The sequence below is a fragment of the Nocardia lijiangensis NBRC 108240 genome (genome assembly GCF_001613045.1).
Taxonomy (GTDB): Bacteria; Actinomycetota; Actinomycetes; order Mycobacteriales; family Mycobacteriaceae; genus Nocardia; species Nocardia lijiangensis.
In genome coordinates, this window is the sequence record NZ_BDBP01000031.1 from 57672 (window position 1) to 98101 (window position 40430).

Genomic DNA, 40430 nt, shown 5'->3' on the forward strand with positions numbered 1-40430 from the left:
GTAGTGCGCGCGCAGCGCCTTACCCACCTCTTCGGTCGCCTCCTGCCAGATCTTGACCAGGGCGTTGTTGCGCTCCTGGTGATCGAGCGCACCACGCTGGTACTTCTTCTCGATCTGATCCGACTGCGCCTCGTAGCGCTCCATGATCTCGGCCTTCTCCGGCGGAACGAGAACGTCCGACATGGAGACGGTGACACCCGAACGCGTGGCCCAGTAGAAGCCCGAGTCCTTGAGCTTGTCGACGGTCTGCGCGACCACGATCATCGGGTAGCGCTCGGCGAGATCGTTGATGATCGTCGCCTGCCGCTTCTTCGGCATCTGCTCGTTGATGTACGGGTAGTCCGCGGGCAGCAGCTCGTTGAACAGCACCCGGCCCAGCGTGGTCTCGGTGGTCCACGCGTCGCCGCGCTGCCAGCCCTCCGGGAACAGCTCCGCCTCGACCTCGCGCGGCGGACGCTGGGTGGTGAGCCGCACCTTGATCTGCGAGCGCACGGTCAGTTCGCCGCGGTCCACGGCCATCTGCGCCTCGGCGGGCGAGGAGTACACGCCGAACTCCGGCTCGTCCTTCGACGCGGGCCGGTACTCGCCCTTGGCGCCGTCGACCTGACGGGTCAGGTAGTACAGGCCGGTCACCATGTCAAGACGCGGCATGGCGAGCGGACGACCCGACGCGGGCGACAGGATGTTGTTCGAGGACAGCATCAGGATGCGTGCCTCGGCCTGCGCCTCCGCCGACAGCGGCAGGTGCACGGCCATCTGGTCACCGTCGAAGTCGGCGTTGAACGCCTCACAGACCAGCGGGTGCAGCTGGATGGCCTTGCCTTCCACCAGCTGCGGCTCGAAGGCCTGGATGCCGAGGCGGTGCAGGGTGGGCGCACGGTTGAGCAGCACGGGGTGTTCGGCGATGACCTCTTCGAGGACGTCCCACACCTGCGGCCGCTGCCGCTCCACCATCCGCTTGGCGGACTTGATGTTCTGCGCGTGGTTCAGGTCGACCAGGCGCTTCATCACGAACGGCTTGAACAGCTCCAGCGCCATCAGCTTCGGCAGACCGCACTGGTGCAGCTTCAGCTGCGGGCCGACGACGATGACCGAACGGCCCGAGTAGTCGACGCGCTTACCGAGCAGGTTCTGACGGAAGCGGCCCTGCTTGCCCTTGAGCAGATCGGACAGCGACTTGAGCGGACGGTTGCCCGGTCCGGTGACCGGACGGCCGCGGCGGCCGTTGTCGAACAGCGCGTCGACGGACTCCTGCAGCATCCGCTTCTCGTTGTTGACGATGATCTCGGGCGCGCCGAGGTCGATCAGTCGCTTGAGGCGGTTGTTGCGGTTGATCACGCGACGGTACAGGTCGTTCAGGTCGGAGGTGGCGAAGCGGCCACCGTCGAGCTGAACCATCGGGCGCAGCTCCGGCGGGATCACCGGAACGGCGTCGAGCACCATACCCATCGGCGAGTTGCCGTTGGTCTGGAAGGCCGCGACGACCTTGAGCCGCTTGAGCGCGCGCAGCTTCTTCTGGCCCTTACCGCTGCGAATGGTCTCGCGCAGGTTCTCGGCCTCGGCCTCGATGTCGAAGTTCTCCATCAGCTTCTGGATGGACTCCGCACCCATGGCGCCGGTGAAGTACTCGCCGTAGCGGTCGGTCAGCTCGCGGTAGAGCACCTCGTCCACGATGAGCTGCTTGGTGGCCAGCTTGGTGAAGGTGGTCCAGATCTCCTCGAGCCGGTCCAGCTCGCGCTGGGCACGGTCACGGAGCTGGCGCATCTCGCGCTCGCCGCCGTCCTTGACCTTGCGGCGCACGTCGGACTTGGCGCCCTCCGCCTCCAGCTCGGCCAGGTCGGCTTCCAGCTTCTGCGCGCGGGCCTCGAGGTCGGCGTCGCGCTGATCGGCGACGGCCTTCTTCTCGACCTCCATCTCGGCTTCGAGCGTGGAGAGCTCGTTGTGACGCAGCTCCTCGTCGACGCCGACGATGACGTACGCGGCGAAGTAGATGATCTTTTCCAGATCCTTCGGCGCGAGGTCGAGCAGGTAGCCGAGGCGCGACGGCACGCCCTTGAAGTACCAGATGTGGGTGACAGGCGCGGCCAGCTCGATGTGGCCCATCCGCTCACGGCGCACCTTGGCGCGGGTGACCTCGACGCCACAGCGCTCACAGATGATGCCCTTGAAGCGGACACGCTTGTACTTACCGCAGTAGCACTCCCAGTCCCGGGTGGGACCGAAGATCTTCTCGCAGAAGAGGCCGTCCTTCTCCGGCTTCAGCGTGCGGTAGTTGATGGTCTCCGGCTTCTTCACCTCACCGTAGGACCACTGGCGGATGTCTTCGGCGGTGGCAAGGCCGATCCGGAGTTCATCGAAGAAGTTGACGTCTAGCACGTAACTTCCTTTCCCCTGTGCGGGTCGAATTCGAGCAAAAGTTCACTAGTTGGTTGTTCGCGATGGGCGCGGACGTCGTCGGTAACCGAGTTCGTCCGCGCCCGAACGCCTAGTTCGCCAAATCGTCGACGGTGGCCGCTTCGTTCCTGGACAGGTTGATGCCCAGGTTCGCCGCGGCGCGCTCCAGGTCCTCGTCCTCGCCTTCGCGCAGCTCGATCGCGGCGCCGTCCGAAGACAGCACCTCGACGTTGAGGCACAGCGACTGGAGTTCCTTGAGGAGCACCTTGAACGACTCCGGAATGCCCGGCTCCGGAATGTTCTCGCCCTTCACGATCGCCTCGTAGACCTTCACGCGGCCCACGACGTCGTCGGACTTGATGGTGAGCAGTTCCTGCAGGGTGTATGCGGCACCGTAGGCCTGCATCGCCCAGCACTCCATCTCACCGAAGCGCTGACCACCGAACTGCGCCTTACCACCGAGCGGCTGCTGGGTGATCATCGAGTACGGGCCGGTCGAACGCGCGTGGATCTTGTCGTCGACCAGGTGGTGCAGCTTCAGGATGTACATGTAGCCCACCGCCACCGGGTACGGGAACGGCTCGCCGGAGCGGCCGTCGAACAGGGTGGCCTTGCCGTTGTCGTCGACCATGCGCTCGCCGTCGCGGTTCGGCAGGGTCGAGCTGAGCAGACCGGTCAGCTCCTCCTCGCGGGCGCCGTCGAACACCGGGGTGGCGATGTTCGAGTCGGCGGGCGCGCCGAACATCTCCTCCGGCAGGTTCGCCGCCCACTCGGGGTTGCCGTCGACCTGCCAACCGGCCTTGCCGATCCAGCCCAGGTGGGTTTCCAGGATCTGGCCGATGTTCATACGACGCGGCACACCGTGGGTGTTCAGGATGATGTCGACCGGGGTGCCGTCCGGCATGAACGGCATGTCCTCGGTCGGCAGGATCTTGCCGATGACACCCTTGTTGCCGTGGCGACCGGCGAGCTTGTCGCCGTCCTGGATCTTGCGCTTCTGCGCCACGTACACGCGGACCAGCTCGTTGACGCCCGGGGGCAGGTCGTCCTCGTCGTCGCGCGAGAACACGCGGATGCCGATGACCTTGCCGGACTCACCGTGCGGCACCTTCAGCGAGGTGTCGCGGACCTCGCGCGCCTTCTCACCGAAGATCGCGCGCAGCAGCCGCTCCTCCGGGGTCAGCTCGGTCTCACCCTTCGGGGTGACCTTGCCGACCAGGATGTCGCCGTCGCGGACCTCGGCGCCGATGCGCACGATGCCGCGCTCGTCCAGGTCGGCGAGCACCTCGTCGGAGACGTTCGGGATGTCCCTGGTGATCTCCTCGGCGCCCAGCTTGGTGTCGCGGGCGTCGATCTCGTGCTCTTCGATGTGGATCGAGGTGAGGACGTCCTCTTCCACGAGGCGCTGCGACAGGATGATCGCGTCCTCGTAGTTGTGGCCTTCCCACGGCATGATCGCCACGAGCAGGTTCTTGCCGAGGGCCATCTCACCGTTCTCGGTGCACGGACCGTCGGCCAGGACCTGGCCCTTCTCCACCCGCTGGCCCTCGTCCACGATCGGGCGCTGGTTGGAGCAGGTGCCCTGGTTGGAGCGAGCGAACTTCCGCATCCGGTAGGACTTGCGGGTGCCGTCGTCGGCCATGACCGTGACGTAGTCCGCGGAGACCTCCTCGACCACGCCGGCCTTCTCGTTCACCACGACATCGCCTGCATCGGTCGCGGCGCGCAGCTCCATGCCGGTGCCCACGATCGGGGCCTCGGAACGGATCAGCGGCACGGCCTGACGCTGCATGTTCGCGCCCATGAGGGCACGGTTGGCGTCGTCGTGCTCGAGGAACGGGATCATGGCGGTCGCGACCGACACCATCTGGCGCGGCGAGACGTCCATGTAGGTCACCTCGGTCGGGGCGACGAACTCCATCTCCTCGTTGCCGCGGCGCGCGAGCACCCGGTCCTCGAGGAAGTTGCCGTCGGCGTCGACCGGCGAGTTCGCCTGGGCGCGGACCTCGCGGTCCTCCTCGTCGGCGGTGAGGTACTTGACCTCGTCGGTGACCCGGCCCTCGATGACCTTGCGGTACGGCGTCTCGATGAAGCCGAACGGGTTGACCCGCGCGTACACCGACAGCGAGCCGATCAGGCCGATGTTCGGGCCTTCCGGGGTCTCGATCGGGCACATGCGGCCGTAGTGCGACGGGTGGACGTCTCGGACTTCCAGGCCAGCACGCTCACGAGACAGACCACCCGGGCCAAGCGCCGAGAGGCGGCGCTTGTGGGTCAGACCCGACAGCGGGTTGTTCTGGTCCATGAACTGCGACAGCTGGGAGGTTCCGAAGAACTCCTTGATCGCGGCGACGACCGGGCGGATGTTGATCAGGGTCTGCGGCGTGATGGCCTCGACGTCCTGAGTGGTCATGCGCTCGCGGACGACGCGCTCCATGCGGGAGAGACCGACCCGGATCTGGTTCTGGATCAGCTCGCCGACGGTGCGCAGGCGACGGTTGCCGAAGTGGTCGATGTCGTCGACCTCGACGGGCACCTCTTCGCCGCCGGGGGCGGTCATGACCTTGTCGCCGGAGTGCAGGCGCACCAGGTACTCGATGGTGCTGACGATGTCTTCCTTCGTCAGCACCGAACCGATGACCGGCTCGTTCAGGTGGATGCCCAGCTTCTTGTTGATCTTGTAGCGACCGACGCGAGCCAGGTCGTAGCGCTTCTCCTTGAAGAACAGGTTCTCCAGCAGGGTCTGCGCGGACTCCTTGGTCGGCGGCTCGCCCGGACGCAGCTTGCGGTAGATGTCCAGCAGCGCCTCGTCCTGACCGGCGGTGTTGTCCTTCTCGAGCGTGGACATCATGATCTCGGAGAAGCCGAAGCGCTCGACGATCTCCTCGGTGGTCCAGCCCAGCGCCTTCAGCAGCACGGTGACCGGCTGACGACGCTTGCGGTCGATGCGGACGCCGACGGTGTCGCGCTTGTCGACGTCGAACTCCAGCCACGCGCCGCGCGACGGGATGACGCGCACGCTGTGCAGGTCCTTCTCGGTGCCCTTGTCGATGCTGTGATCGAAGTAGACGCCCGGGGAGCGGACCAGCTGCGAAACGACGACACGCTCGGTGCCGTTGATGATGAACGTGCCCTTGTCGGTCATCATCGGGAAATCACCCATGAAGACCGTCTGGCTCTTGATCTCACCGGTGTTGTTGTTGATGAACTCGGCGGTGACGAACAGCGGCGCCGCGTACGTCATGTCCTTTTCTTTGCACTCATCGATCGAGGCCTTGACCTCTTCGAAGCGCGGGTCCGAGAAGGACAGGGACATGGAGCCGGAGAAGTCCTCGATCGGCGAAAGCTCCTCGAGCACCTCCTCGAGTCCGCCGGTGAGGCCGACGTCGCCGCGAGCGGCCGCACGCTCGCGCCATTCCGACGAACCGACCAACCAGGAGAACGATTCCGTTTGTAGATCGAGAAGACCCGGCACTTCCAAGGGTTCACGGATCTTCGCGAAGGAGACCCGCTTGGGGGCTCCAGGGATACCGGCAACTGCCTTGGTCTGGGTGGAGACTGCCAAGATGCGTCCTTCCAGCACCTCACGCGCGTCGCGTGGTGGTCCGCGACCGTCGCTTGCTTCTGCTACGAATTCCGCTGGTCACAACCCGAACGAAACCCGAACAGGCAACAACGGAAGTAACACCGGAAGGGCGAAACTTACGTGTGCGAATCGAGGTATGGACAGGAGGCAGCCAGCGCAAAGTCCAAACCTACACTCCTAGACACGGAGGTGTCAAAGTACCACCCGTGTGATCCTCCACGCCGCTGGCGCGCCGTGGGGCGGCACGCCGGGCGGCATGGGCAAGCGGCCCGCTTGCCGACCCCGTTCGGGCGATGCCCGGCGCCCGGATCGCTGGCTGCGTCGAGGGCCACGGGGCGGCTGAAACCACTTGTGACAGCTGCCGCTGTTGTGAATAGCGTGACGGGTCCGGCGAAGCTCGTCAAGTGCCCGGCCCGACCCGCCCCCACCGGGATACGGCGGCGCGGACCAAGATCACTGGTCGACGATGCCGCTGGCCAGCCAGCGACCGTCCACCTTCTGCATGCGCAACACCACCGGCCCGGCGACGCTCTGCTGGGCGACGCCGTCCTTGGTGGCGCTCACCACGAGATTCACCAGCAACTCCGCGCGATCCTCGGTGAGCATCGTCACGCCGATCGGGTCGGCCTTGGCATCGGCGCTGGTCTGCGCCTGCCGGATGGCGTCGACGGTGGTGGCGGCGAACTTGTCGAGATCGGTCAGCATGGCGCCGGTGACCACTTGGCGTACCGCGGCCTCGTAGCCGTCGATGGTCGCGATGTCGTACCCGTAGATGGTCCGCAGGGCGTGGTCGGCGGCGGCGCGCACCTCTTCGGTCGCGCTGGTGTCGACGAACGCCCGGTTCTCGTCGGGCACACCGGGCCGCAACGCGGCGACGACGGCGAATCCGGCGAGCAACACGGCTGCGACGATCGCAGCGGCGACCGGCGCCCAAGAACCGGCGGACGGTACGCGGCGAGCGGTCTTGCGGCGCGGGCGGCTCGCGCGTTCGTCGCCGGTCGGGATATCGCGCGGCGCGGTCGGACGCGCCGAGGTGACCTTGGGCCTGCGGGTGGGGCGCGCGGCGGGCTGTGCGGTGCGCCGTTTCGGGGTGACGCGGTTGACGGGGCGGCGGTTGTTCATCGCGGTCCCTCCTGCGCCGGGGCACCCTCGGTCGGCGCGGGAGCGGCGGGCGGCTGCGCGCCCGGCTGTCCGAGCCCGCCAGGACCGGGCCCCTCCAGCAGCACCGGCTGGGTCAGCGAGGCCACCTGCTCGGCCTTCCAGACGTCGCCGTCCTTGGTCATGTCCAGGCTCCACGTGTAGCGGTAATCGGAGACCGACTTGTCCGGCTTCGACTCCGTCACCTGCAGTACCACCAGTGCCGTCGCCTTGTCCCGCTCGCTGTTCAGCGAGGTCAGCGCGGCGCCGAGCACTTTGGACTTCATGCCGACGGCCGCCTGCGCGGCCATCTGCTCGGACTGCTGCTGGTTCTTCGTCGCCGACTCCAGGATCGGTCCGGTCATCGACGACCTGGCCAGCGCGAGCGAACCAGGCACGTCGTCGAGGTTCATCGAGGTCATATTGAGCGCGGCCTGGCGCGCGGCGTCCAGCGCGGAATCGCGGGCATCGGCGCGCGGGCCATCGGTGAAGAACGCCGCGCGGACCCAGCCCCCGCCGAACCACAGCGCGACGACCAGGGCGACGGCGAGCGCACCGAACGCCACCGCGCTGACCACGAACGGCAGACGGCCCGAACCGGCCCCTGTCGAGGACTCGGCGGCAGCCGGGCTCTCCGACTCGGGCTCGGCGGCCGCCGATTCCTTGGACAGGTCAAAGCTCACGACTGCACACCATAACGTCATCCTTCCTGGTCACCGCTTCGGCGTGACCCCCATCAGGGTGGCAAGCTGCACGGCGATCGGGTTCAGGTTCAGCTTCTCCGGGTCGACCTTCGGGTTCTCGTCCCAGGGCTGCACGATGCTCGGATCGGCCAACTCGGCCCGCTCGCCGCCCCGGACCGCGGTCGGGTTGCCGAACGGCACAAGGCATTTCGCGTCCTTGTTGAACGGGAACTCGTCACGAGTGTCGTCGAAGTCCGGGTCCTGCGCCTTCATCTGCTCGAGAATGCGCTGGGTGCCCTCGTAGCCGACGGTGCAGGCGGGCGGGTTGTTGGTCTCGAGCACCAGGCCGAAGTGGCTGGTGCCGTCGCCGGGCGCGGTCGCCGACGCGCCGAGCGACAGCTGCGGCAGCATCTGCAGCAGCGGCCGCAGCGCGTAGAACTTGGGCGAGATGCCCTGCAACAGCACGCGCAGGTTGGCCAGATCCTCGGTGAGCGCGCCGCCGCTCTCGTCGAGCAGGGCGCCGAGCTGCTCGCCCGCGTCGGTGCCGGTGCCGATCAGCCTGCGCACCGCGGGGTCGCTGGAGCGCAGCTGCGCGGTGAGCTTGTCCAGGCCGTCGCTGAACCTCCGGATCGCAGCCCCCTGCTCGGCCTGCGTCGTGAACACCACCCTGCCGTCGCGGATCAGCTGGATGGTCTGCGGCAGCGTCTCGTGGAACGTGATGGTGAACTCGTTGAGCGACTGCAGGAAGACCCGCAGGTCGTCACCCTTGCCGTCGAAGGCCTTGCCCAGCTCGGTGACGGTGGTGTTCAACGCCTCCAGGTCCACCGTCCTGGTGAAGTGGTCGACGCTGGAGATCAATTGCTCCACCGAGATCGGAAGCTGCGCGCCCTCGATCACCGAGCCGTCCTTCAGGTACGGGCCGAGGTCGCTGTCCGGCTGCAAGTCGACGTACTGCTCGCCGATGGCCGACCGATTCGCCACCACGGCCTTCGCCGAGGCCGGGATCCGCGGCGAGTCGGAGTCGATGACCAGCGTCATGCTGACGCCTTCGTCGGTCAGCGCCACGTCGCCGACCCGGCCGACCGGGACGCCCCGATAGGTCACCTCGGCTCCCGGGTAGATGCCGCCGGTCTGCTCCGCGTCGACGCGCACGTCGTACTGGCCGAACCCGAGCATGTGGTCGAGCCGGATGTACTTGGCGCCGACGAAGGCCACGCCGACCACAGCGATCACCACGAAGACGATCAGCTGGTTGCGAACGAGACGGGTCATCGCGGCTCACCCCCTCCTTCGGCGCCGCCGGGAGGCGTCACACCGAACTGGTCGAGCAGCGGCCCGAGCGGGTTCGGCACGGGCACGCCGGGTGCGGGCAGCACCGCCATGGTCGGCGGCAGCGGGAACAGCGACACCGTGGGCCAGCCGGGGCGCGGACCGTTGCCGTTGTAGTACGGGTTGGACGGGTCCACGTTCACCGGCGGACCGTACGGCGGCGGGATGTACACCGGATCCGGTTTGCCGACACCGAGATTGCTCAGCGTGACGCCGATCTGCTGGTCCACCGAGAGCCAGGTGTTGACCTGGCCGCCGAAGGTGCCCTCCAGCGAGGAGTCGGGGAACGGATAGGTCGGAATCAGCGGGAACGCGGTCACCAGGTCCGGCGCGGCGCGGCCGAGTTCCTGCAGCGTGGGCCGCAGCGAGTTGAGGTCGCGGATCAGGTCGTCCTTGGCGGTGTTCAGCACGTCGAAGCCGGCCTGACCCACCCGGTCCAGCTGGGTGAGCAGCGAAATCAGTTCGGGCCGTTGCTCTTCCAGGATCCTGATGCCCTCGGGCAATTCGTCGAGGATCTTGGCGATCTGCTCGGTCTGGCCGCTCACCCGGCTGCTGAGCGTGGCGAGCCCGTCGATGGCGCGCGTGATGTCGTCGACCTGCTCGTTCAGCCCGCCGATCAAGGTATTGGTCTGCTCCAGCAACGAGCGCACCCGGTCCTCGCGACCGCCCAGCGTCTTGTTCAGCTCCGTGACGATGGGCTTCAGTTGCGCGACACCGCCGCCTTGGAGCAGCAGCGATATGGCGCCGAGCACCTGTTCGATCTCGGTGGCGTGGCGGGTGTTCTCGATCGGGATCACCGCGCCGTCGGCCAGCTTCGCCGGATCCGGGTCCGCGGCGGGCCGGGAGAGCTCGATGAACTTCTCGCCGAGCAGATTCGACTGCCGTACCTCCGCCCTGGCGTTGGCGGGCAGGTCGACCGAGCCGTTGATCAGGGTGCGCACGCTGGCGGTCCAGCCGTCCTGCGCGAGCACGATGTCCTCGACCCGCCCCACCGGCACACCCTCGACCTTCACCGCGGACTGCGGCACCAGGTCGAGCACGTCGTCGAAGTGGATGTCGACGTGGATGGGATGCGGGCCGACATCGGCGCCGCCCGGCAGCGGCACGCTGTAGATGCCGTCGGCGGAGCACGAACTGATCAGCGCGACCGAGACGGCGAGCGCCGCCGCGGTCAGCCCGCGGACGATCGGCTTGGTCGTCGTCATCGCTCACCTCCCTGCTCCGACGGCGGCAACTGGTTCGACGGCGTGCCGGGCACGGTGCCAGGCACGGGGTCGCGCTGCAGGTTCTCACCGGAGAGGATGCCGAACGGCAGGATCAGCGTCGGGGTCTTCACCCCCGCGGTGATCTGGTCGGTGATCTCCTTGCAGTGGTCCAGCAGCGGGCGCATCTGACGGCCGAGCGCCTCGAAACGCGGGTCGCCCGGCATCAGCTTCGACAGGTCGAGCATCCTGCAGACCGTGCCGAACGGGTCCTGCAGATCGGTGAAGTTGGCCCGCATGTCGAGGGTTCCGGACTCGGCGTTGTGGATGTTGACCAGGTTGCTCAGCGCGAGGGGAATCACCGGAAGCGCGGCGGCGAGGTCGTCGCGCTGATCGGCCAGTGTCTTGGTCAGGGTGGTCAGCGCCTCGGCGTTCTCCGCGACCAGCGCGCGGTTGTCGTCGATGAACCGCGCGATGTCGCCGAGCGCGACCGAGAGCAGCTGCAGCGCCTCACCGAGGTTCTGCCGCTCACCGGCCAGAAATCCGGCGAGATCGGCCAGCTGCGTGTTGAATTCGCGCACCTGCTGATCGTTCTTCGCCAGCATGCTCACGAAGCTCTGCAGATGCTTGACGGTCTCGAAGATGTCGCCGCGCGCCTCGGACAGGTACCTGGCCGCGGCGGAGAGCTGGGTGATGCTGTTGGCCAGCGCCTCGCCGTTGCCCGCCAGATTGGCCGCCGAGGTGCGCACGAGCTCGTTCACCGCACCCTCTTTGTTGGCGCCGTCCGGGCCGAGGGCGTCACTGAGTTCGGCGATGCTCTTGTAGAGCTGATCGACCTCGACGGGGGTGACGGTGCGTTCCCGCGGAATCGTCGCGGTGCGACCCATCTTCGGGCCGCCGCGATAGACCGGGGTCAGCTGGATGTAGCGGTCCGAGACGACCGACGGGGTGATCTGCGCGGCCTGCGCGTCGACGGGCACGTCGTAGCCGCGGTCGACGGTCATCACGATCTTCACCTGGTCGCCCATCGGCTCCACCGATGCCACCCGGCCCACCGGCACGCCGAGGATGCGCACGTCGGAGCCCTCGTAGATGCCCACCGAGCGGTCGAAATAGGCGGTGATCCTGGTGGTGGTCAACCGGTCGAAGCCCCACCACAGCACCCACCCGGCGACCAGCGCGAGGACGACGCCGAGCGCGATGCCGATCTTGGTGCCCCGGCCCGATTCCCGGAACGCGGTGAGCGGATCGCTGCGCCAGCTCGCGGCCACGTCAGTTACCTCCCATGTTCCGTACCGGGTCCCGGTAGCCGGGGATCTCCGGCAGCGCAGGCGGCAGCAGGTTGACGATCACCGCGTCGAACCACCGGCCGGTGCCGAGCACGTTCGCGTACAGGCCGTAGAAGGGGGCCGCCAGCTCCAGCGTCTTGGAGATGTTCTGCTGGTTGGCGTTCAGCAGGTCGATCGCGGCGGCGAGGTTGGTCAGCGCCGGACCGATCTGCTCGGAGTTGTCGGCGACCAGCGCGCTCAGCTCGACCGACACCGACTTGGCGCCGACGAGCAGCTGGTGGATGGCCTGCTGACGGATGTTCAGCTCGGCGAGCAGCTGTCCGCCGGAGGCGAGCAGCCGTTCGAACTCGGCGTTGCGGTCGGCGAGCACCTCGGTGGTCTGCCGCGTCGCCTTGAACAGCCGCTTGAGTTCCTCGTCGCGCTTGGCCAGGGTCTCCGAGAGCCGCGCGACGCCGTCGATGGAGCCGCGGATCTCCGGCGGCGTTGTCTCGAACGCCTCGGCGAGCACCCGCATGCTGGTGGCCAGCTGGGCGGTGTCGATCTCCTCGATGTTCGCTGCCGCGTCCGAGAAGGCGTCCACCACGTCGTAGGGAGACACGGTGCGCGACAACGGAATCGGCTTGCTCGGATCGGCCGGGCGCGAACCTCGCGGATCCAGTGCCAGGTACTTCTGGCCGAGCAGCGTCTTGATCTGGATGGAGGCGGTGGTCTCGTTGCCGATCCAGGCGTCCTTGGTGCGGAATTCGACGAGCACCCGGTCGCCTTCCAGGCGGACGCCGGAGACCGAGCCCACCTTCACGCCCGCGATGCGAACCTCGTTGCCCTTCTTCAGGCCCGCGGCCTCGGAGAACTCGGCGCTGTACTTGGTGCCCGCGCCGATGATCGGCAGCCGGTCCAGGGAGAACGCCGACATCGTCACCAGCACCACCATGGCGAGGCCGAGCACGCCGAGGAAGACCGGGCTGCGCTTGCCGAGGAGGGTCCGATCGTCCATCAGCGGGCCTTCCCGTGGCAGCGCGGCGCGGCGTTGGTGTACAGCGGCTGGTTGATGGTCGGCAGGCTCGCGGGCAGGTTGAGCTGCGGCGCGTCCACCGCGCCAGGGCCGACCACGATGTCGATGCCGCACAGGTAGAACTGGAACCAGGAGCCGTAACTGCCCACCCGCCCGAGCTTTTCCATCTTCACCGGCAGCGTGGCCAGCGCCAGGTTCACCTCGTCGGAGCGTTCGTTCAGTGTCCCGGTGAGCTGGTTCAGGCCCGCGATCGTGCCCTGCAGGGAAGGCCGGGTGGGAACCAGCAGTTCCGAGGTCGCCGTGGCCAGGTTGCCCAGCGAGCTGATCGAGCGGCCGACGGTGTCGCGTTCGGCGGCCAGGCCGGAGACCAGCGCTTCGGTGTTGACGATGAGCTCGTCGAACTGGTCGTCGCGCTCGTTGATCGTCTCCAGCACGGCGGTCAGGTTCTCCACCAGCTCGCCGATCACCGCATCCTTGTCGGCGATCTTGTTGGTCAGGCTCGCGGTGCTGGCCACCAGGTCGTGGATGGTGCCCTGCTCCCCCTGGAAGACCTGGATGATCTCGTACGAGAGCTTGTTCACGTCCTCGGCGGTCAGCGTGCGGAACAGCGGACGGAAGCCGTCGAACAGCGTGGTCAGGTTCAGCGCGGGCCTGGTCCGGTCCAGCGGGATGGTGCCGCCCTCGTTGAGCTTGCGGCCCTGCTCGCCGGTGCCCTGCTCGAGCGCGATGTAGCGCTGGCCGACCAGGTTGCGGTACCGGATGGTCGCGGTGGTGGAGGCGGGCAGCCAATCGCGGTCGGTGAGTTCGAATTTCACCTCGGCCCACCGCTTGTCGACGATCGAGACGCCGGTGACCTTGCCGACTCGCACGCCGGCGATGCGCACCTCGTCACCCGGGTTGAGCGAGGTGACGTCGGTGAACCGCGCCTTGAACAGCGTGCCGCCGCCGGTGTAGTTGGCGATCGAAAGACCGAGCATCGTGGTGACGAACAACGTCACGATCACGAAGACGATCAGTTTGGTCAGCGGCCCGCCGAGGCCGCGCAGCTTTTCCTTCATCGCACGCTCACCTCGCTGCCTCGGAAGGCGGGCGCCCCGATCCTGGTCACCCAGCCCGGCACTTCTTCGGGTGCAACCCCCTGCGCCGCACCGTAGATCGCGCCGAGCGACTGCTGCTCGCTCGGCGAGCCCGCCAGCGTCGGCACCTGCGCCGCCGCGTACACGCCGAACTGCGGAATCGGCAGTTTGCCGCTCTCCTGGTCACCGGGGTAGCGGCTGGGCACCGCGTAGGAGCCGTCGTTGTTCGGGCCGCCGGTGTACTGGCCCGGGTCCATGTTCACCGGGTACTCGGGGAGGCACCAGGGGCCGCGGGTGTCGAGCCAGCGCGGTTCGTCCTGGTTGGGCAGGTACTTGCCGCGGGTGTTGGTCAGCTCGATCGTCACCCGGGAGCCCGGCCGGTCCGTGCCCATGCCGAAGAGCTGGTCGATGCGCGGCTTCATCTTCGCGAAGTTGGCCAGCGCGCAGGCGTAGCTCGGCGAGTACACCGCCAGCTGCTCCAGCGCGGGTCGCGAATCGGCGGCCACGTCGATGATGTTGTCGTGGTTGGCCAGAAAGAAGTCGGCCAGGCTCGACGAGGTCGGGGTCAGCGTGGCGTAGAGGGTGTCGATGTCCGAGCGCCGCTGCACGATGGTGGCGTTGGTAGTGCGCAGGTTGTTCAGCGCGTCGACCAGCTGCGGCGCCGCGTCGGAGTACACCGCGGCTGTCTCGGCGAAGCCGCGCAGACCCTCCTGCAGTTCCGGCAGCACGCCGTTGATGTCGCGGAAGATCGTGTCCAGCTTGTCCACGCTCTCACCCAGCGCAAAACCCTGACCCGACAGCGCCTGGGCGAGCGCGCCGAGGGTGGCGGCCAGATCCTGCGGCGGGATCGCCTGCAGCAGCGGAAGCAAGTCGTCGAGCAGTTTGCTGATCTCGATGGCGTTGCCGCTGACGTCCTGATACAGGGTGACGCCGTCGGTCAGGTGCTGCGGGCTGGCATCCTCGGGGATCACCAGATCCACGTAGCGCTCGCCGAACAACGTCTTCGGCACCAGCCGCGCGGTCGCGTTCACCGGGATCTGCTGGGCCTTGCCGGGATCGATGGCCAGGTCCAATGTCACCTTGCCACCTTCGGACCGGCTCGACCGCACCTCGCCGACCATCACCCCGCGCACCTTCACGTCCGCGTTCTTGGTCAGCGCGTTGCCCACGCTGTCGGTCACCAGGTTCACGTCGACGGTCCGGACGAACTGCTTGTTGTAGATCGCGACGGTCGTCCACAGGAACAGCCCGACGATCACGAAGAACGCGATCCCCAGCAGCCGCACCCGAGTCTTCTCCGTGGACCGCCACGCCTGAGTGCCACTACTCATGCCTCAGCCCCCGCCTCATCCGGCGACCCGCACCGTCGTGGTCGTTCCCCAGATCGCGAGGCTGAGGAAGAAGTCGAGGATGTTCACCAGCACGATGGCGGCGCGCACCGCGCGACCCACCGCGACGCCGACGCCCGCGGGTCCGCCGGTGGCGGTGAAGCCGTAGTAGCAGTGCACCAGGATGATCACGAACGCGAATATCAGCACCTTGAGGAACGAATAGAGCACGTCCTCCGGTGGCAGGAACAGGCTGAAATAGTGGTCGTAGGAACCGCTCGATTGGCCGTTGAACCAGATGCTGATCGAGCGCGACGCGAAGTAGGCGCCGAGCAGGCCGACGATGTAGAGCGGGATGACCGCGACGAATCCGGCGATCACCCTGGTGGTCACCAGGAACGGCACGCCGGGCACCGCCATCACCTCGAGCGCGTCGATCTCCTCGGAGATCCGCATGGCGCCCAATTGCGCGGTGAAGCCGCAGCCCACCGTCGCCGAGAGCGCCAATGCCGCCACCAGCGGGGCGATTTCGCGCGTGTTGATGTAGGCGGTGAGGAAGCCGGTGAGGACGGAGCTACCCAGCGCGTCGAGCGCCTTGAAGCCCTGCAGGCCGACGACCACGCCGACCGAGCCGGACATGAAGACGATGACGCCGATGGTCCCGCCGATCACCGCGAGCGCGCCGGAGCCGAAGGTCACCTCGGCGAGCAGCCGCATGACCTCCTTGCGGTAGTGCACCGCGGTGCGCGGAATCCACGCGATGGCCCGCGAGTAGAACGACATCTGCTCGCCGGCGCGGTCGATCACGTTCAGCGGCCCGCGCGCGATCCGACCCGCCCGGCGGGCCGACTTGGCGAGGACCGGGTTGCGGTAGGAGGTGGCCATCGGTCAGGCGCCCTTGGCCGGGACAACCTGCAGATAGACCAGTGTCAACACCAGATTGACGAAGAAGAGGACCAGGAATGTGATCACCACGGACTGGTTCACCGCGTCACCGACTCCTTTCGGCCCCCCTTTGGGATGCAGCCCCTTGTACGCGGCGATCACCCCGGCGAGCAGGCCGAAGATCGCCGCCTTGATCTCGCCGATCCACAGGTCGGGCAGTTGGGCCAGTGCGGAGAACGACGAGAGGTACGCGCCGGGTGTTCCGCCCTGCAGCAACACGTTGAAGAAATAGCCGCCCGCGATGCCGACGACCGACACCAGCCCGTTGAGCAGCACCGCGACCAGCGTCATGCCGAGCACCCTCGGCACCACCAGCCGCGCCACCGGGTCGACGCCGAGCACCTCCATCGCGTCGATCTCCTCGCGAATGGTGCGTGCGCCGAGATCGGCGGCCACCGCCGACCCGGCCGCGCCCGCGATGATCAGCGCGGTCACCACCGGCGCAGCCTGCTGCACGGTGGCGAGCACGCTGGTGGCGCCCGTGAACGACTCGGCGCCGAGCTGTTTGATCAGCGAACCGGTCTGCAGCGCGACGACCGCGCCGAACGGGATGGCCACCAGCGCGCTCGGCAAGATCGAAACGCTGGCGATGAACCAGGATTGCTCGATGAACTCCCGCCACTGGAACGGCCGGCGAAACATCTTGCGCATCACGTCGACGAACAACGCAAAGACGTTGCCCGCCTGGGCAAACGCCGACTCGACTGGAGTACGCATCCGCGCCAGGGTCGAGTTCACGGGGCGTATGTTACCCGTTGGTTGTGTTGTGGCGCACGGTTGTGTCGAACGAACCGCCCTCGTAGTTACCGACAGCAGGGGCGTTGTACGACATCACTTGTGTGTCGTCGTTCTCCGCCATCGATTCGCGGATCGCGACCTGGGCGGCGTGCGGCAGCGTGTGCATGATCTCGCGCACGCGCGCCCTGCGACGCGCGACCGCCTGACGCACCGGCATGCCCGGCTGCGCCTTCATCTGCGGGATGATGCCCTCGACCTCTTCGGCGCCACCGTGGTGATGGCCCGCGTCGACCATCGCCTGCTCGCGCGCCATCTGCGCCTCGTCCTTCTCCTCGGACATGCCGATCGGGCCGATCATGCGGCCGTTGAGGAACTGCTTGACCACCGGCTCCTCCGAGGTGAGCAGCACCTCGCGCGGACCGAACATGACCAGCTGGCGGCGGAACAGCATGCCGATGTTGTCGGGCACCGTGCGCGCCAGGTTGATGTTGTGGGTGACGATCAGGATCGTCGCGTCGATCTGGGCGTTGATGTCGATCAGCAGCTGCGACAGGTACGAGGTGCGGACCGGGTCCAGACCGGAGTCGGGCTCGTCGACCAGGATGATCTGCGGGTCCAGCACCAAGGCGCGAGCCAGACCGGCGCGCTTGCGCATACCGCCGGAGATCTCGCCGGGCAGCTTGCCCTCCGCACCGAGCAGACCGGTGAGCTCGAGCTTCTCCATGACGATCTTCTTGATCTCGGCCTCGCTCTTCTTCGTGTGCTCACGAAGCGGGAAGGCGACGTTGTCGAACAGGTTCATCGACCCGAAAAGCGCACCGTCCTGAAACAGCACACCGAACAGCTTGCGGATCTCGTAGAGCTCCTTGTTCGAACAGGTCGTGATGTCGGTGCCGTCGATGTAGATCGAACCGCGCTCGGGACGGAGCAGGCCGATCAGCGACTTGAGGAAGACGGATTTACCGGTACCCGACGGACCGAGTAGCGCGCTCACCTCGCCGGAGGGCAAGGTCAGGCTGACATCCTGCCAAATACGCTGCGAACCAAAAGACTTGGTTACACCCTCGGTCCTGACCTCGACGCCCACGCCAACCTCCACAATTTCTCAGCGAGCAGCCCACCGGCGAACCGCGCTCGGCTTCGCGGTGCGTCACGTCACAGTGGGTTCGGTCACTGTAACCCATGAGGGAGACGGGGCACACCCCAACCTGACTCCAGAGTAAGCCGAATGTGCTCGCGATTTTCGACAATCTCGCTCGAAAGTCCCCCGGAAAAAGCAAACGGGCGGCCCCCCGAAATGGGGAACCGCCCGCTCGAGTAATTCGTGGAATTACTTGACCGAAACCTTGGCGCCGGCCTCTTCCAGCTTCGCCTTGGCGGCCTCGGCGGCGTCCTTGGCGACCTTCTCCAGGATCGGCTTCGGGGCACCCTCGACCAGGTCCTTGGCTTCCTTCAGGCCCAGGCCGGAGACGATCTCGCGGACCACCTTGATGACCTGGATCTTCTTGTCGCCCGCACCCTCGAGGATGACGTCGAACTCGTCCTGCTCCTCGGCGGCCTCGGCCGGAGCGGCAGCACCGACGGCGGCGACGGCGACCGGAGCAGCAGCGGTGACCTCGAACTTCTCCTCGAACTTCTTGACGAAGTCCGACAGCTCGAGCAGGGTCATGTTGCCGAAGGTCTCGAGCAGTTCGTCAACGTTGGCCATTGTTGTTTTCCTTTCGGTAGTTGGTGTCCGTGGGGGGCGTGCTGCCCGCGCACAGGGGTATTACTCGGCAGCTCCGCCTTCGGCGCGCTTCTTCTCCTCCAGCGCGGCGGCCAGGCGGGCCACCTGCGAAGCGGGAGCGTTGAAGAGGCCGGCGGCCTTGGCCAGGTTGCCCTTGAGGGCGCCGGCCAGCTTGGCCAGCAGGACCTCACGGGTCTCCAGGTCGGCGATCTTCTCGACCTCGGCAACGGACAGCGCAGCGCCGTCCATGTAGCCGCCCTTGATGATGAGCGCCTTGTTGTCCTTGGCGAAGGTCTTGAGCGCCTTGGCCGCGTTGACCGGCTCACCCTGGATGAAGGTGATAGCGGTCGGTCCGACGAACAAGTCGTCCAGGCCCTCCACGCCCGCCTCGGCGGCAGCGCGCTTGACCAGGGTGTTCTTGGCGACGGAGTAGGTAGCCTCCGCGCCGAGCGCACGCCGCAGTTCGGTGAGCTTGCCGACCGACAGGCCACGGTATTCCGTGACAACGGTGGCCGTCGAGTTCCGGAACTGTTCCGCGATCTCCTCGACCGCGGTGACCTTCTCAGCCTTTGCCATACTTCGCCTCCTCTCTGGATGTCGGTTCGTGTACACGAACTACCGATCCGAGAGCCCGGCGACAAAACGAACGCCCCGGACGCAAGGCGTTCCGGGGCGCGAAAGGAAAGATCAACACGAGCCGCAAGGCTCGAATCGACTCCCAGCCTCGGTTCTTCCCTGCGTGGGCCGCCGGCAATGTCGCCGGACCTTCGACCGAACCCATGCGGGATCGGCGACCAACGGTCTTCGGTAGAACGGATTGGGTAGTGATCGAACTCGTCGATAACTGTCGTCCACAGTACCTGGCGCGTCGCCCATCTGCCAAAACGACCCCCGTTCCGGTGCGAATCGGAACCCTTCGGCGATCGAATCGTTGTGGCGCGCGTCACTTTTCACCCTCCGATGTGGCGGATATCGCGGCCAACAAGTGTTACCAACAGTGACAGATACCTGCTTAGCTGCTGAGCTATGGCAACCTCCATAGTCGATCCACCGGTGTTGTTGGAACGACGCAACCAGCGCTTTCTCGCCTTGGCCGTGATCTGCCTGGCCGAACTGCTGGTCGTCCTCGACAACACCATCGTCAACGTGGCCCTCCCCTCGATCGGTGTCGAGCTGGCCACCGGTGTCAGCGGCCTGCAATGGGTCGTCGACGCGTACACCCTGACCTTCGCCGGACTGTTGCTGGCCTTCGGCAACCTCGGCGACCGCTACGGCCGCCGCAAGGTGATGGCCATCGGCCTGATCGGCGTCGCGGTCATGTCCGTCGGTGGCGCACTGTCGGATTCGATGGGCGCGGTCATCACGGCCCGTGCGGCCATGGGCGTGTTCGCCGCGGCCGTCTTCCCCGCCACCCTCGCGCTGATCATCAACATCTTCACCGACCGCCGCGAGCGGGCGCTGGCCATCGCCGCGTGGACCGCCATGGCGGGCTTCGCGATCGCCATCGGCCCGATCTCCGGCGGCTGGCTGCTCGAGCACTTCAGCTGGCATTCGGTGTTCTGGATCAACGTGCCGGTGGCCCTCGCCGCGCTGATCGCCACCCTGCTGTGGGTGCCGGAATCGCGATCCGCCCACGTCGGCAAGCTGGACCTGCCCGGTATCGCGCTGTCCATCGCGGGCATCACGCTGCTCGTGTGGTCGATCATCGAGGCACCGCGCTACGGCTGGCTCTCGGTCACCACCTTGACCGCGGGCGCACTCGGCGTCGCGCTGCTCGCCGCATTCATCGCATGGGAATTGCGCACCGCGGCACCGATTCTGGATATGCGTTTGTTCCGCAATCGGCGTTTCTCGATGCCCGCCTTGTCGATCGCCATCGGCTATTTCTCGATGTTCGGCTTCCTGTTCCTGATCACCCAATATTTCCAAGGCGTGCGCGAGTACACGCCGCTCGAATTCGGTATCGCCTCATTACCGTTCGCGTTCTCGGTCGCCATCGGCGCGCCCGTCGCCACATTGCTCGCGCAACGGTGGGGTACCACGCCGGTGATCGTGTTCGGCCTGCTGCTCACGGGGTTGGGGCTGTATCTCGGCGGCCAGGTGACGGTGGACAGCGGCTACCTCACCGACGTGCTGCCCTCGATGGTGTCGATGGCGCTCGGCCTGGCCATCGTTCAGGGCCCGGCCACCGAATCCATCATGTCCTCGCTGCCGTTGAACGAGGCGGGCGCGGGGTCGGCGGTCAACGACACCACCCGCGAGATCGGCGGCACCCTCGGCGTCGCCGTCCTCGGCTCGATCGTGGCCTCCTACTACACGACCCGCGTCGAGCCGCTGCTCGACCGCGTGCCGAGCGCCCTGATGAACGAGAACCAGAAAAGCCTGGTCGCGGCCAGCCCCCTCAGCGTGCTGGAACTCCGCAAACGCGAACTCCCCGCGTTCCTCGAATCCCAGCGCGAAAACCTCATCACCGCAATGAAATCCGCCGCCCTCCAGGGCTCCCACGCGGCCTCACTCGTCGCCGCCGGTGCGGTCGTGGTCTGCGCGCTCATCGTCGCCGTCTTCCTCCCCTGGGGCGCCGCCCAAGACGGCGAATCCGTCCTCCTCGGCTGGCGCAAATCAGCCGAATCACCCTGCGACCAGCCGGAATAGGCACCGCGCTTCGGAAAGTAGCGGCCGGTCGCAGTCGACCGCTGCGGCCGGCCGTTAGGCGTGTCAGCCCCACAGACGGTTCTCGACTTCCGCCTCCAGCAGCGCCGCGAACGCTCCCTCCTCAGCCAAAGCCACCTAGTTGCCCGCCGCGCCGGTACGAGTCTTTTCGACATGGCGCATCAGTGCATCGAGAGCTTGGCGCGCACCGTCGCGAAAGCCTTGCGCGGCAACGAGTCCGTCGTCACCGATACCGGCGGACAAGACGGGGAGGCGGGCGCACGCCGTGGTGACTATGTCGGCGCCGACGTAGCCCAGGACGCTGGACAGCGTGGCCGTCGCACCGTCGCCACGGCCTGGTGCGGCGACCGTCAGCCAGGCGGTGGGCTTTTCGTGCAGGTCGGCCGTGCCGACGGTCCAATCGAGGAGGTTCTTCAGGCTGCCGGGGAGTGTGCCCGCGTATTCGGGGGTCGAGATCAAGACGGCGTCGGCCCAGGCCAGGTCGTTTCGCAGGTCGACGACCGCCGGATAAGCCGCGGGATCCGCGCCTGGCACGAAGGCCGGCAGCTCCAGCAAGCCTGTGTAGCAGCGAGTTTCGACACTGTCCGGTGCGATGGCGTGCACGGTACGCAGTGCCGCGGTGTTGGTGGAGCCGTCTCGGGTGCTTCCGGAGATCAACAGAATCCTGGTCACGTGGAGTGCAACCAGCAATGCCGGTGGCTTACTCCGATACCACCGCCGGAAATGCGCCGAGGGCGGGAACGCGGATGCGTTCCCGCCCTCGGCGGTGTGAGGTACGGAGACCTCGGGTGCTGCTTACGCGTCCTCTTCGAGGAGGTTGCGGGTGCGGTTCGGGTCCACCGGGATGCCCGGTCCGGTGTTCGTCGAGACCGTCACCTTCTTGACGTAGCGGCCCTTGGCGGTCGACGGCTTGGCACGCAGGATCTCGTCCAGCGCGGCGCCGTAGTTCTCCACCAGCTTGGCTTCCTCGAAGGAGGCCTTGCCGATCACGAAGTGCAGGTTGGCCTGCTTGTCGACGCGGAAGTTGATCTTGCCGCCCTTGATGTCGTTGACGGCCTTGGTCACATCGGGGGTGACCGTGCCCGTCTTCGGGTTCGGCATCAGACCGCGCGGGCCGAGGACACGCGCGATGCGGCCGACCTTGGCCATCTGGTCCGGGGTGGCGATCGCGGCGTCGAAGTCCAGCCAGCCGCCCTGGATCCGCTCGATCAGATCCTCGGCGCCGACGGCGTCCGCACCGGCGGCCTCGGCCTCGGCGGCCTTGTCGCCGACTGCGAACACGATGACGCGGGCGGTCTTACCGGTGCCGTGCGGCAGGTTGACGGTGCCGCGGACCATCTGGTCGGCCTTGCGGGGGTCGACACCGAGACGAACGGCGACCTCGACGGTCGCGTCGGTCTTGGTGGTCGAGGTCTCCTTCGCCAGGCGCGCGGCGGCCAGCGGCGAGTACAGCTTGGTGCGATCGACCTTCTCGGCCGCGGCGAGATACGCCTTGCTTCGCTTTGCCATGATTCTCTGTCCTTAAAGTCTTTGGGTTCAGAAGTGGTTTCCGGGTCTGGCCGACCCTCCCACCGAGTTAGCGGTCAGTCCGCTGTGCTCGACTGAAGCCTTCGCTTCGCTCAGGCTTCGACGGTGATACCCATCGAGCGCGCGGTGCCCGCGATGATCTTCGCCGCCTGATCCAGGTCGTTGGCGTTGAGATCTTCCATCTTGGTCTTGGCGATCTCACGAACCTGGTCCATGGTCACCGTGGCGACCTTGGTGCGGTGCGGCTCGGCCGAGCCCTTCTGCACACCAGCGGCCTTGAGCAGCAGCCTGGCGGCGGGCGGGGTCTTCAGCTTGAAGTCGAAGGACCGGTCTTCGTAAACGGAGATCTCGACCGGGATGACGTTGCCACGCTGCGACTCGGTCGCGGCGTTGTACGCCTTGCAGAACTCCATGATGTTGACGCCGTGCTGACCGAGGGCGGGACCAACGGGCGGAGCCGGGTTCGCCGCGCCGGCCTGGATCTGCAGCTTGATGATCCCGGCGAGCTTCTTCTTCTTGGGGGGCATCTTTCTTCCTTGGTTTCGGGTCCTTACGGTTGCCGTAAGCCTGTTGCGGGCTCGGCCCGCATCCGGGCACGCGGCCCGGCGCTCGCGAACGAATCCAGCTGACGCTGTTCGGATCCGCGCACGAACCCATACACCTTACCGGGGGGCGTGCCCTTGTCCTTCGGGTGGGGCCGGTTGCCCGGCCTCGCGCCAGCCGGTCGGACGCACTCCGCCCTCGTCCCGGAGGCCGGGGCGAGGGCGGAGGTAGGACTAAATCTTGGCGACCTGCGTGAACGCCAGCTCGACCGGAGTCTCGCGACCGAAGATCGAGACGAGCACCTTGAGCTTCTGCTGCTCGGCATTGACCTCGGAGATGCTGGCGGGCAGCGTCGCGAACGGGCCGTCCATGACGGTGACCGACTCGCCGACCTCGAAGTCGACCTCGATGACCGGCTTGGGGGCCACTTCGGCGGCGCTCTCGGCGCTCGCGGCGGCAGCGGCCGCGGGGGCCTTCTTCTGCTGGGCCGCGGGGACCAGGAACTTCACCACGTCGTCGATGGACAGCGGCGAGGGCCGCGAGGTAGCGCCGACGAACCCGGTGACACCGGGGGTGTTGCGCACCGCGCCCCACGACTCGTCGTTGAGCTCCATGCGGACCAGGATGTAGCCGGGCAGCACCTTGCGGTTGACGTGCTTGCGCTGGCCGTTCTTGATCTCGGTGACCTCTTCGGTCGGCACCTCGACCTGGAAGATGTACTCCTCGAGGTCCAGGTTCTGCACGCGGGTCTCGAGGTTGGCCTTCACCTTGTTCTCGTAACCGGCGTAGGAGTGGATGACGTACCAGTCGCCGGGGGCGCGCCGCAGCGCTGCCTTCATCTCGGCGACGGGGTCGGCCGGCTCGGCATCGATCGGGGCAGCAGGTGCGGATTCCTCGACCACAGCTTCTTCGACGGCCGCGGCGTCTTCCGCCTCGTTGTCGGCGGGCTCCACCACCGCTTCGTCGACCGGGAACTCGTCGTTTGTGTCGTTCTCCGGGGTGCTCACTGGGGCACTCGCTTCCTGTGTCGTCACGTACATCCTCTGCGTGCCGGGCCGGGCGCGGCGGATTACTCCCGCCGGTCCGCCCCCGGGATCGGCTACCGGCGTCGGCGTCGTACTACTAGCCGAACAGCCAGTCGACACCCTTGACGAACGCCAGATCCATCCCGCTGATGAACGCGACCATGAAGACCACGAACACCAGAACAACGCTCGTATAGGTGACCATCTGCTTCCGGTTGGGCCAGATCACCTTGCGCAGTTCCGCGATGACCTCTCGCAGGAACTTGATCAAACGCGAGAACGGATTGCCCGCCCCTGCGCGCTTGGCCTTTCCGGCAGTCTTGTCCTTCTTGGGCGACGTCCGGTCGATCGTCGCGATCGAGCCGGTGTCGGCCGACGTGGAGCCAGAGCGGGTCCGCCGGGCGGACCGCTTTCCGCTCGGCCGACTCACCGCGGCGGTGCCATCGCCTTCGTCGGCCGCATGCGCGCCGTGGCGATCCCGCTCGTCGCTCACGTCGATCCTCTCTCCGTCGCTGGCTTAAGGGCAGGGGCGACAGGACTTGAACCTGCAACCTGCGGTTTTGGAGACCGCTGCTCTGCCAATTGAGCTACGCCCCTTTGGTTGGACGATGGAACTCGTTGTCCAACCACTGTCTGTATTCAGTTGTCACTCTGGTCCACACAACACGCGCGCTGCTTCGGCGGTTGCCGGCTCCCATGGGCAGTCCGTCGGAGATCGTCCTCCGGACCGCCTGGAACCAGCCCCACAGAGCAGCGCGCAGCGGCTGGTGACCCCAGAGACCTGAGTGTACGTTACCGCCTAGGCCAATAGCCAATCAGGGTCGATCGACCAGGTCAGGCCAGCTGCACGGTCGCGGTCGCGCGGCCGAAGATCTTCTTGCCCGCCGACTTCGCCACGATGGCGACGACCGCGGTCCGCGTCTCCGGATCCACGGACTTCACCTTACCCGTGTACTCGATTTCGGCCGCCTCGTCGGAACCGACGTAGACCGGGCTGGTGAAGCGGACGTTGTACTCCTTGACCGCGCCGGGATCGCCGAGCCAGGAGGTGACGAAACCGCCGCCGAGGCCCATCGTGAGCATGCCGTGCGCGACCACATTGTCCAGGCCGACGAGCTTGACGACGTCGTCGCTCCAGTGGATCGGGTTGGCGTCGCCAGAGACGCCCGCATAGTTGACCAGATCGCCGCGGGTGAGGCGGACGACGCGTGGCGGCAATTCGTCGCCGACGGAGACGTCCTCGAAATTGATCGCGTGCTTGCTCGGCGCGACCTCCGGGATGACGGTGATCGGGTCGGACGACTCGCTCTGCGCGCCGGTGCGCGGGTGGTGGTCCGGCGCCTCCTCGCCGATGCCGTGCATGAGCACATTGCGGACGGCGTCGGTGAGGTTGGGGTCGATGTCGGCGCCGCTGCGGCCGACGAGCGTGGTGTAGGTGGTGAGCACCAGCTCGTCGTTCTGCGCGGTGACGATGTTCTTGGTGACGATGATGTCGCCACCGAAGGCCTGCCGGAAGGAGTGCAGGTAGACGTCGCAGGTCAACTGGTCGCCGACGCGGATGGGCCGGTGGAATTCCAGGATCTGGTCGGTCTGCATGATCTGGCTCAGGTCGTAACCCGTGACGATCTGCTCGAAAAGCTTGCGCTGGGCCAGGATGCCGACCAGCGAGATGAAGGTGAGGGGCGCAAGCAGACCGTCGTAGCCGTATTCGGCGGCGACGTCCTCGTCCCAGTGCACCGGGTGGTAGTCCTGCACGGCGCGGGCATATTCGCGGACCTTTTCGCGGCCGACCTCGTAGTAGTCGTCGACGCGATAGTGATGACCGACCATTGCCGCGGCGTGGGCGGCGGGATCGAGATCCGCCTCGCTCGCCAGGACCGCTTCTTCTGTACCGGTGTTGATTGTCACGGGAGGACTGTACCTATCTGACCCCGAACCCCGGGGTCGACGAAGCGTTCACCGCCGCAACCAACCCGTACAAAGCGCTCAGGGCCGGACATGAGTCCGGCCCTGCACAGCTTCACGGTTCCGAGATCCCGGGATCAGCGTCCCGGTTGCCCTTCACGCGGCAGTATCACGCGTGGTGGGATCAGCGGGATTCGCGGTGCGCCCGGTGCGTGCCGCAGTTCGGGCAGAACTTCTTCAGCTCCAGCCGGTCCGGGTCGTTGCGCCGGTTCTTCTTGGTGATGTAGTTGCGGTGCTTGCACTGCTCGCAGGCCAAGGTGATCTTTGGCCGGACATCGGTGGACTTCGCGGCCACGACTTTCCTTCTTTCCGGTACCTGATGGGCGTAATCGGTTTTGGTAGCGATGGCCGGACTTGAACCGGCGACACAACGATTATGAGTCGTTTGCTCTACCGACTGAGCTACACCGCCACGGCGTCGCATTGCAGTGGTGCGCGCCCAGCCCCACGACCATGGGTGCGATGCCGAGTCGGTCACCACCGGCAATCCGGCGAGCCCCCTAACGGAATCGAACCGTTGACCTTTTCCTTACCATGGAAACGCTCTGCCGACTGAGCTAAGGGGGCATGACTACTTTCGCACCGTGGTCCAACTTCTCGACCCCGGAGCGGCGAAGTCTTGAACGAGATTACACACCCAACGCTCACAGTTCCAAACCGCGAGGTCAGAGTCGATTTTTCAACGCGAAAAACAGCCCCGAAATCGCGTGCTGAGACCGTGGTCCACACAAGAGGCCGAACTGAGCAAAAACGGGCCCAGCGATGGTCGCCACACGCTCCACGAACCGGGCGAGCAGCGGAGCGCGATCCTGACCGCCCGTAGACCTACTACCGACGTCAGCACCGTCGAGCCGATGGCCGGACACCACAAGAGGCACCGACGAAGCCGAACCCCGAGCCAACAGCCAGCCAAGACCCCACGGCGCCCGGAAACAGGGTCATCATGCGAGAAAGCACCGAAGATCACACCGCAAAGCCCGGATCCCGAAATCCCGACGCCGATTGGACGATCTCGACAGGTCTGCCGCCGCACATGGGTCGCGGATCCACCGGTTCATCCGCGATCGACGCGGAGCGAGCGCGAGTCGTCCGCACCTGGCCCGCCACGCGACCCGCTCCGAACACGAAACGCGCCTCAGATGCGCTCGACGACCGGACCCGACTTCGTCGAACTCTTCCCAGACACCGGCCCGCGGATTTGATCGGCAGGACGAGCAAGCCACAGCCCTCGACGCCGCCGGCTGACCGTTTGGCCGACCCCCTCGCGAGGTCGACCCTTTCGGATCCACCTCGAAACGCGAGCAAACCCCCACCGCCACATCCCCATAAAACGCACCCACTGCAAGGGGGGTCCGGGGGGCGAAGCCCCGCCGGGCGGGGCGTGGGGGTTGCACCCCCACAAGGAAATACGAAGCGAGCCCCACATGCGCTTTCTGCATGTAGGGCTCGCTTCGTAGCGGAGTGGCAGGTGTAGGATTCGAACCTACGTAGGCTTTCACCGACAGATTTACAGTCTGCTCCCATTGGCCGCTCGGGCAACCTGCCTTACGTGCGCTTTCTCGGCGCGCAGAGCAGAATACAACGAACCCCGGTGTCGAATGCAAACCGGCTGGCCAACGGCCCTGCGGCGGGACTACGGTCATGCGGCCGGGTAGAACTACGATGACCGGTTGCACCCGGTGTACGTGAGCCCGTCGGACCGTCAGGAACAGGAGCGCAGTGTGGCCGATTCGTCTTTCGATGTCGTCAGCAAGGTCGAGCGGCAGGAGGTCGACAACGCTCTGCATCAGGCGGAGAAGGAGCTGAACACTCGCTACGACTTCCGCGGCACCGGCGCGAAGATCGAGTGGTCCGGTGAGGAATCGATCGTGCTGACGGCGGAGGCCGAGGAGCGGGTGAAGGCCGCGCTCGAGGTGTTCAAGGAGAAGCTGATCCGGCGGGATATCTCGCTGAAGGCGTTCGACGCGGGTGAGCCGGTGCCGTCCGGCAAGACGTACAAGATCACCGGCAGCCTGGTGCAGGGCATCGATGCCGAGAAGGCGAAGAAGATCTCGAAGAAGATCCGCGACGAGGGCCCGAAGGGCGTGAAGGCGCAGATTCAGGGCGACGAGCTACGGGTGAGCAGCAAGAAGCGCGACGATCTGCAGGCCGTGATCGCGCTGCTGAAGGGCGAGGATTTCGGTATCGCGCTGCAGTTCGTCAACTACCGATAGAGGTTGCGCCGCAACGCCTTTCGTTGCGGCCTAGCGCAATTCGAACCGAGCGACAATTCGAACCGAGCGCACTTCGAACGAGCCCGCCCGCCCTCCGGTGGGCTCGCACGCATCGATCGGTGGTCCGCACCGCTCAGTAGTTCCGCGGACCGCCCGCCATCTCCTCGAGCCGGGCGATGCGCTCGGCCATCGGCGGGTGCGTGGAGAACCACCGAGCGGCCCGCTCGCCCGCACGGAACGGGTTGGCGATCATCAGGTGCGACTGGGCGGTCAGCTGCGGCTCAGCGGGCAGCGGAGCGGCCTGTACGCCGCGTTCCAGTTTGCGCAGCGCCGAAGCGAGCGCCAGTGGGTCGCCGGTGAGTTCGGCGCCGGACTGGTCGGCCTGGTACTCGCGGGAGCGCGAGACGGCCAGCTTGATCAGGGTGGCCGCGATCGGCCCGAGCAGCGAGACCAGCAACACACCGAGCATGTTGGGACCGCCGTTGCCGCGACCGCCGAAGGCCGACGCGAAGAAGGCCAGGTTGGCCAGGCCGGAGATGACCGCGGCCAGCGCGCCCGCGATGGACGAGATCAGGATGTCGCGGTTGTAGACGTGTGAGAGCTCGTGGCCGAGCACCGCGCGCAGCTCACGCTCGTCCAGGATCTGCAGGATGCCGCTGGTGCAGCAGACCGCGGCATGCCGCGGGTTGCGGCCGGTGGCGAAGGCGTTCGGCGCATTCGTGGGACTGATGTAGAGCCTCGGCATGGGCTGTCTGGCGGTGGTCGCCAGTTCCCGCACGATCCGATAGATGACCGGCGCCTCCAGCTCGGTGACCGGTTGCGCGTGCATCGCCTTCAGCGCGAGCTTGTCGCTGTTGAAGTAGGCCCAGGCATTCATGCCAACGGCCAGCAGGATGGCGATGACCAGGATCGTGGGGCTGCGGAACATCGCCCCGATGAACACGATGATGGTCGAGAGCCCGACCATCAGACCGAATGTCTTCAACCCGTTCGCATACCCGTGCCCGTGCATACGTCTCCTTGCCCACTCCCCCGTCCGTCGAGTTCGTTATGCGAGATCAACGATTGGTTCCCGGGGAAAGTTCCTGGTAGCTCGCTGTGATCGCCGACTCCGACCAGCTCCCGGACTCGGCGCAGCACCATCGCCGACGCCACCATCCACACCCTGCCGACCACCCCCGGAGCAAGCCCGACGAACGACCGTTCACGGCCCCAGCGAGCCAAAAACCGCCACCATCCACACCCTCCCGACCACCCCCGGAGCGAGCCCGACAAGCGACCGTTCGCGGGACGCCAGCCCGCCAAAAAACGCCACCATCCACACCCTCCCGACCACCCCCGGAGCGAGCCCGACGAGCGACCGTTCGCGGCCGTCTCGCTTCCCAGCGGTCGAAGCGCATGCGACGCAGTCGCGAGTCTCGACCGCTGGGAAGCGAGACACAAAGGCCGCGAACACGCGCGCGCCAGCGCGCCAAAAATTCAGCCCACGCGTTCGATGGTGTAGCGGACCAGCTGTTCGAGGGCGTCGTTGGCCGGGCCCGCCGGCAGCGCGGACAGCTCGGCGTGCGCCAGATCGGCGTAGCCCTGCAGCTTCTCCTTGGCGAGCACCATGCCGCGGGAGCGGGCGAGCAGTTCCAGCGCCTCGGCGACCTCGTCGTCGGTTTCCAGCGGACGGGCCAGCAGCGTGCGCAGCCGGTCGCCCTCGGCGCCCTCGTCGCGCAGCGCGTACAGCACCGGCAGGGTGTGCACGCCTTCGCGCAGATCGGTGCCAGGGGTCTTGCCGGACTGTTCGGAGGCCGAGGAGATGTCGATGATGTCGTCGGAGATCTGGAAGGCGGTGCCGACCGCGTCGCCGAGGCGGGCCAGCCGCTCGATGTGCTCGGGGTGTGCGCCGGAGAAGGTGCCGCCGAAACGTCCGGCCGCGGCGATCAGCGAGCCGGTCTTCTCCCACACGACCCGCAGGTAGTGCTCGACCGGGTCCTGCGATTCGCGAGCGCCGACGGTCTCGCGCATCTGACCGGTGACCAGTTCGGCGAAGGTCTCGGCGATGATGCGGACCGCGTCGGGGCCGAGCGTGGAGGTGAGCCGGGAGGCGTGCGCGAACAGGTAGTCGCCCGCCAGGATCGCGACGTTGTTGCCCCAGCGCGAGTTCACGCTCGGCGCGCCGCGGCGCATCGGGGCCTCGTCCATCACGTCGTCGTGGTACAGCGTCGCCAAGTGCACGAGCTCGACCACGGTGCCCGCGGTGATCAGGTCCGGATCGGCGGGGCGCGGCCCGAGCTGGCCGGTGAGGATGGTGAACAGCGGACGGAACCGCTTGCCGCCCGCCCGTGCCAGATGCAGGGCGGCGTCCTGCAGGAAGTCCTCGCCGTCGGAGAGTTCGGCGATCAGGAGTTTTTCGACCTCTTCCAGGCCGTTGCGCACGCTCGCCGCGAGCTCGGGGTCACCGAGTTCGACCCCGGCGACCACCGTGCTCTGATCACTAACAGCCGATGTGCTCATCTCATCTCCCAGCGCCGCGTCCGACCCCACGGTAGAGAACCTAGCGTGTTCGGCCCGCGGGGCCCATGAACACCGTCACTATGCGGTGTATCAGACACTTTTCCATACCTCGGCGAGGCCGGATCGGCCGACCCGGCGAGCGGTGCGCCGTCGACACCGATCCGGCTGTCCTGCAAGTATTGAGCGCATGGGTGCACCGGATGTCACAGCCGAGGACCACAGGGGAAACCCGCTGCCCGATCGCGTCGAGGTGCTCGTCGTCGGCGCAGGTCCGGCCGGTTCCGCCGCGGCCGCCTGGGCCGCGCGCGCAGGCCGCGACGTACTTCTCACCGACGCTGCGGTTTTCCCGAGGGACAAGACCTGCGGCGACGGCCTGACGCCGCGGGCGACCAAGGAGCTGGAGCACCTCGGGCTCGGCGAGTGGCTGCGCGCGCACACGGTCAATCACGGCCTGCGCATGACCGGCTTCGGCAGGGAAGACCTGCTCAACTGGCCGGGCGGTTCGTTCCCCAGCTACGGAAGCGCTGTCGCGCGAACCGAACTCGACGACAAGCTGCGCGAGACCGCGGTGAAGTCCGGCGCCAGGATGCTGGAAGGCACGAAAGTGGTGAACGTCACCCGCGCGGGCGACCGGGTCACCGGTGTGACGGTGCAGACGGCGGAGGGCTCGCGCGAGATCGCCTGCGACATCTTGGTGGTCGCCGACGGCGTGCGTTCTCCCGTCGGCAAACTGCTCGGCCGCACCTGGCACCGCCGCTTCGCCTACGGCACCGCGGCGCGCGCCTACATCAAGTCCGGCCGCAGCGAGGACCAGTGGATCACCTCGCATCTCGAATTGCGCGATGCCGACGGCCAGTTGGTGCCCGGCTACGGCTGGGTGTTCCCGCTGGGCAACGGCGAGGTCAACATCGGCGTCGGCTCGCTGGCCACCGAGAAGCGGCCCTCGCACATCGCGCTGAAACCGCTGCTGCGCCACTACGCCTCGCAGCGTTACCAGGAGTGGCAGTTCGAGGGCGAGCTGCGCGCGGTGGCTTCGGCGCTGCTGCCGATGGGCGGCGCGGTGTCGAATGTGGCGGGCCGCAACTGGGTGCTGATCGGCGACGCCGCGGGCTGCGTGAACCCGCTCAACGGCGAGGGCATCGACTACGGCCTCGAGGGCGGGCACATGCTCGCCGATCTGCTGGACGCGCCCGATCTCACCGGGCTCTGGCCGGATCTGCTGCGCGCCCGCTACGGCCGCACCTTCTCGGCGGCGCGCCGGATCGCGGGCCTGGCCACCCATCCGCGCATGGTGCCCACCGGGGGTCCGCCGATGATGCGCTCGAAGTATTTGCAGCGCACCGCGGTCCGCATCATGGGCAACCTGGTCACCGACGAGGATCTGGACATCACCGCGCGCGCTTGGCGGCTCGCGGGCCGGGCGTCCATGCGCTACGACGACCTGCCTCCTTTCACCTGAGCACCGGCATGGGCGAAGCACGCGGATTGCCCGCGCTCTCTCTGCTTCCGCACCTGCGCAAGGCGCGCGACCTCGCGGATCAGCACTACGCCGATCCGCTGAATCTCGACGAATTGGCCGCCGCCGCAGGCATTTCCAAATATCACTTCCTGCGCGCCTTCGCCGCCGTGTACGGCGTGACCCCGGCCGCGTATCTGGCCGAGCGCCGCATCGAGCGCGCTCAGGATCTGCTGCGCGCCACCAACCTGACGGTCACCGAGGTCTGCATGCTGGTGGGCTACACCAGCCTCGGCTCGTTCAGCTCGAAGTTCCGTCAGCTCGTCGGCGTCACTCCGTCGGAGTACCAGGCGAAGTTCGCCGACGGCGCGCCGCGCATTCCCGGTTGCTACGTCTTCATGCACGGCCTGTCCGACCGCAAGCGCCACTGACGACACCGCAATTTCGGAGAAGCCTCCGGGCCCGTCGCGCTCATAGCCTGGGGGCATGACGACGATTACGAATATTTCCCTGGTCACCGTGTACGTCACCGATCAGGACGAGGCCAAGCGGTGGTACATCGACAAGCTGGGGTTCGTGGAGACCGGCGACGTCACCATGGGCGAGAACGGCTTCCGCTGGGTGACCGTCGCACACCCGGATCACCGGGAGCTGGAGGTCACGCTGATGATTCCCGGCCCGCCGCTCGACGAGCAGATGGCCGAGGCGGTCCGGCGCGCGCTGGCCAACGGCACGCACGGCGCGTTGGGCCTGCGGACGGAGAACTGTCAGAAGACCTTCGAGGAGCTCTCCGCCAAGGGTGTCGAGTTCGTCCAACCGCCCGCCGAGCGGCCGTACGGCACCGAGGCGATCATCCGGGACAACTCGGGAAACTGGCTGGTGCTCGTGGAGAACAAGGAATTCGATCCGCAGGATTTCGCCGCGCAGTGACGAGCCGCACGGACGGAATCGGGCGCCCCGCGCGGGGGCGCCCGATTCGGCGGATTGGGTCAGGCGGTCGCCTGTGCGCCGAACCACTCCTCGAAGAATTTGCGCTCGCTGTTGAGCACCCGGTGGAACAGTTGCTCGGCGAGCGGCTCGATGGCCCCGCCGACCAGCGTCACCTTCACCTCGACGGAGCCAACGACCTCGATCTCGCAGCCTTCGGCGGTGGGGCGCAGTTCGTAGGCGCCCGACATCGCGGTGGTGATGCCCGTGGTGGTGGCCTGGAAGGCGCCCTTGGCGACCTCACCGTCCAGCGCCTGCCAGTCGTCGGTGCGCGAGAGCACCAGTTCGTTCTTGAGGACCTTCCTGACGATGCCGGGAATCTTGTCCTGGCGAGCCTTTTCGGTCATATGAATGCGGACGGTGCCTGCGCCGCCCGGATGCGACAGCTCGAGGGTCGCGGTCTCGGCCCCCGCGAATCGGGAGCGCCAGACGTCGTCGGTGGTGAGTGCCCGGTGAAGATCTTCGACCGGGACGGTGTAGGGCACGGTGAAGCTGAATTTTCGGGACATGGGCGCACACGCTAGCCGAGTCCATCGGTAGCCTGTTGCGGTGTCGGAAACCACCCAGTCCGTAAGGCGGACGATCCGCCTGCGGCGGGCGAGAATCGGCGTCCTCACCGCCGCGACGGTCGTCAGCGTGCTCATGGCGTTGCTGGTGCTCGCGGCCTGGCGCAACGACTATCTGATCAGTTCCGACCGGGGCGTGACCACCGGCGAGGTGCTCTCGGCGGGCAGGCTGCGTTCGGCGGTCATCTACGTCACGCCCGATGGCGAGACGCACAATCCGAAGGTCGGCGTGCTGTATCCGACCAATCTCACCGCGGGCGAGCGCATCAATGTCGAGTACAGCCGCAGCGATCCCGATCTGGTGCGGGTGGCGGGCCGCGACGTGCGGGTCGCGATCCAGCCCGCGCTCTCGGTGATCGTGGTGGTGTGGGCGCTCGCCCTGCCCGCGCTGTGGCTGATCGCCCGCGCGGGCAGGCGCGATCCGAAGGAACGGGCTACTGCGCCCACGGCGGGCTGAGCTTGCTGCCGTCGGCCATGGTGGCCTGAAAGCCCGCGGCGATCGCGATGTGCGCCACGGCCGGTTCGTCGCCCGGATTACCGACCGCGATCGGCGCGCCCGCGGGCACGATGGCGACATCGCCCGCGGTGAGCCGCTGACCGCTGATCTCCAGTACTCCGGAGAGCACCATGAAGATCTCGTCGCGGTCCAATACGTGCGACGCGTCGCTCTCGCGGCGCGGTGGGACGGTGAGACGCCAGGTACAAACGTCCGCCGAGCCGCGGCTCGGGGCCGCCATCGCGCTGAACTCGACGCCGTGAAGCTCGAAGCGCGGGGCTTCGGCAGCCTTGATGACGTGCATGACACTCCAGACAAATAGACAAGCCAACTTGATCAAGTCGGCTTGTCTATCATGACGAGATGGCATCCACACCGCAAGACCCGGATCTGGGCATCCTGCTCAGCCTGGCCTACGAACAGTTCGTCATCGAATTGCGAGCGACCTTGGCGGAGCAGGGTTTCGACGACGCAGGCCGCTCCGACGGCTATGTCTTCCGCTGCCTGACCAAACGGCCGATGCATGTCAGCGAGCTGGCCGAACGGCTCGCGATCAGCAAGCAGGGCGCCGCGCAGATCGTCGACGACATGCAGCAGCGCGGCTATGTGGAACGTCGGCCGGATCCGGCCGACGGCCGCGCCAAACTGCTCTACCTCACCGAACGCGGCAACGCCGCGCTCGCCGCGGCCCGGCGATTCCACCGGCACCGGGAGCAGCGCCTCGTGCGCGAATTCGGCGCCGACGCGGTGAACACGCTGCGTGCGGTGCTCGGCGCGGTCGCCACTGAGGAGCGGCTGGTCGATCCGCAGCCGCGGGCGATGCACGTCTGAGCGCAGGCCGCACTGTCTGCGACAGCGCGAGGAGTTCGCCGGAACTTTCCGCGCGCTTCATGTCCGCGTGGCTGCGGCGCGCGCTGCGCGGGTCACGCTGAAGGTGTGCGCGTAGCCATCGTTTCGGAGTCCTTCCTGCCGAACATGAACGGCGTCGTCAACTCGGTGCTCCGGGTACTCGATCATCTGGACCAGCACGGACACGAGGCGCTGGTGATCGCGCCCGACACACCGCGCGGACTGCCCGCCGCCGCACGTGCGCACGGTCGCGTCGCGGTGCACCGGGTGCCCGCGGTGATGGTGCCCAAGGTCAGCTCGCTGCCGGTCGGGTTGCCGCAGCCCGGAATTACCGCCGCGATCGCCGAATTCGACGCCGACGTGGTGCATCTGGCCTCCCCGTTCCTGCTCGGCGCGGGCGGGCTCGGCGCGGCGCTGCGGCTGGATCTGCCGACGGTCGCGGTGTATCAGACCGATGTGGCCGGCTTCGCCAAGAGCTACGGGCTCGGGCTGACCAGCCGCGCGGCGTGGGCCTGGACCAAGCGCATCCACGAGGGCGCGACCCGCACGCTGGCGCCCTCCCGCGCGGCCGCCGAAGACCTGATCGGACATGGCATTCCGCGGGTGCACCGGTGGGGCCGCGGCGTGGACATCGCCCGGTTCACCCCCTCGGCCCACCGCGCGGACCTGCGCGAAAGCTGGCTCGGCGGGCACGATCGGCTGGTGGTCGGATTCGTGGGGCGGCTTGCCCCCGAGAAGCACGTCGAGCGACTTGCTGTGCTTGCGGACGACCCGGGCATCCAGCTGGTGATCGTGGGCGACGGCCCGCAACGAGACCGGCTGGCCCGGCTCATGCCCGGCGCGGTGTTCACCGGCGAGCTGGGCGGCGACGAACTCGCGCAGGCGTACGCGAGCCTGGATGTGATGGTGCACGCGGGCGAGCACGAGACGTTCTGCCAGGGCGTGCAGGAGGCGCTGGCCTCCGGCGTCCCGGTCATCGGGCCCGACGCGGGCGGGCCGCGCGATCTCATCGCGCACTGCCGCAACGGATATCTGCTTCCGGTCGACCGTTTCACCGAACTGCTGCCGAGTGCGGTGGCCGCGCTGCGCGACCCGGCGCTGCGTACCCGTTTCGCCAACGCCGCGCGCAAGTCCGTGCTGCACCGAACCTGGCCGGCCGTGTGCAACGAACTGATGGCGCACTACGCCGACGTCACCGGCCGGGACTTCCGCCTTTCGAATACGGCATGAGCCCGATCGTCCGTGCCGAATATCGGCACTGTGATCGGTCACACGCGGGTCCGTAAGAGGCGGTCCCTTAAGGTCGTTGACGTGGCGAATACGCATGCAGGTCGAGCCTCCCTGGACAAGCGGCCGGGCGAGGTCGCAGCAATGTTCGACGGGGTCGCGAGGCGCTACGACCTCACCAACACCGTCATCTCCGCGGGCCAGGACCGCTATTGGCGCTGGGCGACCCGTAAGGCGCTCGGGCTGCGGCCCGGCGAGCGGGTGCTGGACCTGGCGGCGGGCACCGGCGTCTCCACCCTGGAATTCGGCAAGTCGGGCGCCTGGTGCGTGGCGGCCGACTTCTCCCAAGGCATGCTCGCGGCGGGCCGGTTCCGCGGCGTGCCGATGGTCGCGGGTGATGCCATGGCGCTGCCCTTCGCCGACGATTCCTTCGATGCGGTGACCATCTCCTACGGCCTGCGCAACGTCGCGGATCCCGATCTGGCGCTGCGCGAGATGCTGCGGGTCACCAAGCCGGGCGGCAGGCTCGTGGTCGCCGAATTCTCGACGCCGATCCTGCCGGTGTTCCGCACCCTGTACATGGAGTACCTGATGAAGGCGCTCCCGCAGGTGGCGCGGGCGGTCAGCAGCAACCCCGACGCGTACGTGTACCTGGCGGAATCGGTCCGTGCCTGGCCGAACCAGCGGCAGCTGGCCATGCGGATCGCCAAGGCGGGATGGTCGTCGGTCAAATGGCGCAATCTCAGCGGCGGGGTCGTTGCGCTGCACCGGGGCTACAAACTCGGCTGAGCCCGGATTCGCACGGGGGCGGCCGTGTCGAACCGGCCGCCCTTTCGGTATTCATACGGCGGTCGAAACCGCCGAGCAACCGCGCTGAGCTGCAATGATGTGACCGGAAACACAGCTCACAGCCGGGCTTGGGGGCTGTGAGGATAATTGTCACCTGGCGATAACGTTGGGTAAATCCGGCGCAATCGGCGTTCCGCATGATCGGTGGCATGTCGGACGCAGCCAGTAGCCCCGCGCCGGGCACCGCCAGAACGGCGTGCTCGTACTGCGGCGTGGGTTGCGGCATCACGGTCGAGACCAAGGCCGGCGCCGAGGGCGCGCCGGTGATCGCCAAGGTCAGCGGCGACAAACTGCATCCAGCGAACGCGGGCAGGCTCTGCACCAAGGGCGCCACCCATGCGGACCTGATGCGCACGCCGGGCCGGATGACCACCGCCTACCGGCGGCCCGAGCGCGGGCAGGAGCCGACGCCGATCGCCGTCGACGCCGCCGTGCGCGAGGCGGCCGATCGGCTGCGCGCGATCCTGGACGAGCACGGGCCCGACGCCGTCGCGCTGTACGTCTCCGGGCAGATGTCGCTCGAGGCGCAGTACCTGGCCACCAAGCTGGCCAAGGGCTACCTGCGGACCGTGCACCTCGAGGCCAACTCGCGGCTGTGCATGGCCAGCGCGGGCACCGGCTACAAACAGTCGCTCGGCGCCGACGGCCCGCCCGGCTCCTACGACGATTTCGAGCACGCCGATCTGTTCTTCGCCATCGGCGCGAACATGGCCGACTGCCACCCGATCCTCTTCCTGCGCATGGCCGATCGGCTGAAGGCGGGCGCGAAGCTGATCGTCGCCGACCCGCGCCGCACCGACACCGCCGCGCGCGCCGACCTGTTCCTCCAGCTGCGCCCCGGCACCGACCTCGCGCTGCTCAACGGCCTGCTGCACCTGCTCGTCGCCAACGGCGACATCGACAAGGAGTTCATCGCCGAGCACACCGAGGGCTGGGACGCGATGCCCGAGTTCCTCGCCGACTACCCACCCGCCAGGGTCGCCGAGATCACCGGACTCGCCGAAGAGGACATCCGCACCGCGGCGCGCTGGATCGGCGAGGCGGGCGAGTGGATGACGCTGTGGACGATGGGACTCAACCAGTCGACCCACGGCACCTGGAACACCAACGCGATCTGCAACCTGCACCTGGCCACCGGCGCCATCTCCCGTCCCGGCAGCGGGCCCTTCTCGCTGACCGGGCAGCCGAACGCCATGGGCGGGCGCGAGATGGGCTACATGGGCCCGGGCCTCCCCGGTCAGCGCTCGCTGCTCTCGCCCGCGGACCGCAGCTTCGTGGAGACCGCGTGGGGCGTGCAGCCCGGCACGATTCGCACCGAGGCGGGGCCGGGCACCATCGAGATGTTCCGCGGCATGGCCGAGGGCGAGATCAAGGCGGCGTGGATCATCTGCACCAATCCGGTGGCCTCCGTGGCCAACCGGAAGACGGTGATCGCGGGCCTCGAAGCCGCCGAGCTGGTGATCGCGCAGGACTCCTACACCGAGACCGCCACCAACTCCTACGCCGACCTGCTGCTGCCCGCCACGCTCTGGGCCGAGGCCGACGCGGTGATGGTGAACTCCGAACGCAATGTCACCCTGTTGCAGCGCTCGGTGGATCCGGTCGGCGATGCGCGGCCGGACTGGCTGCTGATCGCCCAGGTGGCCACGGCCATGGGCTTCCCCGGTTTCGAATACGCCTCGAGCGCGGAGGTTTTCGCCGAGATCCAGGGCTTCGCCAATCCGGCGACGGGCTACGACCTGCGCGGCATGAGCTACGACGCGCTGCGCGAGGGCCCGATGCAGTGGCCGTGCGCCGAGCCGGGCAAACGCCGCAACCCGATCCGCTACCTGAACGACGGCGTCAGCCAGGATCTGTTCGTCGACGACGAGGGCCGCCGCCCGCGCCTCGCCTTCGCCACCGCGAGCCGTCGCGCGATGTTCTGGCCGCGCCCACACCTGGCGCCGGAGGAGATGCCCGACGACGACTACCCGTTCGTGCTGAACACCGGCCGCCTGCAACACCAGTGGCACACCATGACCAAGACCGGCAAGATCGCCAAGCTCACCAAGCTGACCGGGCAGCCGTTCCTCGAGGTGCATCCGGAGGACGCCGAGCGGCTCGGTGTGCGCGCCGGTGATCAGCTCGAAATCGCTTCCCGCCGTGGCAGGGCCGTGCTGCCGGTGCAGATCAGCGACCGGGTGCGCCCGGGCGACTGCTTCGCGCCATTCCATTGGAACGACGAACAGGGTGAGTATCTGACCATCAACGCCGTCACCAACGATGCCGTCGATCCGGCGTCGCTGCAGCCCGAGTTCAAGCAGTGCGCCGTCTCGCTGCGCCGCGTCGCGCCGATGAAGCAGGCCGAAACACCGGTCGCGGAGCCGGTTTCCGCGCCGCAGGCGGGCGCGCATCCGCTCGCGGTGATGCTCGGACTTGACAGCGGCGTTGCGCCGACGCTCACCGATACCGAGCAGATCTACCTCAGCGGGTACCTGGCCGCGCTGCACTCGCTGCCGGTGGTCGGCCAGCCGGTGCTGCCGGAGACCGCGCCGCTGTCCACCCGCAGCAGGCTCTGGATCGACGGCCTGCTCGCGGGCATGTACTCGCGTGGCGCGCTGACGGCCGAAACCCCGGCCCCCGCCGCGCAGGACCGGGCGGTCACGGTGCTGTGGGCCTCGCAGACCGGCAATGCCGAGGAGTTCGCCGCCGCGGCGGCCGAGCGGCTGGCCGAGTCCGGCTTCACGCCACGGCTGTTCGAGATGGACTCGTTCGATCCGAGCGCGCTGACCGGTGACGCCCTGTTCATCAGCAGCACCTTCGGCGACGGCGGTCCGCCGGACAACGGCACGGATTTCTGGGCCGGGCTCACCGACAGCGCGACCCGGCTGACCGGCCTGCGCTACGCCGTCCTCGCGCTCGGCGACTCCTCCTACGACGACTTCTGCGGGCACGGCCGCAAGCTGGACGAGAAGCTGGCCGAACGCGGCGCCGTCCGGCTGCTGCCACGGGTGGACTGCGAACCCGACTACGACGAGCCCGCGGCACGGTGGCTGGACGCGGTGCTCGGCGTGTTCGGCGGCGGGGACGACAACGGCGGCGGCGGGAACGACGGCGGCCCCGACGACGGC

The 40430-nt window shown here is 67.4% G+C and carries 36 protein-coding genes and 4 tRNA genes (1 of these 40 only partly in view); 10 read left to right on the top strand and 30 right to left on the bottom strand.

Annotation, left to right across the window (positions count from 1 at the left end; genetic code table 11):
* The 15 genes from NL1_RS12540 to rplJ all read right to left on the bottom strand — a co-directional run.
* Positions 1-2376, bottom strand: partial view of a DNA-directed RNA polymerase subunit beta' gene (locus NL1_RS12540; RefSeq protein ID WP_067838302.1) — the 5' portion only. The gene continues 1578 nt to the left of window position 1, outside the view; only the first 2376 of its 3954 coding nucleotides appear in the window; its start codon is at positions 2374-2376; its stop codon lies off the left edge, out of view.
* Between the two features lie 109 nt (positions 2377-2485).
* Positions 2486-5977: a DNA-directed RNA polymerase subunit beta gene (gene rpoB / locus NL1_RS12545; protein WP_067838304.1), complete on the bottom strand. Its 3492-nt coding sequence runs from the start codon at positions 5975-5977 to the stop codon at positions 2486-2488.
* Between the two features lie 456 nt (positions 5978-6433).
* Positions 6434-7102 (bottom strand): hypothetical protein, encoded by a 669-nt coding sequence (locus NL1_RS12550; RefSeq protein ID WP_067838307.1) that lies wholly within the window; start codon positions 7100-7102, stop codon positions 6434-6436.
* A complete protein-coding gene (locus NL1_RS12555) occupies positions 7099-7800 on the bottom strand; it encodes a hypothetical protein (RefSeq protein ID WP_245673207.1) in 702 nt (233 codons plus the stop codon). The genes NL1_RS12550 and NL1_RS12555 overlap by 4 nt, the downstream gene beginning before the upstream one ends.
* A gap of 30 nt (positions 7801-7830) precedes the next feature.
* A complete protein-coding gene (locus tag NL1_RS12560; RefSeq protein ID WP_067838308.1) occupies positions 7831-9072 on the bottom strand; it encodes an MCE family protein in 1242 nt (413 codons plus the stop codon).
* A complete protein-coding gene (locus tag NL1_RS12565) occupies positions 9069-10334 on the bottom strand; it encodes an MCE family protein (RefSeq protein WP_067838311.1) in 1266 nt (421 codons plus the stop codon). The genes NL1_RS12560 and NL1_RS12565 overlap by 4 nt, the downstream gene beginning before the upstream one ends.
* Positions 10331-11602: an MCE family protein gene (locus NL1_RS12570; protein WP_067838313.1), complete on the bottom strand. Its 1272-nt coding sequence runs from the start codon at positions 11600-11602 to the stop codon at positions 10331-10333. Before NL1_RS12570 ends, NL1_RS12565 begins: the two co-directional genes overlap by 4 nt.
* A gap of 1 nt (position 11603) precedes the next feature.
* Positions 11604-12614 (bottom strand): MCE family protein, encoded by a 1011-nt coding sequence (locus NL1_RS12575; protein WP_067838315.1) that lies wholly within the window; start codon positions 12612-12614, stop codon positions 11604-11606.
* Positions 12614-13690: an MCE family protein gene (locus NL1_RS12580; protein ID WP_174553410.1), complete on the bottom strand. Its 1077-nt coding sequence runs from the start codon at positions 13688-13690 to the stop codon at positions 12614-12616. The genes NL1_RS12575 and NL1_RS12580 overlap by 1 nt, the downstream gene beginning before the upstream one ends.
* Complete coding sequence (locus tag NL1_RS12585) at positions 13687-15039, bottom strand: MCE family protein (protein WP_067838318.1); 1353 nt, start codon at positions 15037-15039, stop codon at positions 13687-13689. The genes NL1_RS12580 and NL1_RS12585 overlap by 4 nt, the downstream gene beginning before the upstream one ends.
* A 15-nt stretch (positions 15040-15054) precedes the next feature.
* Entirely contained in the window at positions 15055-15921 is an 867-nt protein-coding gene (locus tag NL1_RS12590; RefSeq protein WP_067838321.1) for an MlaE family ABC transporter permease, read from the bottom strand.
* Between the two features lie 3 nt (positions 15922-15924).
* Entirely contained in the window at positions 15925-16698 is a 774-nt protein-coding gene (locus NL1_RS12595) for an MlaE family ABC transporter permease (protein WP_067838323.1), read from the bottom strand.
* 31 nt (positions 16699-16729) lie between these two features.
* Positions 16730-17806, bottom strand: a complete 1077-nt coding sequence (locus tag NL1_RS12600; RefSeq protein WP_174553411.1) for an ABC transporter ATP-binding protein — start codon at positions 17804-17806, stop codon at positions 16730-16732.
* A 243-nt stretch (positions 17807-18049) separates the two neighbouring features.
* Positions 18050-18427 carry a 50S ribosomal protein L7/L12 gene (gene rplL / locus NL1_RS12605; protein ID WP_067838329.1) on the bottom strand — a complete coding sequence of 126 codons (378 nt, stop codon included), beginning with the start codon at positions 18425-18427 and terminating at the stop codon, positions 18050-18052.
* 60 nt (positions 18428-18487) lie between these two features.
* A complete protein-coding gene (gene rplJ / locus NL1_RS12610) occupies positions 18488-19021 on the bottom strand; it encodes a 50S ribosomal protein L10 (RefSeq protein WP_067791433.1) in 534 nt (177 codons plus the stop codon).
* A gap of 450 nt (positions 19022-19471) precedes the next feature.
* On the opposite strand from rplJ, the gene NL1_RS12615 reads away from it, so the two are divergent.
* Entirely contained in the window at positions 19472-21097 is a 1626-nt protein-coding gene (locus NL1_RS12615) for an MFS transporter (RefSeq protein ID WP_067838332.1), read from the top strand.
* Between the two features lie 135 nt (positions 21098-21232).
* On the opposite strand, the gene NL1_RS12620 is transcribed toward NL1_RS12615, so the two are convergent.
* The 11 genes from NL1_RS12620 to NL1_RS12670 all read right to left on the bottom strand — a co-directional run bounded on the left by NL1_RS12620 (position 21233) and on the right by NL1_RS12670 (position 27720).
* The gene (locus tag NL1_RS12620) at positions 21233-21805 is read right to left on the bottom strand and encodes an NADPH-dependent FMN reductase (protein ID WP_245673208.1); all 573 of its coding nucleotides are present in this window, start codon (positions 21803-21805) and stop codon (positions 21233-21235) included.
* 105 nt (positions 21806-21910) lie between these two features.
* On the bottom strand, positions 21911-22624 hold the full coding sequence (rplA, locus tag NL1_RS12625) for a 50S ribosomal protein L1 (protein ID WP_067838337.1): 714 nt from the start codon (positions 22622-22624) through the stop codon (positions 21911-21913).
* A 110-nt stretch (positions 22625-22734) separates the two neighbouring features.
* The gene (gene rplK / locus NL1_RS12630) at positions 22735-23169 is read right to left on the bottom strand and encodes a 50S ribosomal protein L11 (RefSeq protein ID WP_067838340.1); all 435 of its coding nucleotides are present in this window, start codon (positions 23167-23169) and stop codon (positions 22735-22737) included.
* A 249-nt stretch (positions 23170-23418) separates the two neighbouring features.
* Positions 23419-24192: a transcription termination/antitermination protein NusG gene (gene nusG / locus NL1_RS12635; RefSeq protein ID WP_174553412.1), complete on the bottom strand. Its 774-nt coding sequence runs from the start codon at positions 24190-24192 to the stop codon at positions 23419-23421.
* A gap of 115 nt (positions 24193-24307) precedes the next feature.
* Positions 24308-24703, bottom strand: a complete 396-nt coding sequence (secE, locus tag NL1_RS12640; RefSeq protein WP_067838345.1) for a preprotein translocase subunit SecE — start codon at positions 24701-24703, stop codon at positions 24308-24310.
* Between the two features lie 31 nt (positions 24704-24734).
* Positions 24735-24807: transfer RNA gene (locus NL1_RS12645), tRNA-Trp, on the bottom strand.
* Positions 24808-25044: 237 nt separating this feature from the next.
* Entirely contained in the window at positions 25045-26112 is a 1068-nt protein-coding gene (locus NL1_RS12650) for a fused (3R)-hydroxyacyl-ACP dehydratase subunits HadA/HadB (RefSeq protein WP_067838418.1), read from the bottom strand.
* 187 nt (positions 26113-26299) lie between these two features.
* Positions 26300-26470, bottom strand: a complete 171-nt coding sequence (gene rpmG, locus NL1_RS12655) for a 50S ribosomal protein L33 (RefSeq protein ID WP_011211653.1) — start codon at positions 26468-26470, stop codon at positions 26300-26302.
* Between the two features lie 41 nt (positions 26471-26511).
* A tRNA-Met gene (locus NL1_RS12660) sits at positions 26512-26587 on the bottom strand.
* An 82-nt stretch (positions 26588-26669) separates the two neighbouring features.
* A tRNA-Thr gene (locus tag NL1_RS12665) sits at positions 26670-26742 on the bottom strand.
* An 895-nt stretch (positions 26743-27637) separates the two neighbouring features.
* Positions 27638-27720, bottom strand: a tRNA-Tyr gene (locus NL1_RS12670).
* Positions 27721-27896: 176 nt separating this feature from the next.
* Here NL1_RS12670 and NL1_RS12675 point away from each other — a divergent pair.
* Positions 27897-28388, top strand: a complete 492-nt coding sequence (locus NL1_RS12675; protein WP_067838420.1) for a YajQ family cyclic di-GMP-binding protein — start codon at positions 27897-27899, stop codon at positions 28386-28388.
* A 133-nt stretch (positions 28389-28521) separates the two neighbouring features.
* On the opposite strand, the gene htpX is transcribed toward NL1_RS12675, so the two are convergent.
* Both htpX and NL1_RS12690 read right to left on the bottom strand, forming a co-directional pair.
* Positions 28522-29400, bottom strand: a complete 879-nt coding sequence (gene htpX, locus NL1_RS12680) for a zinc metalloprotease HtpX (protein ID WP_067838348.1) — start codon at positions 29398-29400, stop codon at positions 28522-28524.
* A 467-nt stretch (positions 29401-29867) separates the two neighbouring features.
* Positions 29868-30890 carry a polyprenyl synthetase family protein gene (locus NL1_RS12690; protein WP_067838353.1) on the bottom strand — a complete coding sequence of 341 codons (1023 nt, stop codon included), beginning with the start codon at positions 30888-30890 and terminating at the stop codon, positions 29868-29870.
* A gap of 187 nt (positions 30891-31077) precedes the next feature.
* On the opposite strand from NL1_RS12690, the gene NL1_RS12695 reads away from it, so the two are divergent.
* From NL1_RS12695 to NL1_RS12705, 3 genes are read left to right on the top strand one after another with little or no spacing between them, the layout of a single operon-like run.
* Positions 31078-32349 carry a geranylgeranyl reductase family protein gene (locus tag NL1_RS12695; RefSeq protein WP_067838356.1) on the top strand — a complete coding sequence of 424 codons (1272 nt, stop codon included), beginning with the start codon at positions 31078-31080 and terminating at the stop codon, positions 32347-32349.
* A gap of 8 nt (positions 32350-32357) precedes the next feature.
* On the top strand, positions 32358-32777 hold the full coding sequence (locus NL1_RS12700; RefSeq protein ID WP_067838359.1) for a helix-turn-helix domain-containing protein: 420 nt from the start codon (positions 32358-32360) through the stop codon (positions 32775-32777).
* Between the two features lie 55 nt (positions 32778-32832).
* On the top strand, positions 32833-33276 hold the full coding sequence (locus tag NL1_RS12705) for a VOC family protein (protein WP_067838362.1): 444 nt from the start codon (positions 32833-32835) through the stop codon (positions 33274-33276).
* 59 nt (positions 33277-33335) lie between these two features.
* Here the strand turns inward: NL1_RS12705 and NL1_RS12710 are convergent, their stop codons facing one another.
* Positions 33336-33842 carry a DUF2505 domain-containing protein gene (locus tag NL1_RS12710; protein ID WP_067838365.1) on the bottom strand — a complete coding sequence of 169 codons (507 nt, stop codon included), beginning with the start codon at positions 33840-33842 and terminating at the stop codon, positions 33336-33338.
* Between the two features lie 40 nt (positions 33843-33882).
* Here NL1_RS12710 and NL1_RS12715 point away from each other — a divergent pair, with 40 nt between their 5' ends.
* On the top strand, positions 33883-34356 hold the full coding sequence (locus tag NL1_RS12715) for a DUF3592 domain-containing protein (protein ID WP_067838367.1): 474 nt from the start codon (positions 33883-33885) through the stop codon (positions 34354-34356).
* On the opposite strand, the gene NL1_RS12720 is transcribed toward NL1_RS12715, so the two are convergent.
* Positions 34334-34699 carry a cupin domain-containing protein gene (locus NL1_RS12720; RefSeq protein WP_067838370.1) on the bottom strand — a complete coding sequence of 122 codons (366 nt, stop codon included), beginning with the start codon at positions 34697-34699 and terminating at the stop codon, positions 34334-34336. The two genes, NL1_RS12715 and NL1_RS12720, sit on opposite strands and share 23 nt — an antisense overlap.
* Before the next feature lie 59 nt (positions 34700-34758).
* Between NL1_RS12720 and NL1_RS12725 the strand changes: the two genes are divergently transcribed.
* The 4 genes from NL1_RS12725 to NL1_RS12740 form a co-directional block, all read left to right on the top strand.
* On the top strand, positions 34759-35226 hold the full coding sequence (locus NL1_RS12725; protein WP_067838373.1) for a MarR family winged helix-turn-helix transcriptional regulator: 468 nt from the start codon (positions 34759-34761) through the stop codon (positions 35224-35226).
* Positions 35227-35331: 105 nt separating this feature from the next.
* Positions 35332-36474: a glycosyltransferase family 4 protein gene (locus tag NL1_RS12730; protein ID WP_084510530.1), complete on the top strand. Its 1143-nt coding sequence runs from the start codon at positions 35332-35334 to the stop codon at positions 36472-36474.
* Between the two features lie 81 nt (positions 36475-36555).
* Complete coding sequence (locus NL1_RS12735; RefSeq protein WP_084510531.1) at positions 36556-37260, top strand: demethylmenaquinone methyltransferase; 705 nt, start codon at positions 36556-36558, stop codon at positions 37258-37260.
* Between the two features lie 209 nt (positions 37261-37469).
* Positions 37470-40430, top strand: a 2961-nt coding sequence (locus NL1_RS12740) for a bifunctional nitrate reductase/sulfite reductase flavoprotein subunit alpha (protein ID WP_245673209.1), incomplete at its 3' end; no start/stop codon positions are given.

Bases quoted from the DNA above. Each gene is read 5' to 3' on its own strand.
- NL1_RS12550 (WP_067838307.1), bottom strand. From the start codon at position 7,102: ATGAACAACCGCCGCCCCGTCAACCGCGTCACCCCGAAACGGCGCACC.
- NL1_RS12560 (WP_067838308.1), bottom strand. From the start codon at position 9,072: ATGACCCGTCTCGTTCGCAACCAGCTGATCGTCTTCGTGGTGATCGCT.
- NL1_RS12565 (WP_067838311.1), bottom strand. From the start codon at position 10,334: ATGACGACGACCAAGCCGATCGTCCGCGGGCTGACCGCGGCGGCGCTC.
- NL1_RS12575 (WP_067838315.1), bottom strand. From the start codon at position 12,614: ATGGACGATCGGACCCTCCTCGGCAAGCGCAGCCCGGTCTTCCTCGGC.
- NL1_RS12580 (WP_174553410.1), bottom strand. From the start codon at position 13,690: ATGAAGGAAAAGCTGCGCGGCCTCGGCGGGCCGCTGACCAAACTGATC.
- NL1_RS12585 (WP_067838318.1), bottom strand. From the start codon at position 15,039: ATGAGTAGTGGCACTCAGGCGTGGCGGTCCACGGAGAAGACTCGGGTG.
- NL1_RS12590 (WP_067838321.1), bottom strand. From the start codon at position 15,921: ATGGCCACCTCCTACCGCAACCCGGTCCTCGCCAAGTCGGCCCGCCGG.
- NL1_RS12595 (WP_067838323.1), bottom strand. From the start codon at position 16,698: ATGCGTACTCCAGTCGAGTCGGCGTTTGCCCAGGCGGGCAACGTCTTT.
- rplL (WP_067838329.1), bottom strand. From the start codon at position 18,427: ATGGCCAACGTTGACGAACTGCTCGAGACCTTCGGCAACATGACCCTG.
- rplJ (WP_067791433.1), bottom strand. From the start codon at position 19,021: ATGGCAAAGGCTGAGAAGGTCACCGCGGTCGAGGAGATCGCGGAACAG.
- NL1_RS12615 (WP_067838332.1), top strand. From the start codon at position 19,472: ATGGCAACCTCCATAGTCGATCCACCGGTGTTGTTGGAACGACGCAAC.
- rplA (WP_067838337.1), bottom strand. From the start codon at position 22,624: ATGGCAAAGCGAAGCAAGGCGTATCTCGCCGCGGCCGAGAAGGTCGAT.
- rplK (WP_067838340.1), bottom strand. From the start codon at position 23,169: ATGCCCCCCAAGAAGAAGAAGCTCGCCGGGATCATCAAGCTGCAGATC.
- htpX (WP_067838348.1), bottom strand. From the start codon at position 29,400: ATGCACGGGCACGGGTATGCGAACGGGTTGAAGACATTCGGTCTGATG.
- NL1_RS12690 (WP_067838353.1), bottom strand. From the start codon at position 30,890: ATGAGCACATCGGCTGTTAGTGATCAGAGCACGGTGGTCGCCGGGGTC.
- NL1_RS12695 (WP_067838356.1), top strand. From the start codon at position 31,078: ATGGGTGCACCGGATGTCACAGCCGAGGACCACAGGGGAAACCCGCTG.
- NL1_RS12700 (WP_067838359.1), top strand. From the start codon at position 32,358: ATGGGCGAAGCACGCGGATTGCCCGCGCTCTCTCTGCTTCCGCACCTG.
- NL1_RS12705 (WP_067838362.1), top strand. From the start codon at position 32,833: ATGACGACGATTACGAATATTTCCCTGGTCACCGTGTACGTCACCGAT.
- NL1_RS12710 (WP_067838365.1), bottom strand. From the start codon at position 33,842: ATGTCCCGAAAATTCAGCTTCACCGTGCCCTACACCGTCCCGGTCGAA.
- NL1_RS12720 (WP_067838370.1), bottom strand. From the start codon at position 34,699: ATGCACGTCATCAAGGCTGCCGAAGCCCCGCGCTTCGAGCTTCACGGC.
- NL1_RS12725 (WP_067838373.1), top strand. From the start codon at position 34,759: ATGGCATCCACACCGCAAGACCCGGATCTGGGCATCCTGCTCAGCCTG.